The 55,281-nt window shown below is 70.7% G+C and carries 57 protein-coding genes and 1 pseudogene (1 of these 58 cut by a window edge); 38 read left to right on the forward strand and 20 right to left on the reverse strand.

What is annotated here, in order from left to right; translation table 11 throughout:
• Window positions 1-154 carry the final stretch of a transketolase gene (locus ABZ893_RS06795; RefSeq protein WP_361397908.1) on the forward strand. 1,694 nt of this gene lie to the left of the window's left edge, so 154 of the gene's 1,848 nt are visible here — the last part of the coding sequence; its start codon lies off the left edge, out of view; it ends in the stop codon at window positions 152-154.
• 109 nt (window positions 155-263) lie between these two features.
• On the opposite strand, the gene ABZ893_RS06800 is transcribed toward ABZ893_RS06795, so the two are convergent.
• Entirely contained in the window at window positions 264-542 is a 279-nt protein-coding gene (locus ABZ893_RS06800) for an ANTAR domain-containing protein (protein ID WP_361397910.1), read from the reverse strand.
• A gap of 189 nt (window positions 543-731) precedes the next feature.
• Between ABZ893_RS06800 and ABZ893_RS06805 the strand changes: the two genes are divergently transcribed.
• Complete coding sequence (locus tag ABZ893_RS06805; RefSeq protein ID WP_361397913.1) at window positions 732-1,055, forward strand: winged helix-turn-helix domain-containing protein; 324 nt, start codon at window positions 732-734, stop codon at window positions 1,053-1,055.
• Between the two features lie 19 nt (window positions 1,056-1,074).
• Here the strand turns inward: ABZ893_RS06805 and ABZ893_RS06810 are convergent, their stop codons facing one another.
• A complete protein-coding gene (locus tag ABZ893_RS06810) occupies window positions 1,075-1,938 on the reverse strand; it encodes a SigB/SigF/SigG family RNA polymerase sigma factor (RefSeq protein ID WP_361397916.1) in 864 nt (287 codons plus the stop codon).
• A gap of 335 nt (window positions 1,939-2,273) precedes the next feature.
• On the opposite strand from ABZ893_RS06810, the gene ABZ893_RS06815 reads away from it, so the two are divergent.
• From ABZ893_RS06815 to ABZ893_RS06860, 10 genes are read left to right on the forward strand one after another with little or no spacing between them, the layout of a single operon-like run.
• Window positions 2,274-2,648 (forward strand): gas vesicle protein, encoded by a 375-nt coding sequence (locus tag ABZ893_RS06815; RefSeq protein WP_361397919.1) that lies wholly within the window; start codon window positions 2,274-2,276, stop codon window positions 2,646-2,648.
• A gap of 45 nt (window positions 2,649-2,693) precedes the next feature.
• Window positions 2,694-3,158, forward strand: a complete 465-nt coding sequence (locus tag ABZ893_RS06820; protein WP_361397922.1) for a gas vesicle structural protein GvpA — start codon at window positions 2,694-2,696, stop codon at window positions 3,156-3,158.
• On the forward strand, window positions 3,155-3,928 hold the full coding sequence (locus ABZ893_RS06825) for a GvpL/GvpF family gas vesicle protein (protein WP_361397924.1): 774 nt from the start codon (window positions 3,155-3,157) through the stop codon (window positions 3,926-3,928). The genes ABZ893_RS06820 and ABZ893_RS06825 overlap by 4 nt, the downstream gene beginning before the upstream one ends.
• Window positions 3,929-3,935: 7 nt before the next feature.
• The gene (locus ABZ893_RS06830; RefSeq protein WP_361397927.1) at window positions 3,936-4,202 is read left to right on the forward strand and encodes a gas vesicle protein GvpG; all 267 of its coding nucleotides are present in this window, start codon (window positions 3,936-3,938) and stop codon (window positions 4,200-4,202) included.
• The gene (locus ABZ893_RS06835; protein ID WP_361397930.1) at window positions 4,199-4,813 is read left to right on the forward strand and encodes a DNA primase; all 615 of its coding nucleotides are present in this window, start codon (window positions 4,199-4,201) and stop codon (window positions 4,811-4,813) included. The genes ABZ893_RS06830 and ABZ893_RS06835 overlap by 4 nt, the downstream gene beginning before the upstream one ends.
• Window positions 4,806-5,879, forward strand: a complete 1,074-nt coding sequence (locus ABZ893_RS06840) for an SRPBCC family protein (protein WP_361397937.1) — start codon at window positions 4,806-4,808, stop codon at window positions 5,877-5,879. The genes ABZ893_RS06835 and ABZ893_RS06840 overlap by 8 nt, the downstream gene beginning before the upstream one ends.
• Window positions 5,876-6,202, forward strand: coding sequence for a gas vesicle protein (locus tag ABZ893_RS06845; RefSeq protein ID WP_361397940.1), 327 nt, complete (start codon window positions 5,876-5,878; stop codon window positions 6,200-6,202). Before ABZ893_RS06840 ends, ABZ893_RS06845 begins: the two co-directional genes overlap by 4 nt.
• Entirely contained in the window at window positions 6,199-7,002 is an 804-nt protein-coding gene (locus ABZ893_RS06850; protein ID WP_361397942.1) for a GvpL/GvpF family gas vesicle protein, read from the forward strand. Before ABZ893_RS06845 ends, ABZ893_RS06850 begins: the two co-directional genes overlap by 4 nt.
• Entirely contained in the window at window positions 6,999-7,190 is a 192-nt protein-coding gene (locus ABZ893_RS06855) for a gas vesicle protein (protein ID WP_361397946.1), read from the forward strand. Before ABZ893_RS06850 ends, ABZ893_RS06855 begins: the two co-directional genes overlap by 4 nt.
• A complete protein-coding gene (locus tag ABZ893_RS06860; protein WP_361397949.1) occupies window positions 7,187-7,507 on the forward strand; it encodes a gas vesicle protein K in 321 nt (106 codons plus the stop codon). Before ABZ893_RS06855 ends, ABZ893_RS06860 begins: the two co-directional genes overlap by 4 nt.
• 65 nt (window positions 7,508-7,572) lie before the next feature.
• On the opposite strand, the gene ABZ893_RS06865 is transcribed toward ABZ893_RS06860, so the two are convergent.
• On the reverse strand, window positions 7,573-8,880 hold the full coding sequence (locus tag ABZ893_RS06865; protein ID WP_361397952.1) for an amidohydrolase: 1,308 nt from the start codon (window positions 8,878-8,880) through the stop codon (window positions 7,573-7,575).
• 358 nt (window positions 8,881-9,238) lie between these two features.
• Here ABZ893_RS06865 and ABZ893_RS06870 point away from each other — a divergent pair, with 358 nt between their 5' ends.
• Window positions 9,239-9,679 carry a VOC family protein gene (locus tag ABZ893_RS06870; protein ID WP_361397954.1) on the forward strand — a complete coding sequence of 147 codons (441 nt, stop codon included), beginning with the start codon at window positions 9,239-9,241 and terminating at the stop codon, window positions 9,677-9,679.
• Window positions 9,680-9,803: 124 nt separating this feature from the next.
• Here the strand turns inward: ABZ893_RS06870 and ABZ893_RS06875 are convergent, their stop codons facing one another.
• Window positions 9,804-11,081, reverse strand: coding sequence for an FAD-dependent oxidoreductase (locus tag ABZ893_RS06875; protein ID WP_361397957.1), 1,278 nt, complete (start codon window positions 11,079-11,081; stop codon window positions 9,804-9,806).
• Complete coding sequence (locus ABZ893_RS06880; protein ID WP_361397960.1) at window positions 11,078-12,448, reverse strand: MFS transporter; 1,371 nt, start codon at window positions 12,446-12,448, stop codon at window positions 11,078-11,080. Before ABZ893_RS06880 ends, ABZ893_RS06875 begins: the two co-directional genes overlap by 4 nt.
• Before the next feature lie 147 nt (window positions 12,449-12,595).
• Between ABZ893_RS06880 and ABZ893_RS06885 the strand changes: the two genes are divergently transcribed.
• The 5 genes from ABZ893_RS06885 to sph all read left to right on the forward strand — a co-directional run bounded on the left by ABZ893_RS06885 (window position 12,596) and on the right by sph (window position 16,997).
• The gene (locus tag ABZ893_RS06885; RefSeq protein ID WP_361397963.1) at window positions 12,596-13,786 is read left to right on the forward strand and encodes a sugar diacid recognition domain-containing protein; all 1,191 of its coding nucleotides are present in this window, start codon (window positions 12,596-12,598) and stop codon (window positions 13,784-13,786) included.
• A 149-nt stretch (window positions 13,787-13,935) separates the two neighbouring features.
• Window positions 13,936-14,568, forward strand: a complete 633-nt coding sequence (locus ABZ893_RS06890) for a dihydrofolate reductase family protein (RefSeq protein ID WP_361397966.1) — start codon at window positions 13,936-13,938, stop codon at window positions 14,566-14,568.
• Between the two features lie 73 nt (window positions 14,569-14,641).
• On the forward strand, window positions 14,642-15,235 hold the full coding sequence (locus tag ABZ893_RS06895) for a GPP34 family phosphoprotein (RefSeq protein ID WP_361397969.1): 594 nt from the start codon (window positions 14,642-14,644) through the stop codon (window positions 15,233-15,235).
• 83 nt (window positions 15,236-15,318) lie between these two features.
• Entirely contained in the window at window positions 15,319-15,861 is a 543-nt protein-coding gene (locus ABZ893_RS06900) for an FABP family protein (RefSeq protein WP_361397972.1), read from the forward strand.
• Between the two features lie 101 nt (window positions 15,862-15,962).
• On the forward strand, window positions 15,963-16,997 hold the full coding sequence (sph, locus tag ABZ893_RS06905; RefSeq protein ID WP_361397974.1) for a sphingomyelin phosphodiesterase: 1,035 nt from the start codon (window positions 15,963-15,965) through the stop codon (window positions 16,995-16,997).
• Between the two features lie 42 nt (window positions 16,998-17,039).
• Here the strand turns inward: sph and ABZ893_RS06910 are convergent, their stop codons facing one another.
• The 3 genes from ABZ893_RS06910 to ABZ893_RS06920 are packed head-to-tail and all read right to left on the reverse strand — an operon-like array spanning window position 17,040 to window position 19,914.
• Window positions 17,040-17,684, reverse strand: coding sequence for a lactate utilization protein C (locus ABZ893_RS06910; RefSeq protein WP_361397977.1), 645 nt, complete (start codon window positions 17,682-17,684; stop codon window positions 17,040-17,042).
• Window positions 17,681-19,162 carry a LutB/LldF family L-lactate oxidation iron-sulfur protein gene (locus ABZ893_RS06915; protein ID WP_361397979.1) on the reverse strand — a complete coding sequence of 494 codons (1,482 nt, stop codon included), beginning with the start codon at window positions 19,160-19,162 and terminating at the stop codon, window positions 17,681-17,683. Before ABZ893_RS06915 ends, ABZ893_RS06910 begins: the two co-directional genes overlap by 4 nt.
• Complete coding sequence (locus ABZ893_RS06920) at window positions 19,159-19,914, reverse strand: (Fe-S)-binding protein (RefSeq protein ID WP_361397981.1); 756 nt, start codon at window positions 19,912-19,914, stop codon at window positions 19,159-19,161. The genes ABZ893_RS06915 and ABZ893_RS06920 overlap by 4 nt, the downstream gene beginning before the upstream one ends.
• A gap of 146 nt (window positions 19,915-20,060) precedes the next feature.
• Between ABZ893_RS06920 and ABZ893_RS06925 the strand changes: the two genes are divergently transcribed.
• The 3 genes from ABZ893_RS06925 to ABZ893_RS06935 all read left to right on the forward strand — a co-directional run bounded on the left by ABZ893_RS06925 (window position 20,061) and on the right by ABZ893_RS06935 (window position 23,075).
• Window positions 20,061-21,365, forward strand: a complete 1,305-nt coding sequence (locus ABZ893_RS06925) for an alpha/beta fold hydrolase (RefSeq protein ID WP_361397984.1) — start codon at window positions 20,061-20,063, stop codon at window positions 21,363-21,365.
• A gap of 68 nt (window positions 21,366-21,433) precedes the next feature.
• Entirely contained in the window at window positions 21,434-22,174 is a 741-nt protein-coding gene (locus ABZ893_RS06930) for a PIG-L deacetylase family protein (protein ID WP_361397987.1), read from the forward strand.
• A gap of 55 nt (window positions 22,175-22,229) precedes the next feature.
• Window positions 22,230-23,075: an enoyl-CoA hydratase/isomerase family protein gene (locus ABZ893_RS06935; RefSeq protein ID WP_361397990.1), complete on the forward strand. Its 846-nt coding sequence runs from the start codon at window positions 22,230-22,232 to the stop codon at window positions 23,073-23,075.
• Between the two features lie 78 nt (window positions 23,076-23,153).
• Here the strand turns inward: ABZ893_RS06935 and ABZ893_RS06940 are convergent, their stop codons facing one another.
• Window positions 23,154-24,119 carry an SDR family oxidoreductase gene (locus ABZ893_RS06940; RefSeq protein ID WP_361397994.1) on the reverse strand — a complete coding sequence of 322 codons (966 nt, stop codon included), beginning with the start codon at window positions 24,117-24,119 and terminating at the stop codon, window positions 23,154-23,156.
• 224 nt (window positions 24,120-24,343) lie between these two features.
• Here ABZ893_RS06940 and ABZ893_RS06945 point away from each other — a divergent pair, with 224 nt between their 5' ends.
• The 10 genes from ABZ893_RS06945 (at window position 24,344) to ABZ893_RS06990 (ending at window position 33,948) form a co-directional block, all read left to right on the forward strand.
• The gene (locus ABZ893_RS06945) at window positions 24,344-25,318 is read left to right on the forward strand and encodes an NADPH:quinone oxidoreductase family protein (RefSeq protein ID WP_361397998.1); all 975 of its coding nucleotides are present in this window, start codon (window positions 24,344-24,346) and stop codon (window positions 25,316-25,318) included.
• Window positions 25,315-26,502, forward strand: a complete 1,188-nt coding sequence (locus ABZ893_RS06950) for an acyl-CoA dehydrogenase family protein (RefSeq protein WP_361398001.1) — start codon at window positions 25,315-25,317, stop codon at window positions 26,500-26,502. The genes ABZ893_RS06945 and ABZ893_RS06950 overlap by 4 nt, the downstream gene beginning before the upstream one ends.
• Window positions 26,499-27,590, forward strand: a complete 1,092-nt coding sequence (locus ABZ893_RS06955) for an acyl-CoA dehydrogenase family protein (RefSeq protein WP_361398004.1) — start codon at window positions 26,499-26,501, stop codon at window positions 27,588-27,590. Before ABZ893_RS06950 ends, ABZ893_RS06955 begins: the two co-directional genes overlap by 4 nt.
• Before the next feature lie 133 nt (window positions 27,591-27,723).
• Window positions 27,724-29,319 carry an ABC transporter substrate-binding protein gene (locus tag ABZ893_RS06960; RefSeq protein WP_361398007.1) on the forward strand — a complete coding sequence of 532 codons (1,596 nt, stop codon included), beginning with the start codon at window positions 27,724-27,726 and terminating at the stop codon, window positions 29,317-29,319.
• Between the two features lie 23 nt (window positions 29,320-29,342).
• Window positions 29,343-30,308, forward strand: coding sequence for an ABC transporter permease (locus ABZ893_RS06965; RefSeq protein WP_361398010.1), 966 nt, complete (start codon window positions 29,343-29,345; stop codon window positions 30,306-30,308).
• Window positions 30,301-31,167 carry an ABC transporter permease gene (locus ABZ893_RS06970; protein WP_361398013.1) on the forward strand — a complete coding sequence of 289 codons (867 nt, stop codon included), beginning with the start codon at window positions 30,301-30,303 and terminating at the stop codon, window positions 31,165-31,167. The genes ABZ893_RS06965 and ABZ893_RS06970 overlap by 8 nt, the downstream gene beginning before the upstream one ends.
• 44 nt (window positions 31,168-31,211) lie before the next feature.
• Window positions 31,212-32,123 (forward strand): ABC transporter ATP-binding protein, encoded by a 912-nt coding sequence (locus tag ABZ893_RS06975; RefSeq protein ID WP_361398985.1) that lies wholly within the window; start codon window positions 31,212-31,214, stop codon window positions 32,121-32,123.
• On the forward strand, window positions 32,116-32,772 hold the full coding sequence (locus ABZ893_RS06980) for an ATP-binding cassette domain-containing protein (protein WP_361398016.1): 657 nt from the start codon (window positions 32,116-32,118) through the stop codon (window positions 32,770-32,772). Before ABZ893_RS06975 ends, ABZ893_RS06980 begins: the two co-directional genes overlap by 8 nt.
• Window positions 32,773-33,112: 340 nt before the next feature.
• Entirely contained in the window at window positions 33,113-33,634 is a 522-nt protein-coding gene (locus ABZ893_RS06985; RefSeq protein WP_361398019.1) for a nuclear transport factor 2 family protein, read from the forward strand.
• A gap of 119 nt (window positions 33,635-33,753) precedes the next feature.
• Window positions 33,754-33,948, forward strand: coding sequence for a hypothetical protein (locus ABZ893_RS06990; RefSeq protein ID WP_361398022.1), 195 nt, complete (start codon window positions 33,754-33,756; stop codon window positions 33,946-33,948).
• Between the two features lie 15 nt (window positions 33,949-33,963).
• Here ABZ893_RS06990 and ABZ893_RS06995 read toward each other — a convergent pair whose 3' ends face one another.
• The 4 genes and pseudogenes from ABZ893_RS06995 to ABZ893_RS07010 all read right to left on the reverse strand — a co-directional run.
• Window positions 33,964-35,202, reverse strand: coding sequence for a phosphodiester glycosidase family protein (locus tag ABZ893_RS06995; RefSeq protein ID WP_361398025.1), 1,239 nt, complete (start codon window positions 35,200-35,202; stop codon window positions 33,964-33,966).
• A gap of 74 nt (window positions 35,203-35,276) precedes the next feature.
• Complete coding sequence (locus tag ABZ893_RS07000; protein WP_361398028.1) at window positions 35,277-35,636, reverse strand: DUF779 domain-containing protein; 360 nt, start codon at window positions 35,634-35,636, stop codon at window positions 35,277-35,279.
• A gap of 84 nt (window positions 35,637-35,720) precedes the next feature.
• Window positions 35,721-36,185 carry a helix-turn-helix transcriptional regulator gene (locus ABZ893_RS07005; protein ID WP_361398988.1) on the reverse strand — a complete coding sequence of 155 codons (465 nt, stop codon included), beginning with the start codon at window positions 36,183-36,185 and terminating at the stop codon, window positions 35,721-35,723.
• Window positions 36,186-36,862 (reverse strand): annotated as a pseudogene (locus tag ABZ893_RS07010) (AraC family transcriptional regulator ligand-binding domain-containing protein); the annotation flags it as partial. It abuts the gene before it with no gap.
• Between ABZ893_RS07010 and ABZ893_RS07015 the strand changes: the two are divergent.
• Window positions 36,807-38,366, forward strand: a complete 1,560-nt coding sequence (locus ABZ893_RS07015; RefSeq protein WP_361398031.1) for an NAD(P)/FAD-dependent oxidoreductase — start codon at window positions 36,807-36,809, stop codon at window positions 38,364-38,366. The pseudogene ABZ893_RS07010 and the gene ABZ893_RS07015 overlap by 56 nt on opposite strands.
• Before the next feature lie 226 nt (window positions 38,367-38,592).
• On the opposite strand, the gene ABZ893_RS07020 is transcribed toward ABZ893_RS07015, so the two are convergent.
• Together ABZ893_RS07020 and ABZ893_RS07025 are read right to left on the reverse strand one after the other, a co-directional pair.
• Window positions 38,593-39,969 (reverse strand): pyridoxal-dependent decarboxylase, encoded by a 1,377-nt coding sequence (locus ABZ893_RS07020; RefSeq protein WP_361398034.1) that lies wholly within the window; start codon window positions 39,967-39,969, stop codon window positions 38,593-38,595.
• A gap of 258 nt (window positions 39,970-40,227) precedes the next feature.
• On the reverse strand, window positions 40,228-40,983 hold the full coding sequence (locus ABZ893_RS07025) for an FCD domain-containing protein (RefSeq protein ID WP_361398037.1): 756 nt from the start codon (window positions 40,981-40,983) through the stop codon (window positions 40,228-40,230).
• Window positions 40,984-41,151: 168 nt separating this feature from the next.
• Between ABZ893_RS07025 and ABZ893_RS07030 the strand changes: the two genes are divergently transcribed.
• Window positions 41,152-42,528, forward strand: coding sequence for an MFS transporter (locus ABZ893_RS07030; protein WP_361398040.1), 1,377 nt, complete (start codon window positions 41,152-41,154; stop codon window positions 42,526-42,528).
• Between the two features lie 89 nt (window positions 42,529-42,617).
• On the opposite strand, the gene ABZ893_RS07035 is transcribed toward ABZ893_RS07030, so the two are convergent.
• On the reverse strand, window positions 42,618-43,310 hold the full coding sequence (locus ABZ893_RS07035) for a GntR family transcriptional regulator (protein ID WP_361398043.1): 693 nt from the start codon (window positions 43,308-43,310) through the stop codon (window positions 42,618-42,620).
• 251 nt (window positions 43,311-43,561) lie between these two features.
• Between ABZ893_RS07035 and ABZ893_RS07040 the strand changes: the two genes are divergently transcribed.
• Both ABZ893_RS07040 and ABZ893_RS07045 read left to right on the forward strand, forming a co-directional pair.
• On the forward strand, window positions 43,562-44,848 hold the full coding sequence (locus tag ABZ893_RS07040; protein WP_361398046.1) for an amidohydrolase family protein: 1,287 nt from the start codon (window positions 43,562-43,564) through the stop codon (window positions 44,846-44,848).
• On the forward strand, window positions 44,845-46,335 hold the full coding sequence (locus ABZ893_RS07045; protein WP_361398049.1) for an APC family permease: 1,491 nt from the start codon (window positions 44,845-44,847) through the stop codon (window positions 46,333-46,335). The genes ABZ893_RS07040 and ABZ893_RS07045 overlap by 4 nt, the downstream gene beginning before the upstream one ends.
• 68 nt (window positions 46,336-46,403) lie before the next feature.
• Here ABZ893_RS07045 and ABZ893_RS07050 read toward each other — a convergent pair whose 3' ends face one another.
• Complete coding sequence (locus ABZ893_RS07050; protein ID WP_361398052.1) at window positions 46,404-46,760, reverse strand: thioesterase family protein; 357 nt, start codon at window positions 46,758-46,760, stop codon at window positions 46,404-46,406.
• A gap of 331 nt (window positions 46,761-47,091) precedes the next feature.
• Here ABZ893_RS07050 and ABZ893_RS07055 point away from each other — a divergent pair, with 331 nt between their 5' ends.
• From ABZ893_RS07055 to ABZ893_RS07065, 3 genes are all read left to right on the forward strand, one after another.
• Window positions 47,092-47,724: a DUF1345 domain-containing protein gene (locus tag ABZ893_RS07055; RefSeq protein ID WP_361398055.1), complete on the forward strand. Its 633-nt coding sequence runs from the start codon at window positions 47,092-47,094 to the stop codon at window positions 47,722-47,724.
• Window positions 47,725-47,885: 161 nt separating this feature from the next.
• A complete protein-coding gene (locus ABZ893_RS07060; RefSeq protein ID WP_361398058.1) occupies window positions 47,886-50,402 on the forward strand; it encodes an ATP-dependent Clp protease ATP-binding subunit in 2,517 nt (838 codons plus the stop codon).
• A 9-nt stretch (window positions 50,403-50,411) separates the two neighbouring features.
• Window positions 50,412-50,678 carry a hypothetical protein gene (locus ABZ893_RS07065; protein ID WP_361398062.1) on the forward strand — a complete coding sequence of 89 codons (267 nt, stop codon included), beginning with the start codon at window positions 50,412-50,414 and terminating at the stop codon, window positions 50,676-50,678.
• A gap of 115 nt (window positions 50,679-50,793) precedes the next feature.
• Here ABZ893_RS07065 and ABZ893_RS07070 read toward each other — a convergent pair whose 3' ends face one another.
• The 3 genes from ABZ893_RS07070 to ABZ893_RS07080 all read right to left on the reverse strand — a co-directional run bounded on the left by ABZ893_RS07070 (window position 50,794) and on the right by ABZ893_RS07080 (window position 54,979).
• The gene (locus ABZ893_RS07070) at window positions 50,794-51,723 is read right to left on the reverse strand and encodes a LysR family transcriptional regulator (protein ID WP_361398065.1); all 930 of its coding nucleotides are present in this window, start codon (window positions 51,721-51,723) and stop codon (window positions 50,794-50,796) included.
• 54 nt (window positions 51,724-51,777) lie between these two features.
• Window positions 51,778-52,614, reverse strand: coding sequence for a formate dehydrogenase accessory sulfurtransferase FdhD (gene fdhD / locus ABZ893_RS07075; protein WP_361398067.1), 837 nt, complete (start codon window positions 52,612-52,614; stop codon window positions 51,778-51,780).
• A 73-nt stretch (window positions 52,615-52,687) separates the two neighbouring features.
• Complete coding sequence (locus ABZ893_RS07080; RefSeq protein WP_361398070.1) at window positions 52,688-54,979, reverse strand: FdhF/YdeP family oxidoreductase; 2,292 nt, start codon at window positions 54,977-54,979, stop codon at window positions 52,688-52,690.
• Between the last annotated feature and the right edge of the window lie 302 nt (window positions 54,980-55,281).

Raw genomic sequence — 55,281 nt, forward strand, 5'->3', positions numbered from 1 at the left:
CGACGGCCATCCCGTACCACGGCTTGTGCGGCTGGCCGTCCGGACGATGCCGGGCTCGGCGACCCCCGCGGAGCAGCTGCACACGGCCGGCATCGACGCCGAGACGATCGCGGTGGCGGCACGGCTGCTGGTGGAGACGGGGGTTGCGCACTGAGCTGGTTGTGCACTGACCTGGGTTATGCGGTGGCATGGGGGCGCGGGGTCACGCAGGCGCCGGGATACGCAGGCTGCGCCGACGACACTGATGTCCAAGTGGCGGCCCGCTAGGTCTTCCCGAGTTCCGTGATCCGTGCGGCGAGTTGTTGCCGGACGGGTTCCGGGAGCGCTTCGCCTCTGACGGAGCGGACGAGGTCGCCGGCCACCGCGTGGAGTTTCGTGTTGGTGTTCTGCGACACCGCGACCAGGACGGACCACGCGTCCTCGGGAGTCAGGCCGAAAGTGGCCATCAGGATCCCGCGTGCCAGGTCGATGGCGGGCCGGGTTTCCATGGCCCGCCGTAGTTGGACCAGTTCGATCCGCTCGGCGGACGGGTTAATGTGCAAGTTCGGCCGGACGTCTTCTGCCAGTGTGAGATTCGCGAGATCTGCGCGTCCCGACATCGCAGTCACTCCATCGCGTTTCGTGCGTCTGCTCTTCTCCCAGCGTCCGCCCGGTCCGCCGTATACGTCAAGAGATACCGGAAATCCGATTCACCTATTTGAATGCGCGAATCAAACATTATCCTTGGCATTATGGCTGGAGTACCGGAACCGCACACGGGCTGGACGTTCCTCACCAACCACGCCCGCGTGCTGGCGGCGATCGCGGAGGACCCCACCACCCGTATCCGCGACATGGCGGCCAGGTGCCGGCTCACCGAGCGGGCGGTCCAGAAGATCGTCTCGGATCTGGAACGGGACGGCTATCTCACGCACACCCGCCAGGGCCGGTCCAACACGTATCGCGTCGAGGACGGAACCATCCTGCGCCACCCGGCCGAGTCCGGTCTGACCGTGGCGGACCTCCTGGCCCTCCTGGTCCGACACGACACTGAGCACCACGTACGGCTGCCCTGAAAGCTGTACTCAGCCGTACTCAATCGCGGGTCGCTTCCTCGCGTACACGGCGACAACTGGCATGAATGAGACGGGACACGTGCATCTGCGAGATGCCGAAGTGTTCCGCGATGCGGCTCTGTGTCATGTCCTCGAAGAAGCGGAGGTAGAGGATGGTGCGTTCGCGTTCGGGTAGGTGTGCCAGGCCGGTTTTGGCGGCTTCCCGGTCGGTGATCACGTCGTAGGCCTCGTCGGGTTCGCCGAGGGAGTCGGCGAGGCTGAAGACGTCGTCGTCGGAGGGCAGGAGCCCGGCGTCGAGGGAGAGTGCGCTGAAGCCGTTGAGGGCGGTGAGGCCGTCGCGGACCTCGTCCTCGGTCAGCTGTGTGTGGGCGGCGACGGCGGCCACGCTGGGTTCCGGACCCGCTCCGGGCTGCTGCGCGAGGTGGCGGCGGGCGAGCCGCACCTTGTTGCGCAGGTCCTGCACGCGCCGGGGGACGTGGACGTCCCACATATGGTCGCGGAAGTGGCGGCGCAGCTCGCCCCGGATGGTGGGGACGGCGTAGGACTCGAAGGGGCCGCGCCGCGGGTCGTAGTTGTTGACGGCCCGGAGCAGTCCCATGGCCGCGACCTGGCGAAGGTCGTCGATGCTCTCGCCCTTGTCGTGGAAGCGGCCGGCGATGCGATGGGCCACGGGGAGCCAGGCCTCGACAACCTCTTCGCACAGCAGGTCCCGCTCGGGCCCTTCCCTCAGGCCCGCCAGGTGGGCGAAGGCCGCCGCCGTGTCGGGGCTGTCGCCGTGTGGACGGCGTGCGGGTGTGCGTGTGTGCCAGGAGGCGGTACGCGTGTGAGGCGTAGGTGTGGGAGGCGTACGCGTGTCAGACGTACGTGTGTGAGGGGTGCGCATGAAAATTCGCTCCTCAACGGTCTGGGCGGGGGCCATCCGCGAGAAGCGAAGAAAAGCGAAGCGCCCGGACGGTCGGCGACCCCAGGGAGCGGTACGCCGCTCGCGGTGGATGCCTCTGGTCCGAAGCACCGTTGTTGCGCGCCTGTCCTGCCATTGTCGCTCCAACAGCAGCCGAATTCGAATCGGGACCCGCAGTGCGCGGGCATACGTACCCCAGCCCGGCCAACAGGTCCTGAATATCGGCGAGTTGCCGGATCCCGTACAAATACCGGAACCGGAAGCGTCCCGGATGTTTGGCCGGCGGAGGCGGGGGTCACCCGCCTGAAGAGGCAGTTATGGCTGACGCAACCCATAAGAATTCCCCACGCAAGACCGCTTCGAGTTCAAACGATTCCCAGGTTTCCACCCGGGATTCGGACGGCGACGCGACGGAGAACCGGCAGCGCCCCACGGACGTGCTGCGCCGTGCGCGCGAGCAGTTCGCCGAGCTCACCGGGATCGCCGCGGAGTCCGTCTCGTCCTTCGAGCGGACGGAGGGCGGCTGGAGGCTGGAGATCGAGGCACTGGAACTTGCCAAGGTGCCCGACACGATGAGCCTCCTCGCGAGCTACCAGGTGGACCTGGACCCCGCGGGCGAACTCACCGGTTATCACCGTCTTCGCCGTTACGAACGGGGAAGGGCCGATCCGCACCGGCCCGACGGAGGCTAGCCCGGTCCCCGCGCGGACCGGGCAGACGAAGGAGGAGCAGTCGGTATGACCGTTGTCCCGACACAGCAGGCCGGCGGGGGAGGCGGCCCGAGCGGTCTGTACGACGTCCTGGAGCTCGTCCTGGACCGGGGGCTCGTCATCGACGCGTTCATCCGGGTCTCCCTCGTCGGTATCGAGATCCTGAAGATCGACGTACGCGTCGTCGTCGCCAGCGTGGACACCTATCTGCGGTTCGCCGAGGCGGTCAACCGGATCGATCTGGAGTCCGGGCAGAACAAGGAACCCGGCCTGCCCGACCTGGTCGGCGAGATCACCGAGTCCGGCAGCCGCGGCAAGGCGAAGGGCGCGCTGACCGGAGCCGCCGAGACCGTCTCGGACGCGTTCCAACAGGCGCGTGGCGATGAGCAGTCCCGGTCACGCTCCGAGGACCGCCAAGCCGAATCGAGGCCCCACACCCGCAGGTCCACGTCCGGCACCCGGAAGAGGAAGAAGGAGGAGGAGCAGGAGTGAGCACCTACGTCTACGGCATCGCGGCGGCCTCGCACCCCTCGCTTCCCCAGGGCATGAGAGGCATCGGCGAGCCGGCGCGTTCGGTACGCGTCCTGCGGGAGGGCGAGTTGGCGGCCATCGTCAGCGACGCCCCCGACGGACTGCGGCCTAAACGCCGGGATCTGCTCGCCCACCAGAGCGTGCTCAGCGAGGCGGGCGCCGGAGGCACGGTGCTGCCCATGAGATTCGGCAGCATCGCCCACGACGACGACGCCGTCACCGGGGTGCTGGCCGAGCGCGCCGAACACTACGGGGAACGGCTCGCCGCGCTGGAAGGCAAGTCCGAGTACAACGTCAAGGCCAGCCACGACGAAGACGCCGTCCTGCTGCGCGTGATGACGGAGGACCCGCGGGTCCGCGCCACCGCGGACGCCAACAGACGGGCGGGCGGGGGCAGTCAGGAGGAACGGCTGCGCCTGGGCGAGATGGTGGCGGCCGCCGTGCAGAGCCGCGAGGAGCAGGACGGCCAGGAGCTGAGGCGGGAGCTGGAGAAGCTCGCCGAATCCATCAGCGTCGGCCCGGAGTCCTCGGGCTGGCTGGCGAACGTGTCGCTGCTGGTGGACCAGCGGTCTGCCGAGGAGTTCCTGGCCGCGGTGGAGGAGATCCGCGAGGGCCACCCGTATCTGGATCTGCGCGTCAACGGACCGCTGCCGCCCTACAGCTTCGTCGAGCCCGGTCCGTCCGAGCCGGCGAGCGCGGCGGCGGGTTCGGGCGGCGCCGGCAGGGAGTGATGAGCGCATGGGACTGATCAGTGAGGTGCTGCTCCTGCCGTTCGCGCCGGTGCGCGGCAGCCGGTGGGTGGTGCAGCAGGCACTCGCCGAGGCGGAGCGGCAGTACTACGACCCGGCGGTCGTCCGCGCCGAGCTGGCCCAGCTCGAGGAGAGGCTCGAGTCGGGCGAGATCGACGAGGCCGAGTTCGACCGGCTCGAGGACGGACTGCTCGACCGACTGGAAATCGGCCTGCACCACCCCGGTGCAGGGACGGACGACTGGACGACGTCATGAACCGACTGGGAATCGGCCTCGCTCTCGGGGCCGGGTACGTCCTGGGACGTACGAGGAAGATGAAGCTGGCCCTCGCGGTCGGCAGCATGGTGGCCGGCAGACAACTGCCGCTGAGCCCCCGCGCAGTCGCGGACCTGGTGTCCGGTCAGCTGCAGGGCAGTCCCGAGGTCAAGGAGCTCACGGACGAGGTGCGCGGCGAGTTGAGCGGGGTGGGGAAGGCCGCCTCCGGAGCACTGATCGAGCGGCAGGTCGAGAGCCTCGCCGACCGCCTGCACGGGCGGACCGAGCAGATCCGCGAGGAGCTCGAGGACACGGCTCCGAGGGAGGAAGGCAACGGCGAGGAAGAGGAGGACCGTGGCCCCCGGGATGAGGAGGACCGGCGTCCCGGGGACGAGGACGAAGAGTCCGGTGCGCAGGAGAGCAGGCCGTCCCGGCCGCGCACGAAGGCCTCCGGCAGGAAGCCCGCCGCGAAGCAGACCGCCTCGAAGCAGCGCACCACGAAGCAGGGTCCAGCGAAGAAGCCGGCGGCCAAGAGGGCTCCCGCCAAGAAGAGTTCGGCGCGCCGCACCACGAAGACCCGGGCATCGAGCGGAGGCGGTGGAGATGACTGACACCACCGGACGCGCAACCGGCCAGGTGAAGGACAGCCCTCTCGCCGACCTCGCCCAGAGCGAGGCCGCCGAACGGCTCAAGGCGGAGGTGCAGGACTATCTGGCCGCCCAGACCGAGCGGCTCCTCGTCGGCGTCGGACACAAGCTCGGCGAGACGACCAGCAAACTCAACGACATCGCCGAAGGCAACAGCCCCGGCTTCACCCGGCTCGTCCGCGACAGCGGCCGCAAGCTCGCCGAGGGCAAGGGGCCGCTGCGCTCCATGCTGGAGATCGGTGCGGGCCGCGCCAAGGACCAGGTGAAAGGTGCCTTCCAGAACCTGACCGGCGGCAAGGCAAAGCGCAAGCGCAGCGCGGGCAAGAAGCCCACCGTCATCATGGAGTTCATCGACGTCGGTGTACCGCTGCGCACGGCGTACGACCAGTGGACCCAGTACCAGGACTTCAGCACCTTCGCGAAGGGCGTCAAGAGTGCGAGTCGCTCCGACGACACCACGTCGGAATGGCACCTCAAGGTCGCCTTGTCCAACCGGAGTTGGAAGGCCCGTACCACCGAACAGATCGCGGACGACCGGATCGCCTGGACGTCCGAGGGAGCCAAGGGCACGACGAAGGGCGTCGTCTCCTTCCACCCGATCACCGAGAACCTCACCCGCGTCCTGCTGGTCATGGAGTACTACCCCCAGGGGTTCTTCGAGAAGACCGGCAACATCTGGCGCGCCCAGGGCCGCCGGACCCGGCTCGACCTCAAGAACTTCGCCCGGTCCGTCACGATCAAGGGCGAGCCCGAGGACAGCTGGCGCGGCGAGATCCGCGACGGCGAGGTGGTCCGCAGCCACGAGGACGCACTCGCCGAGGAAGAAGAGGAAGAAGAGGGCGAGTACGAGGAGTACGACGAGGACGAGCCGGAGGACGAAGGGGAGCCGAGGGACGAAGAAGAGGAGGAGGAAGAAGGGGAAATGGAGGACGAAGGCGAACCGGAGTACGCGGACGAACCTGAGTACGACGAGGAGGAAGAAGAAGAGGACGACGAAGCGGAGCCCGTCGAGACCGGGAGCCACCGATGACCACCGCCGGCCGACTCCCAGAGCCCTACGGGCCAAGCAGTGGCGCCAACCTTGCCGACGTCCTCGAACGAGTCCTCGACAAGGGCATCGTGATCGCCGGTGACATCCGTATCAACCTCCTCGACATCGAACTGCTCACCATCAAACTCCGGCTCATCGTCGCCTCGGTCGACAAGGCGAAGGAGATGGGCATCGACTGGTGGGAGGACGACCCCGCACTGTCGTCCGGCGCGCGCCGCAAGGAACTGGCCCGGGAGAACCAGGAGTTGCGCCAGCGACTTGAGGAGCTGGAACGCGCCGGTATCGAGGAAGAGGCCCGATGAACGGCGGGCTGCGCTACGTGTACGCCATCTGCGGCGCCCTGCCGGACGCGTCGCGGAACGAGGTGACGGGCATCGCCGGAGCCCCGCTCGCCGTGATCCGCCATGACGGCCTGACCGCCGTGGCCAGCACCGTCGCGGAGCGGGACTTCGCCGAAGAACCGCTGCGGGCCCGTCTGGAGGACCTGGACTTCCTCAGCGCGACCGCCCGCGCCCACCACCGGGTCATCGACGCGCTCACCAACGTCACCAGCCCGCTGCCCCTGCGCCTCGGGACCGTCTTCCGGGACGACGACGCCGTACGCGCGATGCTGCGGGACCGCGAGGAGGAGTTCCTGCGCGCCCTGGACCGCCTCGACGGGCGGGTCGAATGGGGCGTCAAGATCTACGCCGGCCCAGCCGCCCCCGAGGAACAGGCCACGGAAGCCGAGGGACCGCGTGACACCGGTGGCGCCACGACGGGCCGGGACTATCTCCGCCGGCGGCGCACCCTGCACCGCGCACGTGAAGCCACCTGGGACCGCGCCGAGGAATTCGCCGGGCGCCTGCACCATTCCCTCGCCGAGTACGCGGAGGACGACCGGATCCACCGGCCGCAGAGCGCCACCCTCTCCCGAGCGGCGGGCCGCAACATCCTCAACGCCGCCTACCTCGTGCCGCGTTCACGATCCGAGGAGTTCGTCGCACTGGTCGACGGCGCCAAGGGCGAGGTGACCGACCTGCGCGTCGAACTCACCGGCCCCTGGGCGGCCTACTCCTTCAGCGAGCCCTCCCACCGAACCCAGAACGAGGAGGGGACGTGAGCAGCCTCATCGAGCACCGTGAGTTCAGCCTCGTCGACCTCCTGGACCGGCTCCTCGCGGGCGGCGTAGTGGTCACCGGGCAGCTCACCCTGCGTATCGCGGACGTCGACCTCGTACGCATCGACCTGAACGCGCTCATCAGCGCTGTGAACGACCAAGTGCCCGCACCCTGGGGTGACTTGACGTGACCAGTGAGAACCGCCCCCGCGAGACGGGGAAGAGCCTAACGGGCAGGAGCCACCTCGACCTCGACCCCGACACCGTGGAACGGGACCTCGTCAAGCTCGTGCTGACCGTCGTCGAACTGCTCCACCAGCTCATGGAACGTCAGGCCGTGCGGCGCTTCGACACCGGCGAGCTGACGCCGGAACAGGAAGAGCGGATCGGGCTGACCCTCATGCTCCTCGAGGACCGCATGACCGAACTGCGTGAGCGGTACGACCTGCGGCCCGAGGACCTCAACCTGGACCTCGGCCCGCTCGGCCCTCTGCTTCCCAGGGACTGACATCACGCGCCGAAGTTCCCCGCACCCCCAGGAGGCTGCGGGGAACTGCGGTCAATACGACCCGGTCAGACGAGTTCGCCGGCGCGGGCCACGACCTGGCCGCCGTGGACGACCATGTCGCGCTGCGGCAGGTCGACCACGATCTGCGGCACGCACTCGCCCTTGAGCAGGACGAAGTCCGCCGGCGACCCGGGCTTGAAGTCGACGTGGGGCAGGCCCATCACGTCGGCGGAGCCGTTGGCGCCGACCGTGTAACAGGCGGTCAGCTCCTCGTCGAGGCGGACGTCGGTGATCTGGCCGAGGATGTGCGCCCGGTGGAACATGTCGGCGTTGCCGAACGGGCTCCAGGAGTCACGGACACCGTCCGAGCCGAGGCCGACGCGCACCCCGTGCTTCTGCAGCGTGGCGATCGGCAGCACCGTGTTCTCGCCCGGCGCCACCGTCGTCAGGGCGATGTCCTGCGCCGCCAGATCGGCGGCCATCGTCTCGAGGTCGCCCTTCGACATGTACGGCAGGCAGAACACGTGACTGACCGTCACCTTGCCGCGCAGCGAAAGGGCCTTGGTGCGGTCGATGATGCCGCGCAGGACCCTCGTGCCCCTCTCGTCCCGGTCGTGCAGGTGGATGTCGACACCGACGTCGTACTTGTCGGCGAGGTCGAAGACCAGGTCGAGCTGCTCGTCGAGGGCGTTGTCGAAGCTGATCGGGTCGATGCCGCCGACCATGTCGATCAGGCCCGCGCGCGCCGCGTCCTCCAGGAGCTTCGCGGTGCCCGGCGTGCGGACGACGCCGTGCTGCGGGAACGCCACGATCTGCACGTCGAGCGCGTCGGCGAGCCGCTCGCGCGCCTCGGCGATGCCTTCGACGCCCGCCAGGCCGAACGCGGGCGCCACGTCGGCGTGCGCGCGCATCGCGCGGGTGCCGCGGGTCACGGCGTGCGCCATCAGGCCGTAGGCCCGCTCGGCGACCGGACGCTTCTGCGCCTTGAACAGCTCGACGTCCTGCTCGGTGAAGTCGGCGATGGTTCTCGCCGGCTTGCGGGACACCCAGGAGCCGCCCCAGCTGGTCTTGTCCGGGTGGATGTGCGCGTCGACCAGGGCCGGCAGCGCGATACGGCCGCCGCCGTCGATCACCTTGGCGCCCTTGGGCGCGGGCCCGGCGGCGACGATACCGTCGATCACCGTGAGGTCGACGGCCTCGGCGGCGGCGAACGGCCGGATGTTGCGGAACACCACGGGCTTGCGGGGCGCCTTGCCTCCGGCGGCCGGCGCGGCTGCGGCCTGCGCCGCCCCGGCCGTGCCGAGCGTCGTCGTCGCGCCGAGCAGCGCGGCACCGGCGAGGACGCCGCGACGGGACAGGGGAGGGGGAGTCATACGGTTCTCCTCAGTGTGGTGTCAGAGACGTACGGGTGGGTGCGCGGGCGTGCGTCAGGGCGTGATGCCCGGGCTCCCCACAGGGGCATGGGGGGCTGGCCCGCCAATTGGTATACCAATTAGTAAAGGTGCGGCAAGGATGCCGTCAGGGAGAGGGAAAGGTCAGCGGCGCTTTCACGCCGAATTTCGGGCCTTTCGAAGCTTCCGTGGTGCCGGTGCCTCAGGTTTGGTATACAACCCGGCTTCGGGGCGCGCCGGAGGGCCGGCGGAACGGCGCGGCCGGGGACGGGAAATGGGCGCCGCCGGGAGCCCGAAGGTCGACCATGAAGGAACTGCTCCCGTCTCAAGGAGGCCCCGCATGACGATCCGGCGGATGGACAACGTGCTCGTTGTCGTCGACGATCTCGACGCCGTCATCACGTTCTTCGTGGAACTCGGCATGGAACTGGAAGGCCGGTCGCCGCTCGAAGGGCGGTGGGCCGAGCGCGTGATCGGGCTCGAGAACGTCAAGCAGGAGATCGCGATGCTGCGTACTCCGGACGGCCACGGGCGAGTGGAACTGGCCAAGTTCCACAAGCCCGTTGCGATCACCCCGGAACCCAAGGAAGCGCCGTCCAACACGCTGGGTCTGCGCCGCATCATGTTCACCGTCGACGACATCAACGACGTGATCGCCCGCCTGCGCGCCCACGGCGCCGAACTCGTGGGCACGGTGGAGCGCTTCCAGGACAGCTATCTGCTCTGCTACGTCCGAGGACCCGAGGGGATCGTCATCGGGCTCGCGGAGCAGCTGGGCTGACGGGCGTCCGCCGGCCAGTCCAGCTGCTCCGCCGGCAGGGCGTCCGCCGGTCGGCCCAGCTGCTCCGCCGGCGGGCGTATCGCCGGTCAGCCCGGCTGCTCTCCGCCGACGGGCGTTTCGCCGGTCAGCGCATACGCCGGGCCACTCGCTCCGGGGCGAACCGGGCCGCCAGGCTCCCGTCCGCCGTCCCCGTCACCAGACCGGCGATCAGCCTGCCCGTCGCGGGCGCCAGCATCAGGCCGAGCATGTTGTGGCCCGTGGCGAGGAAGACGCCCGGCCGGCCCGGCACCGGGCCGATCAGGGGCAGGCCGTCCGGCGTCATCGGGCGCGGGCCCATCCACTCCTGTTCCCGCCGGTCCCAGTCCGCGCCGGGCAGATACGGGCGGGCGGCCCGCGCGATCGCGTCGACCCTGCGCTGGCGGAACCGGTCCGGGTCGCGGTCGAACTCCATCGTCCCGGCGACCCGTACATGCTTGCCGAGCGGCGTGAGGACGGCCTTCGCCGAGCCCAGGTGGACCAGCCGCGTGGGCAGTTCGTCGGTGGGGACGGCGAAGCTGTAGCCCTTGCCCGCCACCAGGTCGACGTCCACACCGAGCCCGCGCAGCTGCTCACGCGACCACACCCCGGCGGCGATGACGACGACGTCGGCGCTGTACGTACCGGCGCTGGTGCGCACATGGGTGCGTCCCCCGGCCCGGCGTACGGCGGTGACGCGGGCGCCCTCGACGAGCGTTGCCCCGTCCGCGCGGAGCCGTTGGGCCAGTGACTCGACGAAGCGTGCCGGGTCCAGGGACCACTGGTGCTCGACCACGAATCCGGCTCGGGCCGCAGCCCCAAGCGCGGGTTCCATGTCGGCCAACTCGTCAGCTGTGAGCGGTAGTTCAGTGGCGAGGGGTGCGCCGAGTCGACGGAAGGCGGCGAGCCCGTGCTCGGCCGCCTTGTGCGACGGATACGCGAACAGGAAGCCGTTCTTCGCGGCCCCGCCGTCCACCCCAAGAGCCTCCAACTCCTCGAACAGGGCGAAGGTGTCCTCCGCGAGCGCGGCGAGCGACGCCGCGCCCGCCGCGTAGTGACGGCTCGTGCTGTGCAGGCCGAGGCGGGCCAGGAAACCCCAAAGGCGGGCGCTGGGAACGGGGTTGATCCACAGCGGGCTCGCGGGGCGGAGCATTCCGGCGACGGCCTTGACCGCGAGTCCCGGGGAACCGAGCGGTTCCACGATGTCGGGGCAGACCTCACCGGCGTTGCCGCGCGAGGCCCCGCTGCCGATCCGGTCGCGCTCCAGAACGGTGACCTGGAGCCCGGCCCGGCCGAGTGCGTGGGCGCAGGCCAGGCCGACCACTCCGCCGCCGACCACGAGCGCGGTCGCGGGCCGGGCCGAGGACAGGGGAGAGGGGGTGCTCACGAGGGCTCCGTCAGGGTGGGCCGGGGGACGTCGGGGGCGGTGACGTCGTACGTACCGTCCGAGCTGGTCTCCGCGAGGCTCCTGCCGCTGGTCTCGGGCGCGAGGCGGTACGAGACCAGCCAGCCGACGCCGCAGATGAGCGCGCCCAGGAACATGGCGAGCCGGGTGCTGTGGCCGAGCACGACCGGCGCACCCCACGTACCGATCGCGGCGCCGATACGGCTGGCGCCGGTGGCGAAGCCGTTGGCCGTGGCGCGGATCGACGTCGGGAACAGCTCCGACGGATAGACGGCCTGGAGGCACTGGCTGGAGAACGACGCGAGGCCGAAGACGGCGAAGAGGACGAGGACCGCCGTGGGGGACGGCTCGGCGAGGAGCGACAGCACCAGCAAGGGCACGGCGGCCAGCGCGAAACTCCACAACAGCAGTGGCCGACGGCCTTTGTTGATGAAGAGGATCCCGGAGAGCGAGCCGAGCACGAAGAAGATCTGGAGCGCGACGGAGCCCAGGTAGGCGCTGTTGCCATGACTGAGACCGAGCGAGGCGAGGATCGTCGGCTCGTAGGTGGTGATCGCGTAGATGGGCAGGAGCTGGCAGGCCCAGAAGACGCCGATGAAGAGGGTCCGGCGCCCGTACTCGCCCCGGAAGATGTCCGTGTACCGGCGCGCGCCCGTGGTGTCGGCCTCGGCCTCCAGGTCGTGCAACTCGGCGTCGGCGCCCAGCATTTGGCGTACCACCTGGCGGGCCTCGTCCGTGCGGCCCTTGCTCATGAGCCAGCGGGGTGACTCGGGAGTGCCGAAGCGCAGCAGCAGGATCAGACACGCGGGCACCGCGCTGCTGGCGAGCATCCAGCGCCAGTCGTCATGGCCCGAACTCATCATCAGGTAGCCGACGACATACGCCGTCGCGGCGCCCACCGACCACATCGTCACCATGACGACCAGGAGTGGGCCGCGGGAGTTGCGCGGTGCGAACTCGGAGGCGATCGTGCCCGCGATGGCGAAGTCGGCGCCGATGGCGATGCCCATCGCGAAGCGCAGCAGGGTCAGCGTCCACGGGTCGGACACGAAGAACTGGCCGGCCGACAGCAGGATGAACGCGGCGATGTCGGCGAGGTACACCTTCTGCCGGCCGACCTTGTCGGTGACCCAGCCGAAGACGAGGCCGCCGACGAACATGCCGATGAGCGACGCGGAGCCGATCAGGCCAGACATGGCGCCGCCGAGGCCGAAGTCGTGAGTGATCAGCGGCAGTGCGACGCCGATGATGCTGAGGATGTACCCGTCGCAGAACTCGCCGCCGCCCGCGTAGAGCGTGACGAGCCAATGCGTTCTGTTGGGGCGGGAGTTCTCCAGTGATACGGACATGCCGACTCCTGGGGCAGAAGCGGTGAGAGGGAACGGGCTGGGGAAGGCCCGTTGCTGGATGAAGGTAGAGAGCGGCCGCCGTCCCGTCACCGTACGAAGCGTACGAACCCCGTTCCCGTGCGAGCCGTTCGGCTGTACGTTCCGCACATGCGCCGTCAGGACACCCCGCCGCCCGTCCTCACACCCGAGCTGGCCCAGGAGATCGCCTGCGACATCGGGCGCATCACCGGGTTCAACGTCCTCATCACCGACCGTTCCGCCGTCGTCATCGGCTGCGGCGACCGCGAACGCCTCGGCACGGTCCACGAGGCGTCGTACGAAGTGCTGCGCACCCGCAAGGCGGCCACGCACACGGCGCGCCAGGCACGGGAGTTGACGGGAGTGCGGCCCGGCATGAGCCTGCCGGTCATCGTCGGCGCGGAGGTCGTCGGCACGGTGTGCCTGACCGGCGAGCCGGACGAGGTCCGGCGGTTCGGGCTCGTCGTCCAGCGCCAGACCGAGATCCTCCTCACCGAGTCGCAGCTGCTGCGGTCCCGGATGCTGCACGAACGCGCCGTCGACGACCACCTGCGGGACATCACCCTGTACGACCCGGAGGCCATGGACGCAGACACGGTCGAGGGGCGAGCCCGCGAACTGGGCCTCGACCCGTCACTGCCGCGCACGGCCGTCCTCCTCGACGTGCCCCTGGGAGCCTCGGACGGCATGACCGTCTCGCGCATGTCGCTGCTGCGGACGGTGCGGGAGGTCGTCGCGGGCGGTCAGGACGTGGCCGGCGAACTCACGGCGGGCCGGTACCTGGTGCTGCACGCGGCGGACGGCCGGCGCACCCCGCTCACCGCCCGCTGCGAGGTGCTCATCGACCTCATCGGCGAACGGCACGGACTCGCGGCCCGCGCGGCCGTGGCTGAGTCCGGCTCCGGCGTCGCCGGTATGCACGCCTCGTACCAGGACGCGGCGGCGACCCTGCGCATCGGGCCCGTCCTCGAACCCGACTCCCGGGTCTTCGCCGCGCACGACCTGCGCGTACCGCATCTGGTCGTGTCCGCCGTGCGCCACGAGCGGGCCCGCTACGCCGACGCGCTCCTCTGCGAGCTGCGGACCCGCCCGGACTGGCCCGACGCGCGGGCGACGCTGATCGCGTGGGCGGAGTGCGGATTCCACCTGGTCAGGACGGCGGACCGGCTACGGGTCCACCGCAACACGCTCGTGCACCGGCTGACCCGCCTGACGGAGGTCTCGGGCCATGACCTCCGTCAGCCCAAGACGGCGATGGCCCTGTACCTGGCGTGCCTGGCGGATCTGCTGACCCCGGACGATTCCCCCGGCTCACGCTGACCCGGAGTCCCCCGCAACGGACGAGGTTCCCGGCGTGGCGATGAGTCCGCGGGTATCCGCCGGTCTATCCCTTGACGGAGACAACCGGCGGAGACGGGTGACGGCGACGGAGCCGCCGACCGGACCGACCCACTCATCGGGAGTAAGCCATGGGACTCGTCCACATCGAGCTGTTCGCGACCCTCGACCTCGTCGGCCAGGCGCCCGGCGGCCCCGACGAGGACCCGGAGGGGTTCCCGTACGGCGGCTGGCAGGCACCCCTCATCGACGAGGTCGCGGGGGACCAGGTGCTCTCCGCGTACGAAGGCACGGACGCCCTCCTGCTCGGCCGGCGGACGTACGACCTCTTCGCCGCGTACTGGCCCCACCAGAACGGCGGTCAGGACAACAAGATCGCCACTCTCTTCAACAGCATCCCCAAATACGTGGCCTCGCGCGGCAAGCCCGACCTGTCGTGGGCCGACTCCACACAGCTGGGCCCGAACCTGGCCGAGGCGGTGCGCGAGATCCGCGACCGGCACCAGCACATCAAGGTCGTCGGGAGCCTGGACCTCGTACAGAGCCTCCTGCGCGAGAAGCTCTTCGACCGGCTCGACCTCTGGGTGCACCCGATCGTCCTCGGCGTCGGCAAGAAGGTGTTCGACGGCGGTGAGGTGCCCGCCAACGTCAAGCTCCTCGAACCCCCGGCGTCCACCCCGAAGGGCGTCGTGTTCCTGCGCTACGGTCTCGCCGACGGCACACCGGCCACGGGTGACATGGGTGCGCCGAACCGCGGTGTGTGAGACACGAGTTGATCGCGGGGCGTGAGACACCAGGAGATCGCGGTGTGTGAGACACCAGTAGAGGGAGCCGCCCATGAATACCGCACGTGACCTGCTGCTCATCTCCTTGGACAGGGAACACGGTGTCCCCGCCGACCAAGGTGCCCTGTCGCTCGCGCTCGCCGGTGCGGAGCTCATCGACCTCATGAGCGTGGAAGCCCTCACCCTCACCGGCGAGCGCATCGTGCCGGGGCTCGCGCCCGCGCAGGGCGACGACATGTTGCGCAAGGCCGTGTCGTCGCTGGTGCGTGAGGCGCCGTACGAGCTGGTGGACGACTGGCTGTGGCGCCGGGGGAGCGGTCTGGCCGCGGAGTACGTGACCGTGCTGCAAGGCGAGGGCCTGCTCGCCCGCAAGCCGCACCGCCTGATGCCCAGCCCGCCCGAGACGGTCGACTCGGCGGCGCGCCAGGTCGCGGCAGCCCGCTGGGCGGACGGTGAGCCGGTCCTCCTGGCCCTGGCCGCGGCTCTGCGGCGAGGAGAGGAGCCGACGGTCGACGCCTCGGGTCTGCCGGACCCGGTGGTGGCCGTGCTGGCGGCGGTCGGCGGCGCGGAACTGGAACTGGAGGCGGAGCGGCAGCGCAGGTCCATCGAGGACGCCGCGTTCGACAACATCTGGCGGGGTGCGTGAGCCGCCGGGTGCGACCGGCGACAACCGTCCGACGATCTACGCTTCACGAGGCATCGGAGACGACGACCCCAGGAGCGCGCACCGTGAACAACCCCGCACCCACCCACCCGTACCCCGACAGCACCACCCCCGACCAGGCCCCCGACCCGCACCCGCTGCTCGCGCCCGTGCTCGGCTTTCTGGGCACGTGGCGGGGGAGCGGGGAGGGCGGATATCCCACGCTCGACGGGGACTTCAGCTACGCGCAGGAAGTCACCTTCAGCCACGACGGCCGGCCCTTCCTGCGGTACGACGCCCGCGCCTGGCTGCTCGACGCCGACGGCGCCCCGCTGCGGCCGTCGGCCCGCGAGAGCGGCTGGTGGCGGCTCCAGCCCGACGGGCGCGTGGAGTCGCTGATCACGCAGCCGACCGGCATCGCGGAGATCGCCGTCGGCAGCGCGGACGGCACCACCGTCGACCTCACCACCGACCAGGTGGCACTCGCCCCCACCGCCAAGGAGGTCCGCGCCACGCGCCGCCGCTACACGCTGACCGACGACGGCACGCTGACGTTCACCCACGACCTCGAAGCCGTCGGAATGCCGCTCCAGCACCACCTCTCGGCACGCCTGCGGCGCGAGGGCTAGCCACCACCACGTGGGCCGGGTGCGGCAACGCGGGTCGCTGACAAAAGAATTGAAGAAAGTGGCCACCCAGCAGTTACCCAGAAGTAACCACGCCTGCTTTGATGTGCGGTGCCTCGTACCTCACCGCACCCCCACACGAAACGGGAGGCCACGTGTCCCGCGTTGCCCGCCGCACGACCGGTTCCGCGACAGCCGTCGCCCTGGCAGCAGTGTCCGCCGTCCTGACCGCCCCGAACGCGTCGGCGGCCACCACCGCCGAGCCGCCCAAGCTCAAGGTGCTGACCTACAACACCTTCCTGATGAGCACGAACCTGTACCCCAACTGGGGCCAGGCGCACCGGGCGGCGGCCATCCCGGCCGCGCCGTTCTTCCAGGGCAACGACGTCGTCGTGCTCCAGGAGGCGTTCGACAACACGACGTCCGACGCCTTGAAGCGCACCGCGGCGGCCCAGTACCCGTACCAGACCCCCGTCGTGGGCCGGTCCAAGGACGGCTGGGACGCCACCGGCGGCTCCTACTCCACGACGACACCCGAGGACGGCGGTGTGACGCTGCTCAGCAAGTGGCCGATCGTCCGCAAGGAGCAGTTCGTCTACAAGGACGCGTGCGGCTCCGACTGGTACTCCAACAAGGGCTTCGTGTACGCCGTCCTGGACGTGAACGGCACGAAGGTGCACATCGTCGGCACGCACACCCAGTCAACCGACTCCGGCTGCGGGGCGGGTGAGGCGGTCAAGGACCGCAGCCTCCAGTTCAAGGCCATCAAGTCCTTCCTCGATGCCAAGCACATCCCGGCGGGTGAGGAAGTCATGCTGGCGGGCGACCTGAACGTGGACTCGCGCAGCTCCGAGTACGCGTCCATGCTCTCCGACGCCGGGCTCGTCGGCGCGGACTCGCGCACCGGCCACCCGTACTCGTTCGACACCCAGTTGAACTCGATCGCCCTCGACCGCTACCCGGGCGAGCCCCGCCAGGACCTGGACTACGTCCTGCACGCCCAGGGCCACGCGCGCCCGAGCGGCTGGAACAACAACGTGGTCAAGGAGTCCACCGCCCCCTGGACGGTGAGCAGTTGGGGCAAGAGCTACACGTACACCAACCTCTCCGACCACTACCCGCTCCAGGCCGGCCGGTGACCCGATAGCACGCGCGGGGCCCGTCGGTGTGGGCGCGGTGGATCACTCCGTCGCGCCCACCAGCACCACCTCCAGGGTGCGCGGGCCGTGCACGCCCTCGACCCGGTCCAGCTCGATGTCGCTCGTGGCGGACGGGCCCGAGATCCACGTCAGGGGGCGGGTGGGGTCGAGTCGTTCCAGGGCCTGAGGCACGGACGAGACGACCTGGTCGGGGACCTGGACGACGCAGATGTGGTGGTCGGGGATGAGGGTGATACGGCGACGGCCCTGGTCCGGGCTGCCGTCGAGCACGATCGTGCCGGTCTCGGCGATGGCGACGGCGCAACCGGTGACCACGCTCGCCACCTCGTCGAGCTCGTGCGGGGTGCTCTCGGCATGGTCCTGCACCATGCCCGCCTCCGGCACCCATGCGGCTGGCAGCCCGGGCGGTACGACCACGGACTCCGACCCGTGTTCGGCGAGCAACCTCCCGATCAGCTGCGGGAGTTCGGCCTCGACCGGGCAGCGATGCACGATCGCCCGGTAGTCCGCCAGGTTCTCCGCCAGAAGGTCCACGGTCTGCGCGGTCGTGCGCGAGCCGTGCTCGCGCAGATAGCCACGGTCCACCGCCTGCTCGTACGCGTCCGGCGCCGCCGGTGTGCCGAGCGCCCGCCGCACCCGGCCCAGGATCAGGTCTCTGCTGCTCACTTCTCCGTGTCCTTCCCGCCGTTCGTCCGCTGCCACCAGTCCCTGAACGGTTCCGCCGGTACCGCAGGCAGATCCCGCGTCGCGCTCCACGCCCGGCCGGGCCCGGGCAGCGTACGGGGATGGAAGCGGCGGGTGCGTGAGGCGAGGCGCTGGCCCGCGCCGAGCGCGCCCGGGTGTGTGAACGCCCAGCGCGCCGCCCGCATCGCCGCCCGCTCCGCCGCGTGCCCCTTCGCCGGTTTCAGGACGACCTTGTTGCCCCGCAGGGTGGCCGGACCGCCCTGCACCACCCGCTCACGCAGGTGCACCAGGACTTCCGGGATGTCGATGGCGACCGGACACACCTCGTAACAGGCGCCGCACAGCGACGACGCGTAGGGGAGAGACGCGTCGATCTCGCTTGCCGTGCCCCGGAGTTGGGGGCTCAGGATCGCGCCGATCGGGCCCGGGTACACGGAGCCGTACGCGTGGCCGCCCGCACGCTCGTAGACCGGGCACACGTTGAGGCAGGCCGAGCAGCGGATGCAGCGCAGGGCCTGGCGGCCGACCTCGTCGGCGAGGGTGTCGGTGCGGCCGTTGTCGAGGAGGACGAGGTGGAAGGCGCGGGGCCCGTCCTCGTCCGTGATGCCGGTCCAGGTCGACGTGTACGGGTTCATGCGCTCGGCCGTCGACGAGCGGGGGAGTGTCTGCAGGAACACTTCCAGGTCGCGCCACGTCGGCACGATCTTCTCGATGCCGACGACCGAGATCAGGGTCTCGGGGAGGGTCAGGCACATGCGGCCGTTGCCCTCCGACTCGACGACCACGAGCGTGCCCGTCTCGGCGACCATGAAGTTCGCGCCGGAGATGCCGACCTTGGCGCGCAGGAACTTCTCGCGCAGGTGCAGTCGCGCGGCCTCCGCGAGCTCGGCCGGGGTGTCGGTGAGTCCTTCGGGGGCCGGGCGGCCCCAACTGCCCATCTCCTTCTGGAAGATGTCGCGGATCTCGCCCCGGTTGCGGTGGATCGCGGGGACCAGGATGTGGGAGGGGCGGTCGTGGCCGAGCTGCACGATGAGTTCGGCGAGGTCGGTCTCGTAGGCCGCGATCCCGGCCTCTTCGAGCGCCTCGTTGAGACCGATCTCCTGCGTCGCCATGGACTTGACCTTGACGACCTCCGACTCTCCCGTCTCCTGGACGAGCCGCGTCACGATCCGGTTGGCCTCGTCCGCGTCGGCCGCCCAGTGCACGACACCACCGGCGGCGGTGACGGACTCCTCCAACTGGACGAGATACGTGTCGAGATGACGGAGCGTGTGGTCCTTGATCTGCTTCCCGGCCTCACGCAGGAGCGCCCAGTCGTCGAGTTCCGTGACCGCCTTGGCGCGCTTGTCGCGGATGGTGTGGGTGGCGTGCCGGAGGTTGGCGCGCAGGGTCGTGTTGCCCACGGCCTCGCGGGCCGCCGCCGGGAACGCGGGCATACCGACGAACGTACCGCCGCTCATGACAGGGGCTCCTCTTCCGTGCTCGCCAGGATCTCGGCGATGTGGATCGGGCGCATTCCGGTGTGCAGCCGGGACATCGTGCCGCCGAGGTGCATCAGGCAGGAGTTGTCCGCCGCGCACAGGACGTCGGCGCCCGTCGACTCCGCGTTGCGGACCTTGTCCTCGCCCATTGCCGCCGAGACATCGGAGTTCTTCACGGCGAACGTGCCACCGAAGCCGCAGCACTCCTGAGCCCCCGGAAGCTCCTTCAGCTCCAGCCCCTTGACCGCCCGCAGCAGTTGGTAGGGCCGGTCACCGAGCCCCAGGGAACGCAGCCCGTGACACGTCGGGTGGTACGTCACCGTATGCGGGTAGTACGCCCCCACGTCCGTCACTCCGAGCACGTCGACCAGGAACTCAGTGAGTTCGTACGTCTTCGGTACGACCGGCGCGAGCGCGGTCGCGAGCACGTCGCCCCGCCCCTCCGCGCGCGCCCGCTCGCCCATCCGCGGATACAGCTCACGCACCATCGCGCCGCACGACCCCGACGGCGTCACGATCGCGTCGTACTCAGCGAAGACATCGGAGAACTTCCGGGCGAGCGGCTCGGCCTCATGGCGGTAACCCGTGTTGTAGTGCGCCTGCCCGCAACAGGTCTGGCCCATCGGGAAGTCGACGTCGACTCCCAGCCTGGTCAGCAGTTTCACCACCGCACGGCCCGTGTCCGGATAGAGCGTGTCGTTGACACACGTCAGGAACAGTGCGACACGCATCGCGGCTCCTTCGTATCGATCATCGGATGAGTGCAGCGTACGCGGCGGGCGGGCCACAGGGGAGGCACCTGCGTCACGAGCGCCGACGTGTGCTTACCTGAGCGGACATCACACACCGCATTCCGTACGTGCCGAGGAGAGCCGCCTTGTCGACCGTCACCTACCGCCAGCCCGGTGTCGTCCTCACCGACCGCCGCTTCTCCGTGCCGCTCGACCACGACTGCCCCGACGGCGAACGCATCGAGCTGTACGCCCGCGAGGCGGTCGCCACCGGAAAGGAGGACGCGAACCTGCCCTGGCTCCTCTACCTCCAGGGCGGCCCCGGCTTCGGCGCCAACCGCTTCTCCGGCAAGCAGGCCTGGCTCGGCCGCGCCCTCCAGGACCACCGCGTACTCCTCCTGGACCAGCGCGGCACCGGCAGCTCGACGCCCGTCAACCGCCAGACGCTCCCGCTGCGCGGCGGCCCGCGCGAACAGGCCACCTACCTCACGCACTTCCGTGCCGACTCGATCGTCCGCGACTGCGAGGCGATCCGAGGCGAGGTCACCGGCGGCGCCCCCTGGACCGTCCTCGGCCAGAGCTTCGGCGGATTCTGCGCCACCCACTACCTCTCGACCGCGCCCGAAGGCCTCGCCGCCGCCGTCATCACCGGCGGCCTGCCCACCCTCGACGGCCACGCTGACGACGTCTACCGCGCCGCGTACCCGCGCATCGAGCGCAAGGTCGCCGCCCACTACGCCCGCTACCCGCAGGACGTCGAACGCGCCCGCCGCATCGCCGAGTACACCGCCGAGCACAAGCCCGTACTGAACGGCGGCTACCGCCTGACCGCCGAGGCCTTCCAGTCGCTCGGCATCATGCTGGGCGCGAGCGACGGCAGCGACCGCCTGCACTACCTCCTGGAGGACGCCTTCGTCCGCACCCCGGGCGGCTTCGAACTGTCCGACGCCTTCCAGGAAGCCGCGCAGGCCGCCCTCTCGTACGCGTCGCACCCGCTGTACGCGCTCGTGCACGAGGCCATCTACGGGCAGGACGCGCGGCCCACGAACTGGTCGGCCGAACGGGTGCGCGCCGAGTTCCCCCAGTTCGACGCGGCCAAGACCCTCTCTGGCGACGAGCCGCTGCTGTTCACCGGCGAGTCCGTGCACCCCTGGATGTTCGACTGCGACCCCGTCCTGCGCCCGCTGCGCGAGACCGCCGAACTCCTGGCCGCCCACACCGACTGGACCCCGCTGTACGACCCCGAGCGGCTCGCCGCCAATGAGGTACCGACGGCTGCTGCCATCTACCACGACGACATGTACGTCGACACGGCCCACGCACTGCGCACGGCGCGCACCGTCAAGGGCCTGCGCACGTGGGTCACGGACGAGTTCGAGCACGACGGCCTGCGGGCCGGTGGGCCGCGAGTGCTCGACCGGCTCCTCGCGCTGGTCCGGGGCGAGGCCTGAGTCAGGCGACTGGGGGCGACACCCTGGAACGGCGGCCTCCGTCACGGCCGCCGCACTAGGGTGCGCCCATGACCTCCGCCCCTGATCAGCTGCTGCCCATGCCCGAGGACTGGCGGCGCGCACTCGCCGTCGTGGCCCACCCGGACGACCTCGAATACGGCTGCTCGGCCGCGATCGCCGGCTGGACCGACGGCGGACGCGAGATCGCGTATGTCCTCGCGACCCGAGGCGAGGCGGGCATCGACACGATCGACCCCGCCACGTGCGCACCCCTCCGCGAGCGGGAGCAGCTCGCGAGCGCCGCCGTCGTCGGCGTGAACACCGTCGAGTTCCTCGACCACAAGGACGGTGTCATCGAGTACGGGACCGCGCTGCGCCGCGACATCGCCGCCGCGATCCGCAGGCACCGCCCCGAACTCCTCATCACCATCAACCACCGTGACACCTGGGGCGGCGTCGCCTGGAACACCCCCGACCATGTCGCCGTCGGCCGGGCCACCCTCGACGCGGCGGCGGACGCGGGCAACCGGTGGATCTTCCCCGAGCTGGGGGAACAGGGCCTGGAGCCGTGGAACGGGGTGCGCTGGGTCGCCATCGCGGGCTCGTCCTCACCCACGCACGCGGTCGACGCGACGCCCGGACTCGAACGGTCGGTGCGGTCCCTGCTCCAACACCGCACGTACATCGAGGTGTTGACGAACGAGGACCCGGAGATGTACTGCCGGACGTTCCTCACCGGCAACGTCCAGGCGGTCGCGCCGCGCTTCGGCGGTAAGCCCGCCGTCGCGTTCGAGCTCTTCATTCGGTAGGGGCGGTCACCTACTCTGCCTGTTCTGATGATGCGTCAGAAAGGGGCTTTGACGGGTGATCGATACGACGAGCAACGAGCTTCCCGGCGACGGTGACGGTGAGCAGCGGCTTCGGCTCGATGTGGAGGACGGCGGCATCGGTGTCCTCACCTTGTGCCGGCCGGAGAAGCTGAACGCCTGGAGCTGGGAGTCCAGTCGGCAGCTCGGTCTGCTCGCCGACCGGATCCGCTTCGACGACCGGATCAGGGTGGTGCTGTTGCGTGCGGAGGGGCGGTCCTTCTGCGCGGGGATCGATGTGAAGGCGCCCGGGGGTGCGATCAGCGGGCGCAGCGCGTCCGAGCGGGGGCGTAATTACTACGAGGGGATCCGCTGGGTGCATGAGCGGTTCCGTGCGTTCGCCGGGCTGCCGCAGCCCGTCGTCGCCGCCGTGCAGGGGCATTGCCTCGGTTTCGGGTTCGAGCTGGCGCTGATGGCCGATGTGCGGATCGCGGCGGAGGGTGCAAGCTTCGCACTGCCGGAGACGGGGCTCGGGGTCGCGGTCGACGCGGGCGGTGATCTGCGGATCGCTCGGGAGGCGGGGGCGGGGTGGGCGAAGTTCCTGGCGCTGACTGGCCGCCGGATTGATGCTGCGACTGCGTACCGGCTCAATCTGGTTCAACAGGTGGCTGAGGTAGGGGAGTTGGAAGAGGTTGCGCGCGGCGTTGCCGCCGAGATCGCGGGTAACGCGCCGCTCGCAGTGCAGTCCGTCAAGCGGGATATCGACGCCTACGCGGACGCGGGGCTGGGGGAGGCGTTGGACCGGGTGGCGATGAGCGCGGCGCTGACGCTCACGTCGGAGGACATCCGGGAGGGGTACACGGCGAAGGCGGAGCGGCGCGAGCCGCGTTTTGAGGGGAAGTAGTTCGCTCCGGGGCCGGGATTGCGCGTCGGCCCAGCCGCCCCTGGGCCGGGACCACGCGGCAGCCCCGTCGCCCCAGGCTTACGCCTCCGCCCCGAACGGCCCCCGCCCCATCTGCTCCCGCACCGTCACCACGGGCGGGCTCACCAGGCCGCGCCGCTGCCAGTTCGCCCCGTCCACGACGAGTGTGTGGCCGCTGATGAAACGGGCGTAGGGGGAGGCGAGGAAGGTGGCGGCCCAGCCCAGTTCGCGGGGCGCGCCGACGCGGAGGGCGGGCTGCCGGGCGCCGTGCCCACCGCCACCTTCCGCTTGGCCCTCGCGCCGGTCCTCGTCCTCGCCTCGCGCCAGGTTCCCGCGGATGTCCGCCGTCATGTCCTCGTGCGGCATGAGCCCCGGTACGAGACCGTTGACCTGGATCCCGTACGGGCCCCACTCCACGGCCAGCGTCTCCACCAGGTTCTTCACCCCGGCCTTGGCCGCCGAGCTGTGGGCGAAGCCGGGGCCGCCCGTCCACGCGTACGAGGCGCCGACGGCGATCACCGAGCCCGGGGTGCCCGCCGCGAGGTGCCGGCGGCCGAACTCGCGGGTCATGTAGAAGGTCCCGTTCAGGGTGATGTCGACGACGGTGCGCCACGCGTTCGGTGACATGTCCTCCGTGGGCACGGGGAAGTTGGCGGCCGCGTTGTTGACGAGGACGTCGGGGATCCGTCCGTACGTCGACTCGGCCGCGTCGTAGACCTCGGCGATCCGGTCAGGCTCCCGGATGTCGCAGACGGCGGTCGTCACCGTGGCGCCGTCGAGTGTCAGCTTCGCCAGTTCCTCGCGTGCGGGTTCCAGGTGAGCGGCCGAGCGGCTGACGATCATCACGTCCGCGCCGAGCCGCGCGAACTCGGCGGCGACGGCCTTCCCGAGCCCGGTGCCACCCCCGGTGACCAGGACCAGGCTGCCCCGGAACGTGCCCTGCGGCAGAGCGCTCGCGCCGTCCGGAGGTGGAGCGGGCAGGCCTTGTGGGGCGCTCGCGGGGGCGGGTCCGGTCGTGTCCGTCATGCCGTATCGATATCGCGGGAGCGGCGAAAGCTCCAGGCCTGAGACGGGTCTACGGTCATGTGAGCAGGTGGACGTGCGTTCATCCAGCCACCGCGCCCAAACCGACTTGCACCCACCGGGTGACCTCCCCCGAAAAGCGGCCCCACCCTGTTCCCAGAAACCCAAGCGACCGCTTAGTCTGCGATCGAGCCCGGTAAGACGAAGCAGTCCCGTGGAGGCCCCGTATGCAGGCATGGCAAGTGCACCGGAACGGCGAGCCGAGCGAGGTGATGGAGCTCGCCGACGTCGAGCGGCCCGTCCCCGGCGACGGCCAGGTCCTGCTCAGGGTGCGCGCGGCGAACATCAACTTCCCGGACGCGCTGCTGTGCCGGGGCCAGTACCAGGTGCGCCCGCCGCTCCCGTTCACGCCCGGCGTCGAGATCTGCGGCGAGACCGAGGACGGGCGGCGGGTCCTGGCCAACCCCGCGCTCCCGCACGGCGGCTTCGCCGAGTACGCGCTCGCGCCCGAGGCCGCTCTGCTGCCCGCGCCCGACGCTCTCGACGACGCCGAGGCCGCCGCCCTGCACATCGGCTACCAGACCGGCTGGTTCGGCCTGCACCGGCGAGCTCACCTCCAGGCCGGCGAGACGCTCCTCGTCCACGCGGCGGCCGGCGGCGTCGGCAGCGCCGCCGTCCAGCTGGGCAAGGCGGCCGGCGCCACCGTCATCGGCGTGGTCGGCGGCGAGGAGAAGGCGAAGGCCGCCCGCGACCTCGGCTGCGACGTCGTGATCGACCGGCGCACCCAGGACGTCATCGCCGCCGTGAAGGAAGCCACCGGCGGACGCGGCGTGGACGTCGTCTACGACCCGGTCGGCGGCGAGGCCTACACGCAGTCCACGAAGGTCGTCGCGTTCGAGGGCCGGATCATCGTGGTCGGTTTCGCGAGCGGCACGATCCCCAGCCCCTCCCTCAACCACGCCCTGGTCAAGAACTACTCGGTCCTCGGACTGCACTGGGGCCTGTACAACACCAAGGACCCGAAGGCCGTCGCCCACTGCCACGAGCAGCTCACCGAACTCACGACGAGTGGCGCGATCAAGCCGCTGATCAGTGAGCGGGTTCCGCTGGCCGGCGCGGCGGCGGCCGTGCAGCGCGTCGCCGACGGTGTCACCACCGGCCGCGTCGCCGTGGTCCCCGGCCGCGAGGGGGCGTCCGCATGACCGACGCCGCCGAACTCCGTACCCGTACACAGGAGTTGCTGGCCGCCCACCCGCCGGCGACCACGGACCGTGCCGACTTCCTCAAGGCCCGTTTCGACGCCGGGCTCGCCTGGGTGCACTACCCGGAGGGGCTCGGCGGGCTCGGGCTGCCGCGTTCGCTCCAGGCGGTCGTGGACGCCGAACTCGCCGCGGCCGAAGCGCCGGACAACGACCCGCGCCGCATCGGCATCGGCCTCGGTATGGCGGCCCCGACCGTGCTCGGCTTCGGCACCGACGAGCAGAAGCGGCGCTTCCTGCGCCCGCTGTGGGTCGGTGAGGAGGTGTGGTGCCAGCTGTTCAGCGAGCCCGGCGCCGGCTCCGACCTCGCCGCCCTCGGCACCCGCGCCGTACGCGACGAGGCGAGCGGCGACTGGGTCGTCAACGGCCAGAAGGTGTGGACGTCCGGCGCGCACAACGCCCGCTGGGCCATCCTCATCGCCCGCACCGACCCGGACGTGCCCAAGCACCGCGGCATCACCTACTTCATCTGCGACATGACCGACCCCGGCGTCGAGGTGCGGCCGCTGCGCCAGATCACCGGCGAGGCCGAGTTCAACGAGGTGTTCCTCACCGACGTCCGCATCCCCGACGCACACCGCCTCGGCGAGATCGGCGACGGCTGGAAGGTCGCGCAGACCACGCTCATGAACGAGCGCGTGTCGATCGGCGGGGCCCGCATCCCGCGTGAGGGCGGCATGATTGCCTCGCTCGCGAAGACCTGGCGGGAACGCCCGGAGCTGCGCACCCACGACACGCACCAGCGGCTCCTCAAACTGTGGGTCGACGCCGAGGTGGCCCGCCTCACCGGCGAGCGCCTGCGCCAGCAGCTCGTGGCGGGCCACCCCGGCCCCGAGGGCTCCGGCATGAAGCTGAACTTCGCCCGCCTCAACCAGGAGATCAGCGGCCTGGAACTCGAACTCCTCGGCGAGGAAGGCCTGTTGTACGACGACTGGACCATGCGGCGGCCCGCCACCGTCGACTTCCTCGGCCGGGACGCCGGATACCGGTACCTGCGCGCCAAGGGCAACAGCATCGAGGGCGGGACGAGCGAGATCCTGCTCAACATCGTCGCCGAGCGCGTCCTCGGACTGCCCTCCGAGCCGCGCACCGACAAGGACGTCGCCTGGAAGGACCTCGCGCGATGAGCGACCTGCTGTACACGGAGGAGGAAGAGGCGCTGCGGTCCGCCGTCCGTAGCCTCCTCGCCGACCACTGCGACGCCGCGACCGTCGCGGCCCGCGCCGAGACGGACCAGCCGCACGACCGGGCCCTCTGGAAGTCCCTCACTGAAGACATGGGGCTCGCGGGACTGCTCGTCCCCGAAGAGCTCGGGGGACAGGGCGCCAGTCATCGTGAAGTCGCCGTGGTGCTGGAGGAGTTGGGGCGCTCCGTCGCCCCCGTTCCGTATCTGACCAGTGCCGTCATCGCGACCGAGGCGCTGCTGGCCTGCACCGGTGACGAGGTGTCCGCCCTGCTCACCGCGCTCGCCTCGGGCCGTACGGTCGGTGTGCTCACGGCGCCTCTGTCGGCCGCACCCGGCCAGCCCTTCAACGGCGTACGCGCGGACGGCGGCAGGCTCGACGGGCGGGTCACCGGAGTCGCCGACGCCATCGCCGCCGACGTGCTGCTCGTGCCGACGGGCGGCGGCCTGTACGCGGTCGACGCCGGCGCCGACGGTGTCACGGTCGAGCCGCAGACGTCGTTCGACCGTACGCGGCCCGTCGCCACGGTCACCTTCGCCGGGGCACCCGCGCGCGTGCTCACCGGCAACGCCCTGCCGGCCGTCCGCCGCGCGCTGCGAGCCGGCGCAGGCCTGCTCGCCTCCGAGCAACTCGGCGTAGCCGACTGGTGTTTGACGGAGACCGTGCGCTACACGCGTGAGCGCCACCAGTTCAACCGCCCCGTCGGTTCCTTCCAGGCGCTCAAGCACCGGCTCGCGCAGGTCTGGCTGGAGGTCGTTGGAATGCGTGCCGCGGCCCGCAACGCCGCGGCCACCCTCGCGTCCGGGAGCGACGACGCGGACATCGCGGTGGCCGTCGCCCAGTCGTACGCGGGCCCGGCCGCCGTCCACGCGGCGGAGGAGGCGCTTCAGCTGCACGGCGGCATCGGCATGACGTGGGAGCACCCCGTCCACCTCTACCTCAAGCGGGCCAAGGCCGATTCGATCGCGCTGGGGTCGGCCGGAAGACACCGGGAGGAGCTTGCCGAACTGGTCGACCTGCGGGCGCCCTGAGGTAGGGGGCTGCTGTCGACCGAGAGGGAAACCGACCCCACACCCACCCTGACCCCGGGTTTTACCCTCCCTTGACGTCATGGCATTATTGCGACCCATTCGCAATAACACTTGATCTTCAATAGGGGTGGGCATGGTGGGCAGGCCGGCACGAGGTGCGGCTTCGGTGGCGGCGGTCGCCGCGTTGGCGGTGACCGCCGCGGCCTGTTCGGCGCCGGGCGGCGGACCGGACGCCGAGCGGGCCGACGCGAGCGCCGTCGTGGGTATCGCCTACGAACCGGACTCGCTCAGCCCGCTCCTGGGCTACGGCAAGGACGGCAACTCCAAGATCTTCGACGGGCTGCTCACGCACGACGCGGACATGAAGCTCAGGCCGGCGCTCGCCGCCGCCCTGCCGAAGGTGAGCGCCGACGGCCGCACATACACGTACCAGCTGCGTGACGGCGTGGAGTTCAGTGACGGGAAGCCCTTCACGGCCGAGGACGTCGTCTTCACTTACGAGACGATCCTCGACAAGAAGACCAACAACGCCTACAAGACCGAGCTGGACGCGGTCAGGAGCGTCGAGGCCGAGGGGAAGGACACCGTCGTCTTCCACCTCAAGTACCCCTACGCGCCGTTCGCCGAGCGCACCGTCCTGCCCATCGCGCCCGAGCACGTCGCGGGCCAACAGGACGTCAACACAGGGGACTTCACGACGAAGCCCATCGGCACCGGGCCCTACACGCTCGTCAAGTGGTCCAAGGGCGAGAAGCTCACCTTCAAGGCCAACCCCCGCTACTGGGGCGGCCAGCCGAAGATCAAGAACTTCACGATGGCGATCATCAAGGACGACGACGTGCGCGCCACCCGGCTGCGCTCCGGCGACCTCGACGGCGCGATCCTGCCGCCGAACCTCGCCTCGACCTTCAAGGACGACGGCGGCAAGAAGTCGTACGCGGCCAAGACCTTCGACTACCGCCTCGTGACCCTGCCCTCCGGCAACAAGGTCACCGGAGACACCGCCGTCCGGCGCGCTCTCGACATCGGCGTCGACCGCAAGGCCATGGTCGACTCGATCCTGGACGGCGCGGGCAAGGAGGCGTACGGGCCGGTCCCGACCGACAGCCTCTGGTTCGCGAAGGGCACCGAACGCACCCACGACCTCGGCCGGGCCCGGAAGATCCTCGACGACGCGGGCTGGAAGCCCGGCAAGGACGGTATCCGGGTCAAGAACGGCGTCCGCGCCGCCTTCCCGCTCTGGTACCTGACCGGCGACAAGCTCCGCCAGGACCACGCGCTCGCCTACGCCTCCGACGCGAAGAAGCTCGGCATCCGCATCACCGTCGAGTCCGGCACCTGGGAGGTCATCCAGCCTCGGATGCCCAAGGACGCGGTCCTCGCCGGCGGCGGCTCACCGGCCGACCCCGACTTCGACCAGTACACCCTCCTCAAGTCCTCCCTCGCGGGCGACGGGTTCAACAACATGGCCTGGTACGACAACGCGACCGTCGACAAGGCCCTCGAAGCGGCCCGCAGGACCGACGACCGCGCCGAGCGCCGGGCCGCGTACGACACCGTGCAGCGCGAACTCGTGAAGGACCCCGGCTACACCTTCCTCACCCACATCGACCACCTCTACGTCGTCGACGACCGCTTCGGCGACCTCACCACCCAGGTCGAACCGCACGACCACGGCCTCGCCTCCGGCCCCTGGTGGAACGTCGAGGACTGGCAGCGGAACTCGTGACGCGCCGGCTCCCCTGGGGGCCGATGGCACGCCTGACGGGACGGCGGATCCTCTTCGCCGTCCCCGTCCTGGCCGCCGTCACCTTCGGCGTGTTCGCGGTCGCCGCCGCGTCCCCCTTCGACCCCGTCAAGGCCTACGCGGGCACGGCCGGGCTCACCTCGTCGCAGGCGAACCTCGACCAGCTCCGCGCCAACCTCGGCGTCGACCGCCCCCTCGTCAGCCGCTGGTGGGACTGGCTGACCTCCGCCCTCCACGGCGACCTCGGCGACTCGGCCGTCATGCGCCAGCCCGTCGCCGACGTCATCGGCGAACGCATCGGCTGGTCGGCGCTGCTCGCGGCCACCGCCTTCCTCGCCGCCGTCCTCCTCGGCACGACGCTCGGCGTCCTCGCCGCCCGACGCCAGGGCGGCTGGCTCGACCGGACCGTCAGCTCGCTCGCCTACGTCCTGGAGGCCGCGCCCCCGTTCTGGCTCGGCCTGCTCGCCGTCTGGCTGTTCTCCCTCAAGCTCGGCGCACTCCCGGCCGGCGGGCTCACCGACACCGGCAGCACCACGATCACCGCCGGCCAGATCACCTCACACCTGATCCTCCCGGCCGCCGTCCTTGCCCTGTCCCAACTTCCCTGGTTCGTCCTCTACGTACGCCAGGGCGTCGCCGACGCGCTCGCCGAGGACCCCGTCCGAGGGGCACGCGCACGCGGACTCGCCCCACGCACCGTGCTTCTCGGCCATGCCCTGCGCTCCGGAATGCTCCCCGTCCTGACCCTCATCGGCTCCCGCGTACCCGAACTCATCACCGGCGCGCTCCTCGTGGAGACGGTGTTCAGCTGGCCCGGCATCGCCGCCGCCACCGTGCAGGCCGCGACCTCCGTGGACTTCCCGCTGCTCGCCGCACTGACCGTGCTCGCCACGCTCGCCGTACTCCTCGGCAACCTGGCCGCCGACCTCCTGTACGGCCTCGCCGACCCGAGAGTGGGATTCGATGGCTGACCTCACCTGGCGCACCCACGGCGAGGCCCGCCGCTCCACGCGCGTGTGGCGGGTGCGTACGTCCGCCGTGCTCGTCGCCGCCGTCGTCCTCACTGTCCTCGTCGTGCCGCCCCTCGCCCACGTCGACCAACAGGCCGTCGACCTCGCAGCCAAGCTCCAACCACCCACCTGGGCCCACCCGTTCGGCACCGACGACGTCGGCCGCGACCTCCTGCTCCGCTGCGTGTACGGGCTCCGCGTCTCGCTCCTCGTGGGTGTTGTGGCCGCCGTCGTGGCGACCGTCATCGGGACGGCCGTCGGGGCGCTCGCGGGAGCCGTCGGCGGCTGGACGGACCGGGTCGTCATGCGCCTCGTCGACGTGTTCTCCTCGGTGCCGCACTTGCTGCTCGGCATCTTCATCGTGGCCATGTTCCAGCCGGGCGTCTGGCCCGTCATCGTCTCGGTCGCGCTCACGCACTGGCTGTCCACGGCCCGTATCGTCCGCGCCGAAGTGCTCTCCCTGCGCTCCCGGCCCTACATCGACGCCGCCGTGTCAGGGGGTTCGTCGCGGTGGCGGATCGCCGTGCGCCACCTGGTGCCGGGCGTCCTGCCGCGCGCCGCGCTCGCCGCCGTCCTGATGGTGCCGCACGCGATCTGGCACGAGTCGGCCCTCTCGTTCCTCGGCCTCGGGCTTCCCGCGCACGAGGCGAGCCTGGGCATCCTCGTCCAGTCCGCGCGCGGCTCCCTGCTCGCCGGGAACTGGTGGCCGACGCTCTTCCCCGGCCTCTTCGTCATCGTGCCGACCCTGGCCATCGCGGGCCTCGCCGGCGCCTGGCGCGAACGACTCGATCCCCGCCGCCGATCGGAGCTCATGCTGTGACGCCACCTGTTCTCCGCGTGCGCGATCTGTCCGTACGCTTCCGGATGCGTGACGGCGCGTACGTGCAGGCCGTCGACGGTGCCCGTTTCGACCTGGCGGCGGGCGAGTGCCTGGCTCTCGTCGGCGAGAGCGGTTGCGGCAAGTCGGTGCTCGCCTCCGCGCTCCTCGGGCTGCTCCCGGGCAACGCGGAGACGGCCGGGTCCGCGTTCGTGGGCGACCTCGATCTGCTGGCCGCAGACGAGCACACTCTGGCCCGCACGGTGCGGGGCCGCCGCGTGGGCCTCGTACCGCAGAGCCCGGCCGCGCACCTCACGCCCGTACGGACTGTGCGCTCCCAACTCCGGGAAGTGGTCAGGGAGTTGACGGGCGCGCGCGGGACTCGGCTGGCGGCTGCCGTCGAGGAGGCCGCGGCGCGTGCCGCGTTTCCCGGCGGGCACCTCGACCGGTATCCGCACGAGCTGTCCGGCGGGCTCGCGCAGCGGGCGGCGACCGCGCTGGCGCTGGTCGGTGACGCGCCCCTGCTCCTCGCGGACGAACCCACGACCGGCCTCGACCGCGACCTCGTCGATCGCACCGTCGACGAACTCCGCCGCCACATCGGGAGCGACCGCGCGCTCCTCCTCATCACCCATGACCTCGCCGCCGCCGAACGCATTGCCGACCGCGTGGCCGTCATGTACGCGAGCCGTGTCGTCGAACTGGCCGACGCCGCCTGCTTCTTCGGCACCCCGGGCCCGCAGCACCCCTACGCCCGAGGGCTCCTGAACGCCCTGCCCGACCGCGAGTTCACGCCGATCCCCGGGATGCCGCCCGAACTCGGCGCCCTGCCCGACGGCTGCGCGTTCGCCGAGCGCTGCGACCGCGCCGATGCCCTGTGCGCGGTGGGTCCGGCGCTCAGGGACGGCGTGGCCTGCCATCACCCCGCGACCGTGCCCCTGGAGGCGCCGCGTGCTTGAACTCCTCTCCGTCACGGCCGGGTACGAGCGCGGCAACCCGGTCGTGCGGGACGTGAGCTTGACCGTCGCTCCCGGCGAGGCCGTCGGGCTGCTCGGGCCCAGCGGCTGCGGCAAGTCCACGCTCGCCCGGGTCGCCGCCCTGCTCCACCGGCCCGACTCCGGCCGCGTCGTCATAGACGGGGAACCGGCCCGTGGCTGGCGCCACCGCGCGCCCCGCGAGCAGCGCACCGCGTTCGGCGTCGTCTTCCAGCAGCCCCGCCAGTCGGCCGACCCACGGCTGCGCCTCGCCGACCTGATCGCGGAACCGCTGCGGGCCACGGGCCTGCGCCCGGACGACCGCGTCGCCGAGCTGGCGGCGACCGTCGGCCTCGGCCCCGACCTGCTGCCGCGCCGCCCGCACGAGGTCAGCGACGGGCAGCTGCAACGCGCCTGCCTCGCACGGGCCCTCGCCCTGCGCCCCCGCTGGCTGATCTGCGACGAGATGACGGCAATGCTCGACGCGTCCACGACGGCGGCCCTGGTGACGGTCGTGGAGGCGTACCGGAAGGAGACGGGCGCGGGCCTGCTGGCCGTGGGCCACGACCGACAGCTCATGGAGCGGTGGTGCGACCGGACGGTGGAGTGGGGTGTGCCGGCCACCGGCGGATGAACCGGGGATGCAGGTCCGGCCAACTCCCTTACTTCCCTTGTCCATTGAGCGGCTTTAGCCCCCGTGCTCACTGAGGTTCCGTACGGCACTCGCTGGGAGGAACACATGTCCCACCCCACTCGTCGCAGAGCCATCACCACGAGGGCCGCGTCGGCTTCCGGGCCACCACCGACCTGGCGGGGCCCCGATCGAGAAGCCGTATGGACCGAATTGCCGGCCGCTGGGGCCAGACGGGTTCGCTGGGGGTAGCTGGTTGTTGGCCTGTGCGTTCCGATCTGGACGGCAGTCGGTTGGGGGAACGTCTTGACCTGAAGCATGGTTGAGGTCGAATGATCGAGCCATGAACGACATGCGTAGTACGACGAATCCCCGCGACCACTTCGAGATCAGCACCCTCATCAGCGGCTTCTTTCGCGCCATGGACGAGCGGCGGTTCGACGCGGGTTGGGCTGCGGCCTATTTCACCGGCGATCTACGGACGACGACGCCGCTCGGCGTGGCCGAGGGCGTTGACGCGGTACGCCATGTTGAGGAGGCCATCGGCCGGTTCGCCGCCACCCTGCACATCTCCTCCGACGTCCTGGTCCGGGCTGAACCGGGCGCGGGGACGGCCAGTGCCTCCTGGAACGCCCACATGACGCATGTTCACCTGGACTCCACGCTTCGAGTACGGGGTGAGGGCGCCGACCCTCTGTTCACCGTGGGCGGCGTCTACGAGGGGCAATTCCGACGTACCGAAAGCGGCTGGCGCATGAGCCACATGTCCGTGCGCGTCGTCTGGACCACGGGCGAGCCGCCTGTCCTGCCGACGGAGACCGTCACCCGCGTCGCGGAACTGACCGGCGCTCGGGCGTCGATCTGAACCCGACCGGCCCCCACACCACTCGTTCGGCGGACGCGTCACTCGCCCGGGCTCAGGGTCCGCTACGCCACACTTGCCGCCGAAAGCCTCGGTGTCGGTCTGGCGGAGGAGGTTCGGCGATGTCCCTGTCGATTTCGGTGGTGCTGCTGCTTCTGATCCTGGCGGTGATCTTCCTGCGCAACGGCGCGATGAAGTTCTCGCACGCGATCGTCTGCATGTTGCTGGGGTTCTCGTTGGCCGGCACGAGCATGGCGCCCACGCTCCAAAACGGCCTGACGGCCACGGCGGGAATCCTGAGCAGCCTCCACCCCTGAACACGAACGGCCAGGTCAGCGCCGCGCGAACACCCCGATCCCGTCCGCCACGGCACGTTCAGGCGCGTCCGTCGGGTGATTCCGTACGGTGACCGACGCGGCGCCCGGCGCTCGGGCGACCAGGGTCGACGAGCCTCCGCCGTCCAGGCTGAACGCGTCGTCGGCGCCCAAATCCCTTATGGCATCAGCCACTTCGGCGATGGTGAGGCCGGTGCGGTACTTGCGGGAGCCGTCGAGAGCCAGCAGGAACAGATGGTGACCGTCGCGAGTGATGCCGGCGGCCGTGCGTACGGTGGACGTCTTCGCGTCGAGTCCCCGCAACCGCACACCGTTCCGCAGGATCGGGTAGCCGCCGATCGCGAAGCGGAAGGGGATGCGGGAGGAGGCGGCCACGAGCCGGTGCGTGATCTTGACGTGTTCGCCGGCCCAGAGTTTGCGCAGCGCCCGCGCACCCGCTTCACGCCCGACGAGGACAGTGGTGCCGGACGCTATGGGACCGCTGCCCGGAGTGGTGGACGACGACACGACACGGCCCCTGCGTACCGTCACCTCATAGGTGTCCGCACTGCACGGCGCGGCCCGGTCGGTGTCCGTTCCGCACGTCGCGCGGGCCCGTGACACCGCGCCCCAGTCGGAGGTGAACGCACCGACCGAACCGACCGGCAGCGCGTACTGGTTGAGGCCGCCGAGCGGCAGGCTCCGCCCGTTCGCGCGGACCGTGCCGTCCAGGGCCAGACGGTCGAGCCGGGCGCGGTGGTCGACGCCCACGCCGAGCACGTCCTCGGTCGTCGTTCCGGGCGGGAGCGCGGGTCCGAAGCGCTGGCCGTCAGGGACGGCGGACTTGAGTGTCCGGCCACTCGCGACGGCCGGGCCCACGGGGGCGCCAGTGGCCGCTACGCCCGGATGCTGGGACTCCGTGATGTCGAAGAAGTCGCCGTTGACCCCGCCGACCGCGCCGCTCGCGTCGGCCAGCGAGGAGATCGTCGCCCGTCCGCCCACCGCCGTCGGGTGCAGCAGATCGACGCGTACGCCCGCTTCGAACAGGTCGATGCTCAGGACGTGAGCGTGGGCCGGGCCCTTCGCCCCGGGTATGTCGAACTGCTCGTAGGTGACGCCCGGGGCGATCGACGTGCCATGGCCGGTCGGCGAAGCGCCGCTGGCCGGCGTGGCGCCGGCCAGAGCCGTGCCCGCCAGTGCGCCGAATGCGGCACACGCCGCGAGTGCCGTTCTCAAGCGGACGTCGGGATGTCCCATGTTCCCCCCTGATATCTGGATAACTCACCCCTGCCATGAGGGAGTTCACCAGACCTGGAGGGAGGCTGTGACCGTTATGTCCCGACCAGCCGGGAACGGATGAGGAAACGTACACCTTCGGGTGCTTCCAGAGAAAAGCCGCTGCCCCGGCCCTCGACCACGTCCACGATCAGCCGCGTATGGCTCCAGACCTCGAACTGGCTCTTCGACATCCAGAAGGCGACCGGCTCCGCCACACCGTCCACGATGAGCGAGGCGAGCAGTACGTCACTGCCACCCGTGCGGAACTCGCCCTCCAGGTAGCACATCGGAGCGCTGCCGTCGCAGCAGCCGCCGGACTGATGGAACATCAGGGGACCGTGGGCCGTACTCAGTCGCCGCACCAGGTCGGCGGCCGCCGGGGTCAGTTCCACACGCGGGGCCTCTTCGCTCACGGCAGGCTCCTTCCGTCCGCTGCACCGATGTCGCGAGGCCCCAGTCAACTCCCCGCCACGTTGCAGGAAGGTTGCGCCCGCGCCTTATACGGCCTCCCCGCCCGCCCTTCCGAGGCGGACCGCCCGGGGGGTCGCTCCCCACCAGCGCCGGCAGCAGCGGTTGAGCGCCGACTGTTCGGATAGGCCGAGGAGCAGGGCGACCTGGCCGAGAGGGAGGTCGGTGGCGGTGAGGTAGTGGCGGGCGGCGGCGCGCCGCTGGTCGTCGACGACCTCGGCGAACGTCGTGCCCGCGGAGCGCAGCCGCCGTTGCAGCGTCCGTGGGTGGAGGTTGAGCAGCCCGGCGACTGCCCCGATCTCGGGCGGCGACGTACCGAGCGACTGCTCCACCACCGCCCGTACGCTGCCGACGACATCCGTCGACTCCTTCGGCAACTGCTCGTCGAGGTACGCGAGAGCGAGGTGGCGCAGGCGGGTGTTGCCGCCGCGCAGCGAGCGGTTGGCCAGGCTGAGGGGGACGCGGAGCAGCGCGGCAGGGCGGTCACCTTTCACGGGGACGCCGAAGAAATCCTCGTACACGGAGAGCGGGGCGAACAGTGGGTGGGGGAGTTCCACCGAGCCCAGGCCGTACGGGCCGACGAGGTACATGATCGCCCGGTGCATGAAGCCCAGGGAGAGGTCGGTGCCTGGGGCGGAGCGTCGATTCCGGCACGCACGCCGTAACGGAGGGCGGCCATGCCCGGGGTGCCGTACGGGTCGGGCTCCAGAGTGAGGTGCACCGAGCGGGCGTGGACGAAGAGGTAGCGGGTCGTGCACTCCAGGGCGTCGCCGAGCGTGTCGGAGTTCTGTATGGCGAGGGCCAGCGCACCGAGCATCCCCAGGTCCTGACGTGCGGCGATCCGCAGCCCGAGGTCCGCGCACCCGAGGTCGGCCGCGGCCAGTTCGAGCACCGTCGCCATCGCCTCCTCCGGTACGAGGAGATCGTCCGCGTCGAGCGCGGCCGGAGGGTAGCCGGCCTGCCGGGCGTACGACTCGGCGTCACCGCCGAGTTCCGCCACCGTGGCGCGAAAGCCGCGCAACCCCGCAGATCTGATCACCGACATGTCGTACAGGGTCAAAGATCTGTCGTCCCGGGTCAATTCCTGCCGGGTGTGTGTCCGGACACTGGGATGCATGACGCACACCGCAGACTCCAGCACCGCGGAATCCGCCGACCGGCCCGAACACATCGACGTAGTCGTCGTGGGCGCCGGACTGTCCGGTGTCGGCGCCGCGTACCGGCTCCGGACCGAGTGCCCGGAACGCTCGTACGCGATCACCGAGGCGCGGCAGTCCATGGGCGGGACGTGGGACCTGTTCCGCTACCCGGGCGTGCGCTCGGACTCCGACATGTTCACCCTCGGCTACGCCTTCAAGCCCTGGCTGGGCAGCAAGGTGCTCGCCGACGGCGGGTCCATCCTCAGCTACATCAAGGAGACCGCCGCCGAGTTCGGCATCGACCGGCACATCCGCTACGGCACCAAGGTGGTGGGCGCCGACTGGTCGACCGAGACGGCGCGCTGGACCGTCATGCTGGAACACACCGACGAGACCGGGCACCGCACCCGCTCCACCGTCACCTGCGACTTCCTCTACTCGTGCGCCGGCTACTACAACTACGACAAGGGCCACACCCCCGACTTCGAGGGCGCCGACTCGTTCGCCGGCACGATCGTGCACCCGCAGTTCTGGCCCGAGGACCTGGACTACGCGGGCAAACGCGTCGTCGTCATCGGCAGTGGTGCCACCGCCGTCACCCTGGTCCCCGCGATGGCGCGGACCGCCGCCCACGTCACCATGCTCCAGCGCACCCCGACCTGGATCAGCTCACTGCCCTCGCGCGACAAGCTGGCCGACCGGGTCCGGGCTGTCCTGCCCGAGAGGGCCGCCCACCAGCTGGTGCGGAGCAAGAACATCCTGTTCGGCATCGGCTTCTACCAGTTCTGCCAGCGCAGTCCGAAGGCGGCGCGGCGCGTGCTCACCGGACTCAACAAGCGCATGGCGAAGGACGACCGGCTGGTCGACGAACACCTGACGCCGACGTACGACCCGTGGGACCAGCGGCTGTGCGCGGTGCCCGACGCCGACCTGTTCAAGGCCCTCAGGTCCGGCGACGCCGAGATCGTCACCGACCACATCGACCGCTTCGTCCCCGAGGGCGTCCGGCTGCGGTCGGGCCGCGTCGTGGAGGCCGACATCGTCGTCACCGCCACCGGGCTCCAGCTGCTCGCCTTCGGCGGCATAGCACCGAGCGTGGACGGTGAACCCGTAGCCCTGAACCGCCAGTTCGTGTGGCGCGGCGCCATGATGACCGGCGTCCCCAACTTCGCGGTGTGCATCGGCTACACCAACGCGTCCTGGACCCTGCGCGCCGACCTCACGTCCCGCCTCGTCTGCAAGGTCCTCAACCACATGCGCCGCTACGACTACGCGGCGGTGGAACCGAGGCCGACCAGTGCCCTGAACGCGCGCCCCCTGCTCGACCTCGCCTCCGGCTATGTCCAGCGCTCCATCGACGCGTTCCCCAGGCAGGGCGACCGCAGCCCGTGGAAGGTCCGCCAGAACTACGTGCTCGACGCGGCGTCGACACTGCGGACCAACCTGCACCGGACGCTGGCGCCGACGCCGGGGGCGAGAGTGCAGGCGGCGCGGCGGGCTATGGGGGAGAGGCGGGCGGTGGCGCGGGTGCGGTGACGGGCGCCGGCGGCGCTGGGGGTGGTGTGCGGGGAGGTGACGGTGCCGGGCGGGGCTGGGGCAGTGACGGTGTGGGGCTTTGGTGCGGTGACGTGGTCCGGGCGGCGCTGGAGGCTCCCGCCGGCACGCGCCGCCCGGGGTCGCGTCAGCGCTCGGCGTGCGCCGGGCGGCGGTGCCGGGGGAGACCTTCGTGGGTTCCCGCCGGCACGCGCGGCCCGGCGCCGCGTCAGCCCTCGTCGACCATTGACCCGAGGATCGCGCGGACGGTCTCCTCGGTGATGCCCGGGTGGAGGAAGGCGAGGCGCGCGACCGTCTCGCCCTCCCAGACGCTCGGGGTCACGAAGGCCGTCCCTGACGCGAGCAGCCGCTTGGACCAGGCGTAGTAATCCTCCGGCTGCCAGCCCGTGCGGCGGACGAGGACCACCGTCAACTCCGGCTCGCGCAGCAGCTCCAGACCCTCCGTCTCCTCGACGATTCGGGCGGTGCGACGCGCGATGTCGGCTCCCTTGGCGACCGCGTCACGGTAGGCGTCGGTGCCGTGCACCGCGAGCGAGAACCACAGCGGCAGCCCGCGCGGGCGGCGCGTGAGGTGGTACGCGTAGTCGCTCGGGTTCCACTCGGTCTCGTCGTCGGCGCCGTCCGCCCCGTGGATGGCGTCGAGGTACGACGCGTCCTGCGTGTGGACCGCGCGGGCCAGGCGCGGCTCGCGGTAGAGCAGCGCGCCGCAGTCGAAGGGCGCGAACATCCACTTGTGCGGGTCGACCACGAGGGAGTCCGCGTGCTCGATGCCGCGCAGCCGCTCGCGCAGCTCCGGGACGAAGAGCGCGGCGCCGCCGTACGCGGCGTCGATGTGCAGCCACAGGTCTCGGGCGCGGGCCTGCTCGGCGACGCCTTCGAGGTCGTCGATGATGCCGGCGTTGGTGGTGCCGGCGGTCGCCACGGCTGCGACGACGGGCGCGCCGCCGTCCTGCTCGGCGGCGTCGAGGGCGGCACGCAGGGCCTCACCGGTGAGGCGGTGGTCGGACGTGGGTACGACGAGCGCCTCGACGCCGAGGATGCGGAGCGTGTTGCCGACCGAGGAATGGACCTGGTCGCTCACCGCGATGCGGACGGGGGCGCGCTCGTCCAGGCCGCGCCGGTGCCGGCCGGTGTCGCGGGCGACGACGAGCGCGGAGAGGTTTCCGGCGGAGCCGCCGCTGACGAAGCAGCCACCGGCGGAGGCGGGCATCCCGGCCAGGTCGGCGAACAGGCGGAGCACCTGGTTCTCCGCCGCGACCGCGCCGGACGCCTCCAGCCACGAGACGCCGTGCAGGGACGACGCGGAGAGCGCCATGTCGAACAGGGCGGCGGCCTTGGTGGGGGCGCCCGGTATGAACGCGAGGAAGGCCGGGTGGTCGCACGAGACGACGGTGGGTTCGAGGGACTCGGTGTAGGTGCGGAGCACGTCGGCCGGGGGCCGGGGAGCGGATCCGATCGCGTCCTTGAGTGCCAGGCACAGTTCCTCGTGGTCGCCGAGGCGCCCGAGCGGCGGCTGGTCGAGCCGGAGTCGGTGCAGCAGGTGGTCCATGACCTGCCGAGTGAGGTCCTCGTCGTAAGAGTGCACGGGGCGTCTCTCCTGTCGCGCGCAGCCGGGTCGGGCCGGTGGTGGTACGTGGCTCAGTTGCGGGGCCCGTATTTGGGTCCCAGTCGGATCCTTTTCGGAGAGTAGGCGTTCACCAGGTGCGCGTCAATCGACGGCGTCACTCGGAACGTGCCGTCCCGGCGAGGGCTGGTCGGACTGGTCGAGCCCCGGATCGGTCGTTCGCCGTGAACCGGTCGCGCCGCAGCTCAGTCGTTCCCCAGGAACTGGTCGAGCCGCACCTCAGTCGTTCCCCGCGAACTGGTCGAGCAGCGCGAGGAATTGGCGGTGCGAGTCGAGCAGGTGGTCCCGCATCCGTGCCTCGGCCGCCGCTCCGTCGCCGGACAGCACGGCGAGCGCGATGGCCTCGTGCTCCTCCCGGAACGCTGCGCCGAAGTCCCGCTCCGTCGGGTACACGCGGCTCCAGTCCGATCCGAGCCACAAGGCGTTGCCCCCGACGAACATCTCGGCACGCGCCCGCGTCACCGCCTCCGCCAGGACCTCGTTGCCGCCGGCGGACGCGATGCCCAGGTGGAATCCGGTGTCCGCGCGGTGGTACTCGCCCAGGTCCGCGACCTCCGTGTCGAGCATCGCCACCAGGTTACGGCGGGCCGCCCCCGCCCCGCGCTCGGCCGCGAGGCGTGCCGCGTACGGCTCGATCGCGAGCCGGTACTCCATGTAGTCACGCAGCGAGGCCTGGATCGTCGCCGTGATCGCGGCCCGCGACCTCTCGCCGCCGGGGCGGGCCACGCGAGTGCCGCCGCTGCGCCCGAGTGTGGTCGTGACCAGCCCTTCCTCGGCCAGTTCGCGCACCGCCTGCCGCACGGTGTTGCGCCCCACGCCGAACACGGCGGAGAGCTCCCGCTCGGTCGGCAGTTTGTCGCCCGGCCCGAAACCGCCGAGCGCGATGCGCTGGCGGAGCGCCTCGGCCACCACGGCGTGCGACGCCGCCTGGCGCATTCCGGCCGTCCGTTCGTCACGACTTTCGCTCTTGCTCACGGGCCCTCTCCCCAGCTCACAGGTCACGCGCGTCCCGTCATGCCCCGGACCGCCATCGTATTGGACTTGGCGTGAACCCTATTGACAGCCCCAAGAGGCCCGCTTAGCGTCGCCCCCAGTTTTTGGGTCCATGGCGAACCCAATTGTCGGCGGTGAAGGAGTACGCACATGAGCACAGTCGCAGGCGGCGCTACGGACCCGGTGCCCCGGCGCCGGTCCGGCCCCTGGAAGGTCGCCGGGGCCTCGATGATCGGCACCAGCGTCGAGTGGTACGACTTCGGCATCTACGCCACCGCCGCGGCCCTCGTCTTCCCCGAGCTGTTCTTCCCCGAGATGAACCGGGCGCTCGGCACGCTCATGTCGTTCACGACGCTCTTCGTCGGCTCCCTCGGACGCCCGCTCGGCGCCATCGTGTTCGGGCACATCGGCGACCGCTACGGCCGTAAGCGCGCCCTGATCTGGTCGATGACCCTCATGGGCGGCGCCACCTTCTGCATCGGCCTGCTCCCCGGCTACGCCACGATCGGCGTCGCCGCGCCGCTCCTGCTCGTCCTCATCCGCATGGTCCAGTCACTCGCGGTCGGCGGCGAGTGGGGCGGCGCGGTGCTGTTCGCCGTGGAACACGCCCCGCCCCGGCGCCGCGCGTTCTTCGGCTCCTTCCCCCAAGTCGGCGACGGTGTCGGCTACTTCTTGTCCACCGGCGTCTTCGCGCTCGCCGCCCTGGCCGGTCATGACGCCCTCGTCGGCTGGGCCTGGCGCGTGCCCTTCCTGCTGTCCGCCGTCCTCGTCCTGGTCGGCATCGTCATCCGCAGGTCCATGGAGGAGTCACCCGAGTTCGAGGCCGCGCGTGCGGCAGAGGCCGCCGAGGAGAAGCAGGCGGCGCCGTTCATCGCCGTGGTCCGCGACGCCTGGAAGACCTGGCTCCTCGCCTCCGGCGCGTTCCTCATCACCGTGGGCGGCTACTACGTCGTCGTCACGTTCATGTCGACGTACGCCGTCACCGAACTCGGCTTCACCGACTCGCAGGTGGCGGGCGCCGGCACCGCCGCATCCGTGGTCGTCATCGTGTGCACCCCGCTGGCGGCGATCGTTGCCGACCGGCTCGGCCTGCGCCGCGTCACCCTGACCGGCATCCTGCTGCACCTGGTCGTCGCGTTCCCGATGTTCTGGCTCGCCGACACGCGCTCCGTGCCCGGACTCTGGCTGGCGATGTGTCTCCCGATGCTGGCCAGCACCATCGCGTACGCCTCGATCGGCACGCTCATATCCGGCTGGTTCGCTCCCCGGGTGCGCTACACGGGCCTGTCCATGAGCTTCCAGACGGCGGGGCTCATCGGCACGCTGGCCCCGGCCGCGGCGACCTGGCTGTTCAGCGCCGCCGGGAACTCGTGGGTCCCGGTCGCAGTCGCCTTCGCCGTGATGGCGCTGGTCAGCGCGGGCTGCCTCGCGGCGTTCCGGCAGGGGCCGACCGAGAGCGCCGGGGTCGCCGGGCAAGCAGAGGAGAGGGAGGCGCTGCCCCAGGCCGCCGCCGCACCGGCCGAGTAGATACGGGTACTGCCTTCACCGGTCGGACATCCGCCGGCAGCCGACGCAAGACCTGGCTGCCGGTGGACGCATGTCCGGCGCCCCCCAAGTCACCCCGGCTCCGGCTCCGGCTCCGCGAAATACCGCAGCGCCTCGTCCCGCGTCCCCGCCACATGCTGCCGCGCCAGTTCCTCCGCGGCAGCGGCGTCACGGGCGCGGATCGCCGCGTACAGCCGCTCGTGCTCCCCGCACATCGGGTCGCCGTCGTTTATCTCGGACGTCAGCCGGAAGAGCCTGCGCACCCGGGCGTCCAGCGGGGCCATCATCTCCTGGAGGAGCGGGTTCCCCGACGCCTCGACGATCTGCTGGTGGAAGTCCGCGTTGTGGGCCACGGCCTGACGCAGCTTCCCCGCGTCCGAGGCCTTGCGGCTGCGTGTCAACAGCCGTTCCATCGCCCGCAGTTGAGTGGCCGTCGCATGGCGTGCGGCGAGCCCCGCCGCAAGCCCTTCGAGGTTCTCGCGGACGTCGAAGAGATACGCCGCGTCCTCCGCGCCGAAGTCCGTGACGACGGAGCCCCGGCGGGCCTGCACCGTCAGAAACCCTTCGCGCTCCAGCCGTTGCATGGCCTCGCGCAGGGGGATGCGGGAGACGCCCAGCTGCTCCGCCAGCTCGCGTTCCACCAGGCGCCGGCCGGCCGGGTACGTCCCCTCGATGATCTGTTCGCGGAGCTCCACGTAGACCCGCTCGCGCAGGGACTGGTGGCTCTCGCCGATCGTGGGGCGGCGGTCAGGGCGGGTGGTCATCGAGTCCTCTCCGGTGGATCGCGGGGCGCGGCCGTGGCCCGCCCCGGGTTGCCTCTGATCATCGCAGACCGCGGTTGATCATCTCAGGCCACGGAAAAGACAACGGATTTCGTAGGGCGGAGAACCATTGCCTGGTATTCGGTATACCAGCTAGCTTGTCGTTGCCCGCCGCTCACCAGCAGCGTAACGCGCCAGTCGCGACCGACCGGCTGATCGTGTCGGGCGTCATACGAACCAGTTGGAGGAAGCCCGTGTCGCAACGCGCCGACACCTCGTCGATCCCGCTCGCCCCCCGGGCCCTGCGGAACGCCACGCTGCCCGACGGCCGGCGCGCCGACGTGCACCTGGCCGACGGCCGCGTCACCGCCGTGGTGGACGCGCCGGCCGGCGGTCACGGGGGAGACCCGGAGCCCGGCGTCGTCGACGTCGAGGGCGCCCTCGTCCTCCCCGCGCTCGTCGACGGTCACGCGCACCTGGACAAGACGCTGCTCGGCGCGCCCTGGCAGCCGCACCGCCCCACGGACACCCTGGGCGAGCACATCGCCAACGAGCGGGCCCTGCGCGCCGCGATCGACCTCGAGGTACCCGTGGCCGTGCGGGCCACCGCGTTGGCCAACCGCATGGTGTCCCTGGGCACCGGCCATGTGCGCTCGCACGTCGACATCGACCATGAGGTGCGCCTGAGCGGGCTGCACGCGCTGGTCGACGTACGCGAGAAGTTCCGCGACCGCCTCGGGATGCAGATCGTCGCGTTCCCGCAGAGCGGGGTCGTGACCGCGCCCGGCGTCGCCGACCTCCTGGACGCGGCGCTCGCCGAGGGCGCCGACCTGATCGGCGGGCTCGACCCGGCGGGCTTCGACGGTGACGTGGACGGCCAGCTCGACGTCGTCTTCGGCCTGGCCGAGCGGCACGGCGCCGGCGTCGACATCCACCTCCACGACGGCGGCGAGAGCGGCACCGCGCAGCTCCGCGCCATCGCGGAGCGGACGGCGGCCCTCGGCCTGAACGGCAAGGTCACCGTCAGCCACGCCTTCGCCCTCGGCGATGTCGACGGGCCCGAACTGGACCGCACGGCCGCCGCCCTCGCCGCGGCCGGCGTGACGATCATGACGAACGGGCCGCGCACCTCCATGCCGCCCGTGCTGCGCCTGCGCGAGCAGGGCGTCCGGGTCTTCGCGGGCTCGGACAACATCCGCGACACCTGGTGGCCCTACGGCACCGCGGACATGCTCGAGCGCGCCACGATCATCGGCCTTCAGGGCGACCTGATGACGGACGACGAACTGAGCTTCGCCGCCTCGATGATCACCGACGAGGCCGCGGCGGCGCTCGGCCTCACCGACTACGGCCTCACCCCCGGCTGCCGCGCCGACCTCGTCGTCATCGCGGCGAGCAGCGTTCAGGAAGCGGTCGCGGCCCACCCGCGCCGCCTGCTCGTCCTGCATGACGGACGGGTCGTGGGTCCCACACCGGAGGCGGACTTCCCCGCCTTCGCCATACCGGGCGGCGACGCCTTCGCCGTGCAGGGAGAACGATGAGCATCCAGCAGTCCACGAAGGACTCCGCCGCCACGGCGGCGGCCGGCACCGCCGGCGAGGAGCCGGGCACCGGTCTCACCTCGGGCCAGATCGGCACCTTCGACCTCGTCTTCTTCGTCGTCGCCGCGGCCGCGCCCCTCACGGTGCTGGCCGGTGTGGCGCCCTTCGCCATCTCCATCGGCGGCGCCGGCACCCCGCTCGGCTACCTGATCTCGGGCGCGCTGCTGGTCTTCTTCGCGGCCGGTTTCACGGCCATGAGCATGTACGTGCGCAACGCGGGCGCCTTCTACGCCTACGTCGCCCGCGGCCTCGGCCGCACGCTCGGCGTCGGTATCGCCTACGTCGCCGTGGTCTCGTACAACCTCATCACCCCCGGTGTGGCGGCGGCCTTCGGCTACTTCGCGTCCGGGACGATCCACGACGCGACCGGGGCGAACATCCCGTGGTGGTCGCTGTCCGGCGTCTGTGTGCTGCTCGTGGGTGTCCTCGGCTGGCTGCGGGTGACCCTCAGCGCGAAGGTCCTCGGCATCGCGCTGGTCATGGAGGTCCTGACGCTGCTCATCATGGACGGCGGCATCCTCGGCCATCGCGGCACCGCCGCCATGGACCTGCACTCCTTCGACCCGAGCACGCTCGCCTCCGGCGGCGTCGCGGGCATGTTCGTCATCGTCATCGGCGCCTTCACCGGCTTCGAGGCCACGGCGATCTACGCCGAGGAGGCGCGCGAGCCGAGCCGCACCGTTCCGAAGGCCACGTTCATCGCCGTCGGCTTCCTCGCGGTGTTCTACTCCCTCGGCGTGTGGCTGATCATGGGCGCCTTCGGCACCGACAAGGCGGTGGCCATGGCCCGCGCCGCGGCCGGCCCCGAGATCACCTTCAAGGCGGGCGAGGTCTTCGTCGGAGCTTGGCTGTCGGACGCGATGCACGCCCTGGTCGTCGTCAGCGCCTTCGCCGCCACCCTCGCCTTCCACAACGCCGGCGCCCGGTACCTGTACGCCCTCGGGCGCGAGGGGCTCCTGCCGCGCAAGCTCGGTGTGGTCTCCGCCAAGCAGGGCTCCCCGGGTGTCGCGGTGGGCGCGCAGACCGGCTTCAACATCCTGGTGATCGTCATCGGCGCCGTCCTGGCCGCTGACCCGTTCTCCCAGGTCCTGATCTGGACGAACAGCATCGCGGTCCTCGGCATCATGCTGATGCAGGCGCTGGCGGCCCTCGCCGTGTGGGCGTTCTTCCGCAACGACCGGCGCGGCCTGTCGGCGGCCCGCGTCGTCTGGTCCCCGCTGATCGCGTTCGCGGGCCTCGCGCTCCTGACCGTGCTCGCGGCCTGGAACTTCGACCTGCTGACGGGCGCGTCCTGGACGGTGAACGCCGTACTCCTGGCACCGCTGCCCATCGTGCTCGTGGCCGGCATGGGCATCGCCCTGCGGATCCGGAGCAAGGACCCGCAGCGGTACGCGAAGCTGACGAACGTGGACGTCGAACGGGACTGACGCGCTCCGGGCTCAGCACTGAGGGAGGTGTGCGGGGAGTTTCCCCGCACACCTCCCTCACTCGTTTTCTACGCCGTCGCACCCGCGAGGAAGCGCTCCCGGTCGACGATCGCCCGGTCGATCTCGCCCGTCGCGACGAGCTGGCCGGAGCCGTCCACGGCCCGGACGCGGAAGGTGAGTTTCCGGCCGTCCGCCTCGGCGGGCGGTTCCGCGACGCAGTCGACCTGTCCGCCCACGGGCGTGGCGTGGAGATGCCGGATACGGATTCCGGTCCCCACCGTCGTCTGGCCCTCCGAGACGAAGGGCCCGGCGGCCTCGACGGTGGCCGCCTCCATCCACGAGATCAGCCACGGAGTGGCGAGAACCGGCACGTCACCACTGCCCACCGCCGTCGCGGTATGGGCCTCTGTTACTTCGTTGCGCATCCCGCCACGCTAGCGCCCCACACCCCTGACCAGCACTTCAGGCGGTCCAGCCCGGTTCCTCAGGGCTGATGGTGCAGGCGGTCGAGGAGGCGGTACGCGCGCTGCTCGGCGGCCGCGACGCCGCGCACGCCTGGTCAGAGCGGGAAAGGGACGACGGCGAGAGGACATGTCCGGTGTGTATCACCGGCCGGGGCAGGGACGGCGAGCACCGGTTCTCACCGGTCCGGGCAGCGGGGCGAGCACGGGCCCTCACCACCCCGGGCGCCGCCGGCGAGCACCGGTTCACCCATCATGCGGCCACCTGGCGGAGCGGAGGCTACTGTTACCGCTCATGACCACCAGACTGCCCCTGTCCGCGGTTCCCCGGCTGGGTGGGTCGGTGTTTCTCGGGGCGGTGACCGGTGCGGTCGTCGCGCTGACGGAGAACGTCCCGCTCGGTGTGCTCACCGCGATCCTCGTCACGGAGCTGGCGTTCGTCGTGGCCGGCTGGACGGTGCTGTGGCCCCTGGACGCCGCGGCCACCCGGGCCAACGCCAGGCGCGAGGACTTCCGGCCCGCCACCGACGAACTCGTGATCGTCGCCGTCGCCCTGTGCGGCCTGGCCGCCACCGTGCTGCTGCTCCTGCTGGGCCATTCCCAAAACGGTCACGCGGCGGCAGCGGTCGCACTCGGCGGCGTTTTCATGGCCTGGGCCGCACTCCATCTGATGTACGCGACGCGATACGCGTACCTCTACTACACGGACGTCGGCGGAATCGACTTCAATTCCGACGACCAGCCGAAGTACAGCGACTTCCTCTATTTCAGCTACAACCTCGGCATGACCTATCAGGTGTCCGACACCAGCGTGCGGAGTTCCGCGATCCGTGCCGTGGTGCTGCGCCACACGCTCCTGTCCTACGTCTTCGGCACCAGCATCCTGGCCACGACGATCAACCTCGTCACGGGCATCGTCACCGGCTGACACTCGTGGTCACCGGACGCGCCGTGGCGTTCCCGGGAGCGCCCGTACCCGCCCGATTCCGGCACGGAAATGCGTAGAGGTATACCAAATTCGCTGCGTTTGCGGGCCCCCGTACATCGCGCTTGGCTGGAAGGAATCTCTCGCGCGCTTCAGGAGCGGCCATGTCGATGTCCTTCGGTTCGGGGTTCGGTTCCTCGGATCCGTTCAGTGAATTGTTCAACCGGTTCTTCGGAATGTCGCCCGCGTCCTCACCGCCGGCCGTCCAACGCGTACCGATCGGACGGCTCCTGACGGAATCGTCGCAGGAACTCCTGAACCGGGCCGGGCAGAAGGCCCTGGAGGACGGCACCCACGATCTCGACACCGAGCACCTGCTCTGGGCGACGACGAAGGTCGATCCCACCCGGAAGCTGCTCTCCCAAATCGGTGTGGACCCTGACGCGCTCGCGTCGCAGGTCGCCGCGGTACTGCCGCGGGAGGCGGGTCAGCCGTCCGCCGAGCCCGGACTCACCCCGGCGGCGAAGCGCACCCTCCAGGCGGCCTACTCGCACTCGCAGGCGGCCGGTGCCTCGTACATCGGGCCCGAGCACATCCTGGCCGCGCTCCTGGACGGCTCCGACAGCGGCGCCGCGCGAATGCTGCGCGCGCAGGGCATGGACCCGGAGCGGCTCGAAGGGTTCGCGGACCAGGCGGCCCGCGCGGAAGCGTTGCCCGCAGAGCCGAAGAAGCCGGCCACCACGCTCGACGAGTACGGGCGTGACCTGACGGAGGACGCGAAGGCCGGGAAGCTCGACCCCGTCGTCGGCCGGGCCGACGAGATCGAGCAGACCGTCGAGATCCTTTCGCGGCGCTCGAAGAACAACCCCGTCCTCATCGGCGAACCCGGCGTCGGCAAGACGGCGATCGTGGAGGGCCTGGCCCAGCGCATCGTGGCGGGCGAGGTCCCGCAGACCCTGCAGAACAAGCGGGTCGTCGCGCTCGACCTGTCCGGCATGGTGGCCGGCGCGCAGTACCGAGGCCAGTTCGAGGAACGCCTGAAGAAGGTCATCCAGGATGTCCAGGACGCCAGCGGCGACATCATCCTCTTCATCGACGAACTGCACACCGTCGTGGGCGCCGGCGCGACCGGCGAGGGTTCCATGGACGCGGGCAACATGCTCAAACCCGCCCTCGCCCGGGGCGAGTTGCACGTCGTGGGCGCGACGACCATCGACGAGTACCGCAAGCACATCGAGAAGGACGCCGCCCTGGAGCGCCGCTTCCAGCCCGTGCTGATCCCGGAGCCGACCGTCGAGCAGACGGTGCAGATCCTGGAGGGGCTGCGGGACGCGTACGAGGCCCACCACCAGGTCCGCTTCGCCGACGGCGCGCTGGCCGCGGCGGCAGAACTCTCCGACCGCTACATCAGCGACCGCTTCCTGCCCGACAAGGCCATCGACCTCATGGACCAGGCGGGCGCGCGTGTGCGGCTGCGCAGCGCCGGGCGCTCCACCGAGGTCGTCAGCCGAGAGGACCGGATCGCCAAGCTGCGGCGCGAGCAGCAACAGGCCGTGGCCTCCGAGGACTTCGAGAAGGCGTCGGAGTTCAAGAAGCAGATCGCCGAGCTGGAGGGCGAACTCGCGGGCATCGAGGAACGGCGCGAGGGCGTCGTCTCCGTCACCGCCTCCGACATCGCCGACATCGTGTCCCGCCGCACCGGCATCCCGGTCGCCCAGCTCACCGCGAGCGAGAAGGAGAAGCTCCTCAACCTCGAAGCGGAGATGCACGCGAGGATCGTCGGCCAGGACGAGGCGGTCACGGCCGTCTCGGAGGCGGTACGCCGCAACCGCGCGGGCATGGGCGACCCCAACCGCCCAGTCGGCTCGTTCCTCTTCCTCGGTCCCACCGGCGTCGGCAAGACCGAACTCGCCAAGACACTCGCCGAGTTGCTGTTCGGCGACGAGGACCACATGGTCCGGTTCGACATGAGCGAGTTCCAGGAGAAACACACGGTCGCCCGGCTCGTCGGCGCCCCTCCCGGATACGTCGGCTACGAGGAGGCGGGCCAGCTCACCGAGAAGGTGCGCCGTCAGCCGTACAGCGTGGTGCTGTTCGACGAGGTGGAGAAGGCCCACCCCGACGTGTTCAACACGTTGCTCCAGATCCTCGACGACGGGCGCCTGACGGACGGTCAGGGCCGCACCGTCGACTTCCGGCACTGCGTCGTCATCATGACGTCGAACATCGGCGCCCACCGCATCCTCGCGCACCACGGCGACGTGTCCGACATCAAGGACGAGCTGATGGACGACCTGCGGGCCCGGTTCCTGCCGGAGTTCCTCAACCGCATCGACGACATCATCATCTTCCACGCCCTCGACGAGGACGACCTGTCGGAGATCGTCGAACACCTCCTGGACCAGAGCAAGCGCCGGGTGTCGGCACAGGGCATGACGCTGGACGTCACGGAAGCCGCCAAGAAGCTGCTCGTCGCGCACGGCCACCAGCCCGAGTTCGGCGCCCGCCCGCTGCGCCGCACCATCCAGGGCGAACTCGACAACCGCATCGCGTCGATTCTGCTCAGCGGAGACGCCGAGCCGGGCGACACCGTCGTCGCCGACGTGGAGCACGACACCCTCCACTGCACCGTACGCAAGGGGGAACCCGCGGAGGGTACGGAGACCGGGCGGACCGACTGAGGAGGACACATGGGCCACCACCACAAGCCCAACCGAGCCGTCATGGACCTGGGCCTCGGCAGGGGAATGCCGAAGCGGCCCGATCCGGACGTACTCGACCGGCGCACCCGCGACGACGAACGGGCCGTGGGAATCCGGGCGAGGACGGAGAAGGGCCCCGACGCGCTGTACGAGGAGGTGCACGCGGAGATCGACCGGCAGGTCGACGGAGGCGAGATGCCCACCGCCGCCCGCCGCCGCACCCGGGGCGAGGGCTTCGCACCGGGCCCCCACTAAAAGCCCTGGGCGCCTCACCTACGCGCCCACGAGAGGACCTGGGCGCCTCACCTACGCGCCCACGAGAGGACCCTGAGCGCCTCATCTACGCGCCGCCCACGAAAGGCCCCGCGCGCTACCTGCCCGCCGGGTCGTCCGGCAGCCGTTCCAGCGTGGCCGCCAGGTCTGTGTGGCGGGCGGTCTCCATCAGCGCGCGGGCCATGAGCGAGCCCGGTTCGCGGGCCGTGACGACGAGGCCGACCGGCACCGTCCTGGCCGGGTCCACGAGCGGCACCGCCCGCATCCCGTGCGGGACGCCGAACACGTGCAGCCACGCGTGCGGCACGACACTGGCCCACCGGCCCGTCCTGACGTGCGCGAACAGCGCCGCCACCGAATCCGTCTCGACCCGGGGCGTCACCCGGCACCCGGCCTCCGCGAACAGCTCGTCGAGGACCCGGCGGCCCTGCATGGCCTGTGTCAGCAGACACAGCGAGAGCCGCGACGCCTCCGCCCACGTGGCCGTCGTCCGGTGCGCCAGATCGTCGGCGGCCGTGATCAGCAGCACGTACCGCTCCTGGTAGAGCGGGACGGTCAGGAAGTTCTCGGCCAGCTCCTCGTGCAGGTAGGTGACACCGGCGTCGATCTCGAAGTTCTGGAGCATCCGGAGGATGTCCCGCGACTGCATGTCCGCCGTCACCTCGACGGTCACCAGCGGGTGCGCGTCGCAGAACGGGCCGGTCAGCAGGGACACCGCGCCGGAAGCGGTCGGGACGCAGCCGATGCGCATCCGCCCGCTGAGCCCCGTACGCAGCGCGCCCACCTCGTCCTTGAGGGCGTCGCGGTCGGCCAGGATGCGCTGGGCCCACACCACGATGCGTTCGCCCTCGGGCGTGAGGCCCTCGTACTTGCGGCCGCGCCTGACCAGCGGCACGTCCAGCTCGTCCTCCAGCTTGCGGATCGCCTCGGAGAGGGCGGGCTGGGAGACGTAGCAGGCCTGGGCGGCGCGGGCGAAGTGGCGCTCCCGCGAGAGGGCCACCAGGTACTCGAGTTGACGAAACAGCACGCCTCGGGTCTACCCGAGCACCGGGGGGAAATCCAATCGGGAGGACTTCGAGAGTCAGGCGACGGGCACCGGCTCCAGGCGCTCGGCGCCCGTGTACACGTTCATCGAGGTGCCGCGCAGGAACCCGATCAGGGTGAGCCCGTTCTCCTCGGCCAGGTCCACGGCCAGCGAGGACGGCGCCGATACGGCGGACAGCATCGGGATACCGGCCATCAGCGCCTTCTGCACCAGCTCGAACGAGGCCCGGCCGCTCACCATCAGGACCGTCCCGCGCAGCGGCAGCATTCCCTCGCGCAGCGCGTGGCCGATGACCTTGTCGACCGCGTTGTGCCGGCCGACGTCCTCACGCAGGCACAGCAGTTCCCCCTCGGCGCTGAACAGCCCGGCGGCGTGCAGCCCGCCGGTGCTGTCGAACACCTTCTGGGCCTCCCGCAGCCGGTCCGGCAGCGCCGTCACGGTCTCGGGGGAGACACGCAGCGGATCCTCGGCGACGGTCCACGCCGCCGACGTGCGCACCGCCTCCAGGCTGGCCTTGCCGCACAGCCCGCACGAGGACGTGGTGTAGAAGTTCCGTTCGAGAGAGGCGTCGGGAGCGGCCACACCGGGCGCGAGGAGGACGTCCACCACGTTGTACGTGTTGCCGCCGTCGGCCGTGGCCCCCGCGCAGTAACGGATCCCCGCGACGTCCTCACCGACGTGCGCCACGCCCTCGCTCACCAGGAACCCGGCCGCGAGATCGAAGTCGTGGCCAGGCGTGCGCATGGTCACGGTGAGCGGCCGCCCGCCCACCCTGATCTCCATCGGCTCCTCGACGGCCAGGGTGTCCGGCCGGTACGAGGACACGCCGTCCCTGACTCGCAGCACACGACGCCGCGCGGTCACACGTCCCATGGTGGTGCTCCAATCTCGGAGCGGGGCTCCGACGGTGTCGACGATATGACGCGCGGCGCGCGAGGGGCGGGGGTCAGCCGGCGGAGCTCGCCGGCTCCAGCCGCACCACGACTCCCTTGGAGGTCGGGCAGTTGCTGATGTCGGCGACGCTGTCCAGCGGGACCAGGACGTTGGTCTCCGGGTAGTAGGCGGCGGCGGAACCACGGCTGGCCGGGTAGGCGACGACGCGGAAGTTCTCCGCGCGGCGCTCGCTGCCGTCGGTCCACACGCTGACCAGGTCCACCATGTCGCGGTCGGCGATCCCGAGGTCCTTGAGGTCGGCCGGGTTCACCATCACGACGCGGCGGGCGTCGTGGATGCCGCGGTACCGGTCGTTCGGCGCGTACCAGATGGTGTTCCACTGGTCGTGCGACCGCAGGGTCTGCAGGAGCAGGTGGCCCTCGGGGACGATCGGCATCGTGAAGTCGTTGCGCGTGAAGACGGCCTTGCCGCTGGCCGTGCGGAACGTGCGCGAGCGCGCCGGGTTCGGCAGGTTGAACCCGCCCGGCACCGACACCTTCTCGTTGAAGTTCTCGAAGCCCGGCACGACACGGGAGATACGGTCACGGATCGTGCCGTAGTCCCCCTCGAAGTCCTTCCACGGCAGGGCCGGCATGTCGCCCAGGGTCAGGCTCGCCAGGCGGCTGATGATCGCCACCTCGCTGAGCAGGTGCGGCGACGCGGGCGGCAGCTTGCCCCGCGATGCGTGCACGTCGCTCATCGAGTCCTCGACGGTGATGAACTGCTCGACACCGTTCTGGAAGTCCTTGTCGCTGCGCCCGAGCGTGGGCAGGATCAGCGCGATGTCGCCGCACACCGTGTGGGACCGGTTCAGCTTCGTGGAGACATGGGCGGTGAGGCGGCAGCCCCGCATCGCCTGCTCGGTGACCGCGCTGTCGGGGGTGGCCCGCACGAAGTTGCCCGCGACGCCGAGGAAGACCTTGGCCTGGCCCTCGTACATGGCGCGGATGCCGTTCACCGCGTCGAGACCGTGCTTGGTCGGCGCGGTGAAGCCGAACTCCTCGCCCAGCGCGTCGAGGAACGCCTGCGGCATCCGCTCCCACACGCCCATCGTGCGGTCGCCCTGCACGTTGCTGTGACCGCGCACCGGGCACACACCGGCGCCGGGGCGGCCGATGTTGCCGCGCAGCATCTGGAAGTTGACGACCTCGCGGATGGAGGGGACGCCGTGCTTGTGCTGGGTGAGGCCCATCGCCCAGCACACGATGATCTTCTTGCTCGCCAGGACCCGCTGGTGGACCTCCTCGATCTCCTCGCGGGTCAGGCCGGTCGCCTCGAGGACGTGCTCCCAGGTGACCTGCCGCACGTGCTCGGAGAACTCGGCGAAGCCGGTGGAGTGGGCCTCGATGAACTCGTGGTCGAGGACCGTGCCGGGCGCCGCGTCCTCGGCCTCCAGGAGCAGGCGGTTGAGCGCCTGGAACAGGGCGAGGTCACCGCCGGCGCGGATGTGCAGGAACTGGTCGGCGATCGCCGTGCCGTTGCCGATGATGCCGCGCGGCACCTGCGGGTTCTTGAAGCGCATGAGCCCGGCCTCGGGCAGCGTGTTGACGGCGACGACCTTGCCGCCGTTGCGCTTGGTCTCCTCGAGTGCCGAGAGCATACGCGGGTGGTTGGTGCCCGGGTTCTGGCCCACGACGAAGATCAGGTCGGCCTCGTGGATGTCGTCGAGGGAGACCGTGCCCTTGCCGGTGCCCAGCGTCTCGTTCAGCGCCGAACCGCTGGACTCGTGGCACATGTTGGAGCAGTCGGGCAGGTTGTTCGTGCCGTACGCGCGGGCGAACAGCTGGAGCAGGAAGGCCGCTTCGTTGCTCAGCCGGCCGGAGACGTAGAACAGCGCCTCGTCGGGGGAGGCCAGCGCCTTGAGTTCGGAGGCGAGCAGGCCGAGCGCCTCGTCCCAGTCGATGGGCTCGTAGTGCGTCGCGCCGGGGCGCTTCACCATCGGCTCGGTCAGCCGGCCCTGCTGGTTGAGCCAGTAGTCGGACTTGCCGTCCAGCTCGGCGATCGAGTGCTCGGCGAAGAACTCGCGGGTGATACGACGCGACGTGGCCTCGTCGTTGATGTGCTTGGCGCCGTTCTCGCAGTACTCGTTCATGTGGCGCTTGCCCGGCGCGGGCTCGGGCCAGGCGCAGCCGGGGCAGTCGATGCCCTTGGGCTGGTTGATGTTCAGCAGCGTCAGAGCGGTGCGCTTGACCGAGGTCTGCCCCAGCGAGTACTGCAGCGCCTTGGTGACGGCGGGAACGCCGGCCGCGTACGTCTTCGGCGGGGTCACCGACAGGTCATCGATCGGGTCCTCGATGGTGCTCATGCTCTGCTCTGCCTCTCCCTGCCGTGCGTTCCGTGAGTTCCGTGCGTTCCGCGCTCTCGCGCTTTCCGTATTTCCCGGAGCGGAATCGAATTCACGGATGCCGTTTTACGGATACCGTTCGAGTTCTACTTCTGCGGTTTTTATCCGACGTGCGGTGCGCGTGTAGTGTCCAACAATCTGCGGTCGGCGTCAAAGAGGGGTGCCCGATGGCTTGATAGGTGCAGCCTATCGGCGTGGGAGCCCTTGCCCCGCAAGGCCTGTCGGGACTCTACGTCCTGATAGCCTCGGCCGATCACGTGATG

The sequence above is a fragment of the Streptomyces sp. NPDC046821 genome, assembly GCF_040645335.1.
Taxonomy (GTDB): domain Bacteria; phylum Actinomycetota; class Actinomycetes; order Streptomycetales; family Streptomycetaceae; genus Streptomyces.

Coding starts and splice junctions, on each gene's coding strand:
- ABZ893_RS06805 (WP_361397913.1), top strand. CDS start 732: ATGGCTGGAGTACCGGAACCGCACACGGGCTGGACGTTCCTCACCAAC.
- ABZ893_RS06810 (WP_361397916.1), bottom strand. CDS start 1,938: ATGCGCACCCCTCACACACGTACGTCTGACACGCGTACGCCTCCCACA.
- ABZ893_RS06815 (WP_361397919.1), top strand. CDS start 2,274: ATGGCTGACGCAACCCATAAGAATTCCCCACGCAAGACCGCTTCGAGT.
- ABZ893_RS06820 (WP_361397922.1), top strand. CDS start 2,694: ATGACCGTTGTCCCGACACAGCAGGCCGGCGGGGGAGGCGGCCCGAGC.
- ABZ893_RS06830 (WP_361397927.1), top strand. CDS start 3,936: ATGGGACTGATCAGTGAGGTGCTGCTCCTGCCGTTCGCGCCGGTGCGC.
- ABZ893_RS06835 (WP_361397930.1), top strand. CDS start 4,199: ATGAACCGACTGGGAATCGGCCTCGCTCTCGGGGCCGGGTACGTCCTG.
- ABZ893_RS06840 (WP_361397937.1), top strand. CDS start 4,806: ATGACTGACACCACCGGACGCGCAACCGGCCAGGTGAAGGACAGCCCT.
- ABZ893_RS06845 (WP_361397940.1), top strand. CDS start 5,876: ATGACCACCGCCGGCCGACTCCCAGAGCCCTACGGGCCAAGCAGTGGC.
- ABZ893_RS06850 (WP_361397942.1), top strand. CDS start 6,199: ATGAACGGCGGGCTGCGCTACGTGTACGCCATCTGCGGCGCCCTGCCG.
- ABZ893_RS06865 (WP_361397952.1), bottom strand. CDS start 8,880: ATGACTCCCCCTCCCCTGTCCCGTCGCGGCGTCCTCGCCGGTGCCGCG.
- ABZ893_RS06870 (WP_361397954.1), top strand. CDS start 9,239: ATGACGATCCGGCGGATGGACAACGTGCTCGTTGTCGTCGACGATCTC.
- ABZ893_RS06880 (WP_361397960.1), bottom strand. CDS start 12,448: ATGTCCGTATCACTGGAGAACTCCCGCCCCAACAGAACGCATTGGCTC.
- ABZ893_RS06885 (WP_361397963.1), top strand. CDS start 12,596: ATGCGCCGTCAGGACACCCCGCCGCCCGTCCTCACACCCGAGCTGGCC.
- ABZ893_RS06890 (WP_361397966.1), top strand. CDS start 13,936: ATGGGACTCGTCCACATCGAGCTGTTCGCGACCCTCGACCTCGTCGGC.
- ABZ893_RS06895 (WP_361397969.1), top strand. CDS start 14,642: ATGAATACCGCACGTGACCTGCTGCTCATCTCCTTGGACAGGGAACAC.
- sph (WP_361397974.1), top strand. CDS start 15,963: ATGTGCGGTGCCTCGTACCTCACCGCACCCCCACACGAAACGGGAGGC.
- ABZ893_RS06915 (WP_361397979.1), bottom strand. CDS start 19,162: ATGAGCGGCGGTACGTTCGTCGGTATGCCCGCGTTCCCGGCGGCGGCC.
- ABZ893_RS06920 (WP_361397981.1), bottom strand. CDS start 19,914: ATGCGTGTCGCACTGTTCCTGACGTGTGTCAACGACACGCTCTATCCG.
- ABZ893_RS06930 (WP_361397987.1), top strand. CDS start 21,434: ATGACCTCCGCCCCTGATCAGCTGCTGCCCATGCCCGAGGACTGGCGG.
- ABZ893_RS06940 (WP_361397994.1), bottom strand. CDS start 24,119: ATGACGGACACGACCGGACCCGCCCCCGCGAGCGCCCCACAAGGCCTG.
- ABZ893_RS06945 (WP_361397998.1), top strand. CDS start 24,344: ATGCAGGCATGGCAAGTGCACCGGAACGGCGAGCCGAGCGAGGTGATG.
- ABZ893_RS06950 (WP_361398001.1), top strand. CDS start 25,315: ATGACCGACGCCGCCGAACTCCGTACCCGTACACAGGAGTTGCTGGCC.
- ABZ893_RS06955 (WP_361398004.1), top strand. CDS start 26,499: ATGAGCGACCTGCTGTACACGGAGGAGGAAGAGGCGCTGCGGTCCGCC.
- ABZ893_RS06960 (WP_361398007.1), top strand. CDS start 27,724: ATGGTGGGCAGGCCGGCACGAGGTGCGGCTTCGGTGGCGGCGGTCGCC.
- ABZ893_RS06965 (WP_361398010.1), top strand. CDS start 29,343: ATGGCACGCCTGACGGGACGGCGGATCCTCTTCGCCGTCCCCGTCCTG.
- ABZ893_RS06970 (WP_361398013.1), top strand. CDS start 30,301: ATGGCTGACCTCACCTGGCGCACCCACGGCGAGGCCCGCCGCTCCACG.
- ABZ893_RS06975 (WP_361398985.1), top strand. CDS start 31,212: ATGCGTGACGGCGCGTACGTGCAGGCCGTCGACGGTGCCCGTTTCGAC.
- ABZ893_RS06985 (WP_361398019.1), top strand. CDS start 33,113: ATGAACGACATGCGTAGTACGACGAATCCCCGCGACCACTTCGAGATC.
- ABZ893_RS06990 (WP_361398022.1), top strand. CDS start 33,754: ATGTCCCTGTCGATTTCGGTGGTGCTGCTGCTTCTGATCCTGGCGGTG.
- ABZ893_RS06995 (WP_361398025.1), bottom strand. CDS start 35,202: ATGGGACATCCCGACGTCCGCTTGAGAACGGCACTCGCGGCGTGTGCC.
- ABZ893_RS07015 (WP_361398031.1), top strand. CDS start 36,807: ATGACGCACACCGCAGACTCCAGCACCGCGGAATCCGCCGACCGGCCC.
- ABZ893_RS07030 (WP_361398040.1), top strand. CDS start 41,152: ATGAGCACAGTCGCAGGCGGCGCTACGGACCCGGTGCCCCGGCGCCGG.
- ABZ893_RS07035 (WP_361398043.1), bottom strand. CDS start 43,310: ATGACCACCCGCCCTGACCGCCGCCCCACGATCGGCGAGAGCCACCAG.
- ABZ893_RS07045 (WP_361398049.1), top strand. CDS start 44,845: ATGAGCATCCAGCAGTCCACGAAGGACTCCGCCGCCACGGCGGCGGCC.
- ABZ893_RS07050 (WP_361398052.1), bottom strand. CDS start 46,760: ATGCGCAACGAAGTAACAGAGGCCCATACCGCGACGGCGGTGGGCAGT.
- ABZ893_RS07055 (WP_361398055.1), top strand. CDS start 47,092: ATGACCACCAGACTGCCCCTGTCCGCGGTTCCCCGGCTGGGTGGGTCG.
- ABZ893_RS07060 (WP_361398058.1), top strand. CDS start 47,886: ATGTCGATGTCCTTCGGTTCGGGGTTCGGTTCCTCGGATCCGTTCAGT.
- ABZ893_RS07065 (WP_361398062.1), top strand. CDS start 50,412: ATGGGCCACCACCACAAGCCCAACCGAGCCGTCATGGACCTGGGCCTC.
- fdhD (WP_361398067.1), bottom strand. CDS start 52,614: ATGGGACGTGTGACCGCGCGGCGTCGTGTGCTGCGAGTCAGGGACGGC.
- ABZ893_RS07080 (WP_361398070.1), bottom strand. CDS start 54,979: ATGAGCACCATCGAGGACCCGATCGATGACCTGTCGGTGACCCCGCCG.